The organism is Candidatus Shikimatogenerans bostrichidophilus, from assembly GCF_033370915.1.
GTDB lineage: Bacteria > Bacteroidota > Bacteroidia > Flavobacteriales > Blattabacteriaceae > Shikimatogenerans > Shikimatogenerans bostrichidophilus_M.
In genome coordinates, this window is record NZ_CP104096.1 from 115,344 (window position 1) to 160,463 (window position 45,120).

The following is a 45,120-nucleotide window of genomic DNA, read 5'->3' on the forward strand; positions in this document are numbered from 1 at the left end:
ATTAATAAAAAATTATTTATCTATTCCATACATTTCTGGTCTAAAAAGTAATTATCAAAAATTTTCTGGTGCAGAATATACATATTCATTTGAATCTTTAACAAATAATGGTAAATGTTTACAATTAGCAACTATACATTTTTTAGCTAAAAATTTTTCAAAAGCTTTTAATGTTACTTTTACTAATAAAAAAGGTATTAAAAAATATGTATGGTCTACTTCATGGGGTGTATCTACTAGATTAATAGGTGCCATAATAATGATTCATTCAGATAAAAATGGATTAATATTACCACCTAAAATTGCTCCTATTCATATAGTTATTATACCTATTATTAAAAAAAAAAAATATATTAAAAAAATTAATATTTTTGTAAAAAAACTAAAAATAATTTTAAAAAAATTTAATATAAAATATGATAATAATTTATATAAAACTCCAGGTAATAAATTTTATAAATATGAAAAAATAGGGGTACCTATAAGAATAACTATTGGTAAAAAAGAAATTAAAAAAAATAATATAGAAATTACTAGAAGAGATAATTTTAAAAAATATTATTATAAAATAAATAATAAATTATACAAAAAAATTTCAAATATTTTAAATAAAATACAAAAAAATATATATAAAATAGCTAAAAATAAAATGAAACAAAATATTTTTATAATTAATAATTATAAAACTTTTAAAAAAATTATTAAAAAAAAAGGAGGTTTTATTATATCTAATTGGGACAATAAAAAAAGTACTGAATTAAATATTAAAAATGATACTAAAGCTACTATTAGATGTATAATAAATAAAAAAATTAAAGGTAAATGTATATATACAGGTAATAAATCATATAAAAAAGTAGTATTTGGAAAATCTTATTAATGATTAAATAAATGAGTGAGTAAATTTACTCATTTATTTTTTTTTTTTAATTATTACTATAAAATCTTGTTTAAGAATTTATATAATAATAAAATGAGTGATTTTTAATCTTTTGATATTATGAATATATCTTTTAGATTAAAATGATACAGTATTTTTAAATATTTTTTATATTTAAAATAAAGTATTTTTAAGAATTTTTTAATTTTTTTTTTATATATATATAAATTATTTTATAATTATTAGGTTTAAACCATTTAATATTATTATATTTTTTAAACCATATAATTTGTTTTTTAGCATAATTTCTTGTATTTTTTTTTATTTCTTCAATACAAGAATTAATATTATTTTTTTTTTTTAAATATTTAAATATTTCTTTATATCCTATAGTATTTAATGAATTTAATTTTTTATATTTATAATATTTTTTTGCTTCATTAATTAATCCTTTTTTTATCATTAAATCAACTTTTTTATTAATTTTATTATAAATTTTTTTTATATTTATTATTAATCCTATTCTTATATATCTTTTAAATGGTCTTTTTATTTTTTTTTTATAATAAAAAGATGAAAGTTTTTTTTTTGTACAATATTTAAATTCTAAAGCTCTTATTATTTTTCTTTTATCTTTTTTATTATTTAACCAATTATAATAATTAATATCTTTTTTTTTTAATTTTTTTAATAAATATTCTAAATTTTTTGTATTTAATTTTTTTCTTATTTTTAATTTTTTTTTTTTTTTTATATTTGGAATAATATTAATACCTTCTATAATAGTTTTTTCATATAACCCTGATCCTCCTACCATTATTATAACTTTATATTTTTTAAATAATTTTCTTAATAGTTTAATTACATCTTTTTCAAATAAACTAATATTATAATTATTTTTAATATTTAAATGACCTATAAAATGATGTTTTATTTTTTTTAATTTTTTTTTTGATGGTTTAGAAGTACCTATATTTAATTCTTTATAAAATTGTCTTGAATCACAAGAAATTATTTCAGTTTTAAATTTTTTTGCTAAATAAATTGATAATTTTGTTTTACCTATTCCTGTAGGACCTACTATAGAAATAAGTGTATTCATTTTAAATCATTTAAATATATTATATAAATATAATAATCTATTTAAATCATTTAAATATATTATATAAATTATTAAGTAAATAATAATCTAATATAACTAAAGATGCCATTGCTTCTACAATTGGTACTGCTCTTGGTAAAACACATGGATCATGTCTACCTTTTATTTTTATTTTTACTTTTTCTTTATTTTTATTTATACTATATTGTTCTTTTTTTATTGTAGAAACTGGTTTAAAAGCTACATTGAAATATATTTCCATTCCATTTGATATACCTCCTTGAATTCCCCCTGAATTATTAGTATTAGTTTTTTCTTTTTCATTTAATTGATCATTTAATTGTGATCCTTTTTTTTTAGTTCCTTTAAAACCACATCCATATTCAAAACCTTTTACTGCATTTATACTTAACATTGCTTTACCTAATTCACTATGCAATTTATTAAATACTGGTTCACCTAATCCTATAGGAACATTTTTTATTACACAAGTTATTATACCTCCTATACTATCCCCTTCATTTTTTATTTTTTCTATTTTTTTTATCATTTTTTTAGCTATTTTATTATCTGGACATCTTATTATATTTTTTTCTATATTTTTTATTTTTATTTTTTTATAAGATTTATTAAGTTTAATATTACCTACTGAAGATACATATGCATATATTTTTATATTTTTTTTTTTTATAATTTGTTTAGCTATACTTCCTGCTATTACTCTACATACAGTTTCTCTAGCTGATGATCTACCTCCTCCTCTATAATCTCTTATATTATATTTTTTATAATAAGTAAAATCTGCATGAGAAGGTCTATATATATTTTTTATATTATTATAATCTTTAGATTTTATATCTTTATTATATACAATAAATCCTATAGGAGTACCTGTGGTAATATTATTTAATATTCCAGATAAAATTTCTATTTTATCTTTTTCTTTTCTTGGAGTTACTATTTTTGATTGTCCTGTTTTTCTTCTATTTAATTCTTTATTAATTTTATTTATATTTATTTTAATACATGAAGGACAACCATCTATTATTCCACCTACTGCTACACCATGACTCTCACCAAATGTAGTAATTTTAAATATATTACCAAAAGTATTTCCTCCCATTATTTTTAAAAAAAAATTAACTATATTCTCTTTAAGTAATATTTTATTAAGATGATACAATATACCGGAGAAAATATAAAATATTTAAATAGTATTGAACATATAAGAAAAAGACCATCTATGTATATTGGAGATGTAAATATAAATGGTTTACATCATTTATTTTTTGAATTATTAGAGAATTCATTAGATGAATATTTAGAAGGTTATTGTAATAATATATATATAAATATAAATAATGATAGTTCTATTACAATTGAAGATGATGGAAGAGGAATTCCTATAGATACTTATAAAGACAATAAAAAAACAGCTTTAGAAATAGTAATGACTAAAATAGGAGCTGGAGGAAAATTTGATAAGTCATCATATAAATATTCAAGTGGTTTACATGGTGTTGGTTTATCTTGTGTAAATGCATTATCAAAAAAAATAATAGTAGAAATTTATAGAAATAATTTAATATATGAACAACAATATTCAAAAGGTTACCCATTATATAATATAAAAGTAAAAGGTAAAACTAATAAAAGAGGTACAAAAATAAATTTTGTTATAGATGATGAAATTTTTATATATAAAAAATATAATTATAATATTATATATAAATATTTAAAAGAAATATCATATATAAATAAGAAACTAAGAATATTTTTATATGATAAAAGATCAAATAAAAAAAATAATTTTTATTCTATAAATGGTTTAATAGATTATATAAATTATATTGATAATAAAAAAAATAAAAATATTTTAAATAAAGATATTTATATAAATAAAGTTTTAAATAATTTTTCTATTGAAATAATAATAAGATATAATAATTCTAATAAAGAAATAATTATTTCATATATAAATAATATTAATACTATAAATGGTGGTACTCATATTATTGGTTTTAAAAGAGGTTTAACTAAATCTTTTAAAAATTATATAAAAAAATATAATAAAAAATTATATAATTTAAATATTAGTGGTAAAGATATAAGAGAAGGTATTATTGCTATTATATCAATAAAAATGATAAATCCTCAATTTCAAGGACAAACAAAAACAAGTTTAGTAAATAAAGAAATAATTGGTATAGTAGAAAAAATAATATTTAATTATTTAAAAAATTATTTAGAAGAAAATCCTAATAATCGTAAAAAATTAATAGATAAAGTAATTATATCATTTAAATCTAGAAAAGCTTCTAAAGAAGCTAGAAAATTATTATTTAATAATAATAATATTAATAAATATAAAACTATTAGTGGTATTCCAGGAAAATTATCAGATTGTACATATAATGATCCAAATAAATGTGAAATATTTTTAGTAGAAGGTGATTCAGCTGGTGGAACGGCTAAACAAGGACGTAATAGAAAATTTCAAGCTATATTACCGTTAAAAGGAAAAATTTTAAATGTAGAAAAAGCTAAAAAAAATAAAATTTTTAAAAATAACGAAATTAAAAATATATTTTTAGCATTAGGAATATATTTAGAAAATAAAAAAAAACAAATTATTTTAAATATTAAAAAATTAAAATATAAAAAAATTATAATAATGACTGATGCTGATGTAGATGGTAAACATATAACTTCTTTAATATTAACATTTTTATTTAAATATATGGAAATATTAATTAATAAAGGTTATATATATATAGCTAATCCTCCATTATATATTATTAAAAGATATAAAAGAAAAATATATATATGGAATGAAAAAGATAAAATTAAATTTATTAAAAAAAATAAAAATAAAAAATTTTATATTCAAAGATATAAAGGATTAGGAGAAATGAATTCAGATCAATTATGGGAAACTACTATGAATCCTAAAAAAAGAATTTTAAAAAAAGTAATTATTAAAAATAATAAAAAAAGTAAAAAATTATTTAATATTTTAATGGGTGATAAAGTTAAACCTAGAAAAAATTTTATAAAAAAATATTCTTTATTAGCTAATTTAGACATTTAATAATTTACCTTTGTAATATAATTTAATTATATTATAATTAGACTCGTTGTGTAAGGGGAGCACATCAGATTTTGGTTCTGATAGTTAAGGTTCAAATCCTTACGAGTCTATTAAAATACAAATAAATTTTTATAATTTATTAAACCATTATAAATATTAATATTTTTTATAACTTTTTTATTAGCTATATTACATTTTAATAATTTTATATATCCATTTTTAGCACTAATATAAACATTTTTATTTTTTAATAATATTTTTCCATTAAAATTATTATGTTTATAATTAATAATTTTTATTTTATAAATATTAAATATTTGAATTTTATTATTTGTATTTATAAAACACCAAGCTGGTTTATTATATGGTAATCCTCTTATTAAATTATAAATTTTATTTATTGAATAATTCCAATAAATTTTAGAATAATAATTATTTATTTTTGGAGCTAATTTTAATTTTTCTTTTGTTAATATTTTTTTTATAGTTTTTATTAAAAATTTTTTAGTTTTTTTAGATAATAATTTATATAATTTTTTATATGTAATTTTATTATTTATATTTATTTTTTTTTGTAATATTATCTTTCCACTATCTATTATTTTATTTATAAAAAAACTAGTTAAACCTGTTTTTTTTTCTCCATTTATAATTACCCAATTTATTGGATTTGCACCTTTATATTGTGGTAATAATGAAGGATGTATATTAATAGTTCCTAATTTAGGAATATTCCATATTTTTTTTTTTAAATATTTAAATGATATAATAATTAATAAATCAGGTTTTAAATTAATAATATTTTTAATATTTTTATATATATATTCACTATATATTATATTTATATTATTTTTTAGTGCTATTTTTTTTATTAAATTTTTTTCATTATTTATTATATTTTTTTTTGAAGTAATTATACTTTTAATAATTAAATTGTATTTTTTTTGATTTTTTATTAAATAATTTAATGAAGGTACACTAAAATTACCATTACTTAGAAATATTATTTTTTTTTTCATATGACATGGCTGGGATTCGAACCCAGGACCCTTACATTAAAAGTGTAATGCTCTACCAGCTGAGCTACCAAGTCAATATAAATAAAATTAATATATTAATATAATAAATATAATTTTTTTAAAAAAAAAGTAAAAATTTAATAATAAAGATTATTAATTTTGTGAAAATTATTTTAATTGGATATATGGGTAGTGGAAAAACTTATATAGGACAATTATTATCATTAATAACTAAATATTTATTTTATGATTTAGATAAATTAATATCTATAAAATACAAAATGAGTATTAATAAAATATATAAAATATATGGAGATAATAAATTAAGAATATTTGAAAAAATAAATTTAAAAAAAATTTTATTTAATAATTATTTAAATTATTATATATTATCAGTAGGTGGTGGAACTCCCTGTAATTATAATAATATAAAATTAATGAATAAATTTATAATTACTATATATTTAAAAACTTATGAAATAATTTTATATAAAAGATTATTAAAAGATAATAAAAAAAGACCTATAATTTATTATTTACCTAAAAAAAAATTATTTAATTTTATTAAAAAACATATTAAAATTAGAAAAAATAATTATTTTAAATCTAAATATATAATAAATACCAATTATATGAATTTTATTGATATAGCTAATTATATAAAATATGCTGTTTAAAAAAATAAAACATTTTATTTTATTAAATAAATTATTAAAAAATAAATTTTTATTAGCTATAAGTGGTGGAGTTGATAGTATGGTATTATTAAATATCTTTAATAAAATATTTAATAATAATAATATTTCAGTTGCTCATTGTAATTTTAATATTAATAAATCAAAAATTAATTATAATTATAATTTAATTTATAAAATTTGTTATAAAAATAATATTAATTTTTTTTATAAACAATTTAAAACTATAAAATTTAGTAAAATTAAAAAACTATCTATACAAATATCTGCTAGAATATTGAGATATAAATGGTTTTTTAATTTAAAAAAAAAATATAATTATGATTATATAGTTTTAGCACATAATTTAGAGGATAATATAGAAACATTTTTTATTAATTTATTCAGAAAAACAGGATTATATGGTTTAAAATCTATAAAAAAATTTTCTAAAAATTTATTAAGACCTTTAATAAAAATATCAAAAAATGAAATTATAAATTATGCAATTAAAAATAAAATAAAATGGATAAATGATATAAGTAATTTAAAAAATATATATTTAAGAAATATAATAAGAAATAATATTATACCTAATATATTTAATAATTTATATAAATATAATATAAAAAATAATATTAATAATACAATTATTAATTTACAATTAGAATATAATTTTATTAAAAAATCAATTAATTATTTTAAAAAAAAAATTATAATATATGATAAAAATAATTATTTTATATTTAAAATTAAAATAAATAAATTATTAAATTTAAAAATTAATTATTATAATTATTTATTATATAAAATATTTTATAAATTCGGTTTTAATGATATTAAAATTTTTAATAAAATATTAAATATTAATACTGGTAAATTTTTTTTATCTAACAATAAAATATATAAAATTATAAAAAATAAAAATGAGATTATATTAATTTATAATGTAAAAAAAAAAATTAATATTTTAATTCCAAAAATAGGAAAATATAAAATAGTAAATAATTTATTAATTAATTTAAAATTAATAAAATTTAATAATAAAATAATTAATAATAATAAGTATATATGTTTAAATTTTAATAAAATAAAATTTCCATTATATATTAGAAATTGGATAAACGGTGATTATTATTTAAATAATAAAAAAAAAATTGTAATAAATAAAATATTTAAAAAAAATAAAATTACTTCATTTGAAAAAAACTTTATTTATTTATTATTAAATAATAATAAAGAAATAATTTGTACTATTAATAAAATAAAAATAATAAATAAAAACTATTTAAATTATTTAAATAATTTATTAATTTTTAATTTTAATGAAACAAAATAAAGATCATAAAATTATAGGTAATAAATTAAAATTGTTTTTTTTTTCAAATTATATAGGTTCTGGTTTACCAATATGGTTACCTAATGGATTATATTTATATAATAAAATTAAAAATTTTATTAGAAAAATAAATATTAAACAAAAATATGAAGAAATTTTTACACCACATATAGCTAAAAAAAGATTATTTAATATATCAGGACATTTAAAAAAATATAACAATAATATATTTAAAATAACTAAAAATAATAAAATTAATTATTTATTAAAACCAATGAATTGTCCATTTCATTGTGAAATATATAAATATTATAAAAATATTACTTATAAAGATTTACCTAAAAAATTTTTTGAATTTGGTACAGTTTATAGAAATGAAAAAAGTGGTGAAATAAATGGTTTATTTAGAACTAGAATATTTACTCAAGATGATGGTCATATTTTTTGTAGAAAAAAGAATATTTATAAAATAATATATAAAATAATTGAAGATATAAAATATATATATAATTATTTTAATTTTAAAAAAATTTATATTAGATTTTCTTTAAAAGATAAAAATAATAAAAATTATATAGGTGATAATAAAATATGGAAAAAATCTCAAAAGATAATTTTAAATATTAAAAAAAATATAGAATTAAATTATAATACTTATATAAAATATAATGAAGCAGCATTTTATGGACCTAAAATAGATTTTATTATAAAAGATTCTTTAAATAGAAAATGGCAATTAGGAACTATACAAATTGATTATAATACACCTATTAGATTTAATTTAAAATATATAAATAAAAATAATAAATATAAATATCCAATTATTATACATAGAGCATTATTAGGATCAATAGAAAGATTTATAGGAATATTAATAGAACATACTAAAGGTAATATTCCAATATGGTTATTAAAAAAACAATTAGTAATAATACCAATTAATAAAATAAATTTAAAATATTCTATAAAAATATATAAAATATTAATAAAAAAAAAAATTAGAATTATTATAGATAAAACAAAAAAAAATTTAAATGAAAAAATAAAATATTATGAAAAAAATAATATACCTATTATTTTAATTATAGGTAATAAAGAAGAAAAAAATAAAACTATTTTTATAAGAATAAAAAAAATTGGAAAATTAGGTAATTTAAAATTTAAAAAAGCTATAAAATTAATTTTTAATATTATTAAAAATAGATAAATTTTATTATATTAATAAAAAATAATACTATTATAAATAAAAATAATATTGATAAAATTTTATCAAAATATAAATTAAATAAAAATATAAAATCTAAATTTGTTAGATTAGTAGATGATAAAATTTTTGAAAATAAAATATATAAAAGAGATTATTTATTAAATAAATTAAAAAATTCTAATTTAGATCTTATTGAAATTAATTCAAATCCTTCAATAGTAAAAATAATTAATTATAATAAATTTATTTATAAATTAAAAAAAAAATATAAAAAAAATTTTAATCAAAAAGATAATGTTAAAATAATTAGATTTACTATTAATATTAATGATCATGATAAAAATTTTAAATTAAAAAATGCTAAAAAATTTTTTTTTAAAAAATATAAAATAAAATTTATAATTTTTTTAAATCGTAAAAATAAAAAAGATTTAGTAAAAAAATTTTTAATTAATATAGCTAATAATTTAAAAAATTATGGTTATATTCAAAAATCTCCTGTTTTTGAATATAATAATATGTATATGATTATGTTCCCATTAAAAAACCCTTTAAAACCTATTAAAAAAGCTTATACAAAAACTAATAAAAATAATATAACTAATAAAAAAGATATAACTTATAATAAAAAAACTATTAATAATGAAAATAAAATTAAAAACTAAATCTAGTTCAAAAAAAAGATTTAAAATACTTTTTAACAAAAAAATAAAAAGAAAAAAATCTTTTAAAAATCATAATCTTATAAAGAAATCATCTAAAAGAAAAAAAAGATTATCAAAATTTATTTTTTTAAATATTAATGATTATAAAAATATAAATAAACATTTTAATAAATAATTATTATGCCAAGATCAAAAAATATAGTAGCTTCAAAAAAAAGAAGAAAAAAATATTTAAAATATGCTAAAGGATTTTATGGTGCTAAAAAAAGATGTTATACAATAGCTAAAAATAATGTCGAAAAATCATGGCTAAATTCATATATTGGAAGAAAAAATAAAAAAAAATTTTATAGAAAATTATGGATACAAAGAATTAATGCATATGTAAGAAAATTTAATATTTCTTATTCTAAATTTATTTTTAAATTAAAAAAAAAAAAAATCTATTTAAATAGAAAAATATTAGCTTATTATTTTGCTGAAAATAAAAATAAAGATTTAATCAATAAAATATTAAATTAAATATGTTTTTAAATTTTTTGAAGCTTCAGTATTAGGAAATATTTTTTGTGCCTCTTTTTCAAAATCTTTAATATTAGGATATCTACATGAATAATGCCCTAATAATAATTTTTTAACATTTGATAACTTAGCTATTTTTGCAGCTTGTATAGTTGTAGAGTGACCTCTTTTATTAGCTATTATTTTTTTTTCATGTAAAAATGTAGATTCATGATATAATAAATCAACATTTTTTAAATATTTAGTAATTTTAGGAGAATATGAAGTATCTGTACAAAAAGCATATGATAATGGTTTATTAGGTTTAAATGTTAAATAATTATTAGGTATAATTTGACCATTTTTTTTAATAAAATCTTTACCTTTTTTAATATTTAAATAATCAGATATTTTTATTTCTTTAATTTTATTTACATTTTTTATATTTAAATTTCTTAATCTTTTTTTTTCTTTAAATAAAAAACCATTTGTATATATTTTATGTTTTAAAGGAATTATATAAATTTTTACATTATCATTTTCATATATTTTTTGATATTTTCTAGTTTTTAAAATTATAAAATTTAATGGATATGTTATATTTGATTTAGACCATTTAAAATTTTCATAAATAATATTTTTTAATCCATTAGGTGAATAAATATTTAATGGATTTTTTCTACCTAATAATTGATAAGTTGATAAAATTCCCATTATACCATAATAATGATCACCATGTAAATGAGAAATTAATATATTATTTATTTTATTAATTTTAATTTTAGCTTTTATTAATTGTACTTGAGTACCTTCACCACAATCAATTAAAAAATAATTTTCTCTCATATATAAGATTTGTGATGTTGGATAAAAATTTCTAGTAGGTAATGATGAATTACATCCTAATATAGTAATATAAGAGTTAATCATTATATATAAATAATAATAAATAAATAATAAAAAAATAAATTATGTATAAAGAAACACCATTGATAAAACAATATTATAATTTAAAAAAAAAATATCCTGATACAATTTTATTTTTTCAAGTTGGTGATTTTTATGAAATATTTGGTTATGATGCAATATTTTGTTCAAGAATATTAGATATTACTTTAACTAAAAGAAATAAAAAAAATAATGATAGTATTTATTTAGTAGGATTTCCTTGTAAAGCATTAAAAACTTATTTAAATAAGTTAATTAAAAAAAATATTAAAGTAGCTATTTGTGATCAAAATAAAAATAATATAGAAAAAAATATAGATAAAAATAATTTAATAGATAGAAAAATTACTTACATTGTAACTTCTGGAATTTCAATTTATGATGATATTACAAAAAAAAAAAAAATAAAACAATTTGTTGCTTCATTATATATTGAAAAAAATAATAAAATAATAGGTATTTCATTAATTGATTTTTCTACTGGAGAATTATTAACTACAGAAGGAAATTTAAAATATATAAAACATATAATAAATTGTTATAATCCTATAGAATATTTAATACCAAAAAGTAAAAATAAATTTTTTAATAATATTAAAAATATTAATTTATTAGACGATAATCTCTTTAATTATAATTTTTTATATAAGAAATTATTAGAACATTTTAAAGTATTTTCTTTAAATTGTTTTGGATTAGAAAATATGAAATTAAGTATTATTTCATCTGGTATATTGATATATTATATTAATAATTATTATAATTTAAAATTAAATCATGTAAATGTAATAAAAAAAATACAAATAAATAAATATATTTGGATTGATGATTCTACATTAAAAAATTTAGAAATTATAAAATCTACAAATAAAACAGGTAAATCTTTATTAGATATATTAGATAATACATATACTTCAATGGGTTATCGTATTTTAAATAATTGGTTAATATTTCCTTTAAAAGATAAAAAAAAAATTTATAATAGACAAAATATTATTGAGTTTTATTTTAAAATTAAAGAAAATATTAAATTAAATATAATTTATAATTTAAAATTAATTTATGATATAGAGAAATTATTATCTAAAATATCAAATAATAAAATTAATCCTAATCAATTATATAAATTAATTAATTCAATTAAAAGAATTAAAAAAATATTTAAATTATTAAATATTAAAAATAATAATAAAATTTTTAATTTTAAATATAAATATATTAAAAAATTAAATAAAATATATTATAATATTAATAAAATTTTAAAAAAAGATCCAGTAAATAAATTTAATAAATTTTTTTTTATTAAAAAAAATATATCTAAAAAATTAGATTTATATAAAAAAAAATTAAAAAAAAATAAATTATATATATTTAATTATTATAATAAATTAAAAAATAAATTAAATATAAATTATTTAATTATTAAAAAAAATGAACTTTTAGGTTATTTTATTGAAATAAAAAAAACTGATAATAATAAAATTCCTAAAAATTGGATAAAAAAACAAAAATTATCTTTATATATTAGATATACTACTAAATTAATTAATAAATTTGAATATAAGATTTATAATATTAAAAAAATAATTTTTACATATGAAAAAATTATTTTTAATAAAAAAATTAATTATTTAAAAAATAATATTATTGTTTTAAAAAAAATATCATATTATATAGCTAAATTAGATGTTTTATTATCTTTTTATTTAACTGCTAAAGAAAATAATTATACTAAGCCAAAAATAATTAATAATGAATTAAATAGCATTAATATAATAAAAGGTAGACATCCAGTAATAGAAAAAACTATTGATATTAAAAATAATTATATACCTAATAATATATATTTAGATAATTTAAATAATCAAATATTAATTATTACTGGCCCTAATATGTCAGGTAAATCAGCAATATTAAGACAAACAGCATTAATAGTAATAATGGTACAAATAGGTAGTTTTGTTCCTGCTAAAAAAGTAGAAATTAATATAATTGATAAATTATTTAGTAGAATAGGTGCATCTGATAATATTTCAATGGGTGAATCTACATTTATGGTAGAAATGAATGAAACAGCTAATATATTAAATAATATTTCTAAAAATAGTTTAATAATTATGGATGAAATAGGAAGAGGCACAAGTACATATGAAGGTATTTCTTTATCTTATTCTATTATTAAATATTTAATAAATAATAAATTAAAACCTAGAGTATTATTTGCAACACATTATCATGAATTAAATAATTTATTAAATTATAAAAATAATATAAAATATTTTTTCTTTACAATAAAAAAAATAAAAAATAATTTTATATTTATTAGAAAATTACAAGAAGGTTTAAGTAATAATAGTTATGGTTATTATATAGCTAAAATGGCTGGTATACCTAATCAAGTAATTAAAGATACAAAAAAAATTACTTTATTTTTAAAAAATAAAATTTAATTTTATTTCATTATTTTATATATATATGCGATAGTAGTTCAATAGGTAGAACATAACTTTGCCAAAGTTAAGGTAACGGGTTCGAATCCCGTATATCGCTTAGCCTAGATGGTGAAATTGGTAAACACGCAGGACTTAAAATCCTGTAATTCAATAAATGAATTTTGCGGGTTCAAGTCCCGCTCTAGGCATATATGTTTTTTTTTTTGATGTAGAAACAACTGGTTTACCAAAAGATAATAAATTTATTTTAGAAAAAATATTACAATGGCCTCGTTTAATACAAATATCATGGCAATTATATAATTATAAATATAAATTAATAGATATTAAAAATTATTATATAAAAAATTTAAAAAAAAATAAATATTTTAAAAAAAATAATATAATATATGGAAAAATTAAAACAATAAAAGAAGTATTAAATAAATTTTATAAACTATTAAAAAACACTTATTTTATAATTGGACATAATATTAATTTTGATTGTAATATAATAATAGGAGAATATTATAGATTAAATAAAAATTTAAAAATAAAAAATATTTTATTTAAAAAAAATAAAATTAATACAATTAAACTTATTAATTATAATAAGTATTTAAATTTAAAAAATACTTTTAATTTATTATATAATAGAAAAAAAAAAAAATTTTTATTTCATAATTCATTATATGATATATATATTAATATTTTTGTTTTTATAAAATTAATATATTATAAATTAATAAAATTTAATTTTAAATTTAATATTAAAAAATTTTTATTAAATATACCAATTTATAATAATATTAAATTAAATAAAAAAATAAATTATTTTAATATTCATAATCACTCAGATTATTCAATTTTTAATTCTACTATAAAAATTAAAGATTTAATTAAAAAATCTATTAAATATAAAATGAAATCAGTTGGAATTACTGATAATAATATGATGGGTGTATATAAATTTTATGAAGAAATTAATAAAATAAATAAAGTAAAAAAAATTATAAAAGGTATAGTAGGATGTGAAATAAATATAAAAATCAAAAATAAATTATATCCTTATATTTTAATTATAAAAAATATAAAAGGTTATTATAATTTAATAAAAATTAATTCTTATAGTAATATTAAAACAAAAAATATTAATTATATAAATATAAAAATAATTAAAAAATATTCAAAAGGTTTAATATTTTTAACAGGTACTTTAAAATCTGAAATTTCTTATTATATAATAAAAAATAAAATTAAAAAAGCTATTAAAATATTATTAGATTGGAAAAAAATATTTAAAAATAATATTTTTATTGAAATTTTTAGAGATGGATTTAAATATGAAAAAAAAGTAAATAAATATTTAATTTTTTTTTCTAAAAAATATAAAATTAAATATATTAATCAACAAGAAACTTTTTATCTTAATAAATCAGATTATAAAATATATAAAATTTTATTATGTATAAAAAATAAAATAAATATTTATCAAAATAATGATAAAAATATTTTTCCTAAAAACAATTTTTATTTAAAAAAATATTCAAATATTAAAAATAAATTTAAAAAGTTTAAAAAAGGTTTCAAAAATTTAAATATTTTATTTAAAAAAATAAAATATATAAAACTAAATAATAGGGTTTTATTACCTAAATATAAAATTAATAAAAAATTTAATAATAAAAATTATTTATATTTAAAATATTTAATTTATAAAGGAGCTAAAAAAAAATATGGTAAAATTAATAATAAAATAAATAAAAGAATTATAAAAGAATTAAAAATTATTAAATATAAAAATTTTGAAAATTATTTTTTAATAGTTTATGATTTAATTAAAAAAGCTAAAGAATTAGATATTTACGTAGGTCCTGGTAGAGGTTCAGTGGCAGGTTCTATAATTGCATATTGTTTAAATATTACTAAAGTAGATCCGTTAAAATTTAACTTAATTTTTGAAAGATTTTTAAATAATGAAAGAATTAAATTACCTGATATAGATATTGATTTAGAAGATAAAGGTAGAAAAAAATTATTATTATATATTAATTACAAATATGGTGGTAATGTAGCTAATATAATAACTTATAATAAAATAGGGTCAAAAACTGCAATTAAAGATGTTTCAAGAGTGTTTAATTTATCTTTTAAAGAAGCTAATAATTTATCTAAAATGATAATTAATAATTTTACATTAAAAAAAATTTTAAATAATAATATTTTATTTTTTAAAAAGAAATTATCATTAAGTAAATTTAATAAGATTTTAAATATTAGAAATATATATAATGATAAAAATTCTATAAAAAGTAAAATATTAAAATACGCAAAGAAATTAGAAGGATTAATTAGATGTACTGGGATACATGCTTGTGGAATCATAATTACTAGTAACAAATTAATTAATTATGTACCATTAATGTATAATAATAAAAATAATAATTTATTATTAACACAATATGATAAAAGATGTATAGAAAATATTGGATTATTAAAAATTGATTTATTAGCGTTAAAAACATTAAATATAATTAAAAATAGTTTATTAGAAATTATTAAAAATAAAAAAAAAATAAAATTAAATTTATATGATAATAATACTTATAAATTATTTAATGATTCAAAAACTACTGGTATTTTTCAATTTGATTCATATAATATAAAACAAATATTAAATATTATGAAACCTAATAATTTTAAAGATTTAATTGCTATTAATGCTTTGTATAGACCAGGTACAATAAATAATTTATATGAATTTTTATTAAGAAAAAAACAAATAAAACAAATAAAATATGATATAAAAGATATAAAAAAATATTTAATTGAAACATATGGAATAACACTTTATCAAGAACAAGTTATATTAATAGCTAGAAAATTATCAGGTATTAGTAAAAGTGATGCTGATATTTTAAGAGAAGCAATTGGTAAAAAACAAATTAATAAATTAAATTTAATAAAAAAAAAATTTTTAAAAAAGGCATTAAAAAAAGGTTATTTATTAAATCAATTAAAAAAAATATGGAAAGGTTGGGAAAATTTTGTTTTATATGCATTTAATAAAGCACATGCCACTTGTTATTCATTTATAGCTTATCAAACAGGATTTTTAAAAATTAATTATACAATAGAATTTATGTGTACGTTATTAAATAATAATATAAATAATAAAAAACAAATTGAAAGATTTATAAATGATGCAAAAAAATTTAAAATTAAAATTTTACCACCTGATATAAATATTAGTAAATACAAATTTGTTATAGAAAAAAATAAATATATTAGATCAGGTTTAGGAATAATAAAAAATATAGGTTATAAAACTGTTAATGAGATTATTAAACAAAAAAAATTTAAATCTTTAAAAGATTTTTTAATAAAAATAAAAATTAAAAATAAAAAAGTAATAAAATCATTAATATTATCAGGAGCTTTTGATTGTTTTAAAATAAAAAGATATATATATTTTTTAAAATATAATAAAAAATTTAATATTATTAATTATTTATTATTTAAAATAAATAATAAAATAAATGATAAATTATTAAATAAAATTTTTAATATTAAAAAAAAAATAAATAAAAAATATATAAAATTATATTATATAAATAAACAAAAAAAAATATTAGGTTATTATATAAAATTACATCCTTTATATTATTATAAATTTGAAATTATATATTTAAAATTAAAAAATTTAAATTATTTAAAATATAAAAATTATAAAATTTATTATTTTTATGGATTAATTAAAAAAATTTATTATTATAATAATAATTATTATATTTTAATTGAAGATAATTTAAATAATAATAAAAAAATATTAATTAATAATAATTTATATAATAAAAATATTATTAAATTATATAATATAATAATTATTAAATGTTATTTTATATACAATAATATAAATATTTTAAATATTATAGATATAAATGATATATTTAATTATTATAATTTAATGTTATTAAAAATAAATAAAAATATTTTTATAAATCATAATAAAATAATTAAAAAATTTTTATATTTTAAAAAAAAATATAAAGGTAAACAAAAAATATATATACAAATTTATTATTTAAAGAATATATATAAAAAAATAATTATAAAAAATATAAAAATTAATAGAAATATTTTTATATTTTTAAATGAAAATAATAAACATAAAAATATTAAATATTCATTATTTTAATATTTTTTTTTATATATTTAAACCTAATTTTTCTTTTATTAAAAAAATTTTTTTTTTAGCTATTTTATTTACATGTTTATAACCATTATATAAAATATTTTTTATAATATTTTTATTATTTATATAATAATAATATTTTTTTCTTTCTTTTGCATAAAAATATAATATATATTTATATAATTTATTTTTAATATTATAAAAACCTATTTTATTATTTTTAATTTTTTCTTTTAAATATGTAAATTCTTCTTTATTTGTAATAATTTTATATAATTTTAATAAAATAGTATTTTTAATTTCATTATAATTTATTGTTTTATTAGTAGTTTTTATATTCATTATTTGCTTTTTTAAATTATCTTTATCATCAAAAATATTAATAATATTATTTTTTGATTTACTCATTTTATAACCATCTATACCAGGTATTATATAATTATATTTTATTTTATATTTTGGAATAATAAAAATATTTTCTTTTAATTTATTATTAATTATTTTAGCTATTTTTCTAGTTATTTCTATGTGTTGTTTTTGATCTTTACCAATAATTACTTTATTAATGTCATATAATAAAATATCAGAAGCCATTAATATTGGATAATTAAATATTCCAGTATTTAAATTATTTTTATTACTTTTAAAACCATGACATAATTTTAATCTATTAAAAGGATAAAAACAATTTAAATACCAAAATAATTCATTTATTTCTTTAATATCAGATTGTCTATAAAAATAGACATTTTTAGTAAATTTTAAAAAAGATAACCAAGTAGCAGCATTTTTATATATATTATTTTTTAAAGTATTATTATTTTTATAATTAGTAATAGAATGTAAATCAGCTATAAAAATAAAAAATAAATTATTTTTATTCTTTTTAATATATGATATAGTTGGTAAAATAATACTATAAATATTAGCTATATGTGGAGTACCTGAGCTTTGTATACCAGTAATAAATTTTTTATTCATATTATTGGAATTACATATATATATGTTTTTTTTTTTATTTTTTTATATTTTATATATCCATAAATTTTTGAATGTATTGTAAAATCTTTACTAATATAAGTATTAATTCCTGAATAATATTTATTACCTCTTTGTCTAACAATTATATTACCTGGTTTAGTTAAATTATTACCAAATAATTTAATTCCTAATCTTTTACCTTTTGAATCTCTACCATTTTTTGAACTTCCTACTCCTTTTTTATGTGCCATATTTAAATATGTTTAATTTTTATTATTTTTAATTTAGTTAATATTTGTCTATGTCCTATTTTTTTTTTATAACCTTTTCTTTTTTTTTTTTTAAAAATAATTATTTTATTAGTTTTAATATGATTTATTACTATAGCTTTAATAATAAAATTTTTAATATTTGGATTACCAATTAATATTTTATTATTTTTATCTTTAATCAATAAAATATTTTTTTTAAAATTAATAATTTTATTAATTTTATATTTTAATTTATTTAAATAAATAAATTTATTAGGAAATATTAAATATTGAATATTACCTATTTTTATAACGGCTTCCATTAATTTAATTTTTATATAATATTAATTTAAATATTATTTTTAAAAAATAATGATATATCAAATTTTTTTTTAAAATATTTAATTAATTTATTTATTTTACATCTTATTTGTTTCATAGTATCTCTAAATCTAATAGTTACTGTATTATTCTTTAATGTAATAAAATCAATAGTAATACAATAAGGAGTACCTAATGAATCTTGAATTTTATATCTTTTTCCAATTGATTTATTTTCATCATAAATAGTAGTAAAATTATATTTTAAATTATTAAATATATTTTTTGATATATTAATTATTTGAGTGTTTTTTATTATTGGAAATATAGCAATTTTAATTGGAGAAATAAATTTAGGTAATTTTAAATATATTCTTTTTTTATTATTAATATTTTCAATTTTTAATGAATTAGTAAATATTGAATAAAATAATCTATCTAATCCTAAAGAAGTTTCTATTACATATGGTATATATTTATTTTTTTCTTTATTATCATAAAAATATAAATTTTTTTTAGATAATTTATTATGATTTTTTAAATCATAATTTTTTCTAAAATGAATACCTTCTAATTCTTTAAATTTATTAAATATTTTAAATTCTATATCAGTAGCAAATTTACAATAATGTGATAAATTTTTATGAATTTTTAATTTATATTTTTTTTTATTTATTAAATAATAATGCCATTTTAATCTAGATTTTAACCAATATTTATACCATTTTTTTTCTTGACCAGGATAAATAAAAAATTGCATTTCCATTTGTTCAAATTCTCTTGTTCTAAAAATAAATTGTTTAGAAATTATTTCATTTCTAAAAGATTTTCCTATTTGTGCAATTCCAAAAGGAATTTTCAATCTATTAGAATTTTTAACATTTTTAATATTTACAAAGATACCTTGAGCTGTTTCAGGTCTTAAATATGTAAATTTTTCATTATTTAATGAATTTAATTTTGTTTTAAACATTAAATTAATGTTATTTATATTTTTCCATTTAAATTTTTTAGATAAATTATTTTTTTTAATTATTTTTTTTAAAAACAAATTTAATTTATTTATTTTTTTATTTTTTAAATAATAATAAAAAATTAATTTTATTTTTTTTTTATTTTCAATTATTTTCTTATTAATTATTTTATAAAATAATTTATCTATTATATAGATTTTATTATCAATATAATTTATAATAAATAATTCATTAAAATTATTTATATGACCTGATGCTTTCCATACTTTATTATTCATTAATATAGATGATTCTATTCCTACTATATTATCTCTATATTTTACCATATAATTCCACCAAAATTTTTTAATATTATTTTTCATTTCAATTCCTTGTGGACCATAATCATATATTGATTTTATACCATTATAAATTTCACTTGATTTAAAAATAAAACCATATAATTTAGCATGATTAATAATTATTTTAAGTTTATTATCCATAAAAACGGTATCTCCCGGAATTGAACCGGGGACACACGGATTTTCAGTCCGTTGCTCTACCAACTGAGCTAAGATACCAAAATTAATTAATTAAATAATATTTAAAATATTTAATTTTAATATTATTTTTAAAAATATATAAAAATTTTTTATGATTATATTTAAATTTATAAAAAATTTTTTTATTATTAATAAAAAATTCTTTACTAAAAAAATATTTATTTAATTTAATTAAAAATTTTTTATTATTAATAATTAAATTATTAATAATAATATAAATAGCAATATTTTTACTAATATAATAAATAAAATTATAATTTAAATTATAAATATTTTTATAGTTAATTTTTAAACCTACAATAGAAGAAAATTTATAATTGTGATGATTATAATTATTTATATAATCACATTTAATTTTATAAAAATTTGATATAATTATTGTATCTTTAAACATTATATTTTTATCTAAAATTTCATTTTTTACAATACTATTTTTAAGTAAATCTTTTATATTATTAATGTTTGATTTAAAAGAAATTTTAATTATTTTTTTTATAAAATTTTTAAAATTAATATTATTTATTATAAAATCAGAATTAACATTTATTTTAATTATAACACCTATATTTTTTTTTTTATTAATTTTTGATAATACTATTCCATTATTAATTTTATAATTATTATTTTTTAATTTTGATTTAAATTTTTTTCTTAAATATTCAATTGATTTTTTTATATCCCATTTATTAATTGTTAAAGCTTTTTTACAAAGTAAAATACTAAATTTAGTTAATTTTCTTAATTTTAAGATAATTATATTTTTTTTATTCATTTATTTTTTCATTATTGTTTTTTTCTTCATTTATTTTTTCATTATTGTTTTTTTCTTCATTTATTTTTTCATTATTGTTTTTTTCTTCATTTATTTTTTCATNATTTTAAGATAATTATATTTTTTTTCTTCATTTATTTTTTCATTATTGTTTTTTTCTTCATTTATTTTTTCATTATTGTTTTTTTCTTCATTTATTTTTTCATTATTGTTTTTTTCTTCATTTATTTTTTTATTATTGTTTTTTTCTTCATTTATTTTTTTTATAATAGAATTAAATAAAATTTTAAATATAATTTTTATTGATTTTGATGAATCATCATTTGCTGGAATAGGTAAATTTATATTTTCAGGAGAAGAATCACTATCTACAATACCTATAATATATATAAATTTTTTATTTGCTTCTTTAACTGCTATTTTTTCTTTTTTTACATCTACAATAATTACTAATAAAGGTATTTTAAACATATTATATATCGAACCAAATTTTTTATCAATTTTATCATATTTTCTATCTATATATTTTATTTCTTTTTTTGATAAATATTTATAAATTTTTTTTCTTTTATTTTCTATATTTTTTTTTTGTTTTATAGATAGTTTAGTAATTTTAATATTAGTTAATAAACCTGCTGGCCATTTATAGTTTATATAAGGCATATTAAGTATTTGAGCATATTCTTTAATTACATCTTTAATTATTTGTTTAGTTCCGACAAATAATATATAACAACCAATATTAATAAAATATTTTAAAATATTTTTAGCTTTTTTTATATTTTTAAAAAAATTAATAGGATTTAAAAGGTCTATATTATTTTTTTTTAATAATATATATTTAGACATTTTAGGATGTCTATAAGAAGATTTATGACCTAATAATATATTATATTTAAATATTTGATTTAATAATTTTTTATTTTTTATCATTATTAATTTAATTTTAACGTTTAGAAAATTGAAATTTTTTTCTAGATTTTTTTCTTCCATATTTTTTTCTTTCAACTATTCTTGAATCTCTAGTTAAAAGATTATATTTTTTTAAAATTTTTTTATATTTTATATTAATATTACAAATTACTCTAGAAATAGCTAAAATAATAGCTTCAGATTGTCCAGTAAAACCTCCTCCTTTAACATTAATTATAATATTATTATATTTATTAATTAGTTTAGTTAATATAAAAGGATATAAAATTTTATATTTTATAATTTTATTATTTTTAAAATAAATATTTATATCTTTATTATTAATAATAAATTTATTAGTTTTATTATTTTTAACATTTACATATATTAAAGCTACTGATGTTTTTCTTTTCCCTTTAGCATGATAATATTTTATCATTATTTTAAAAATTTAATTTTTTTAATATTAAAATTATGATTACTATCATTAAATATAAATATATTTTTTTTTACATATTTACCTAATAAATTTTTAGGTAACATTCTATATATAGATTTTTTAATTAAAAAACTAGGATTTTTTTTAAATAAATAATACATTGTATATTGTTTTTTATTTCCTATATAGCCAGTATATTTATAATATATTTTTTTTTTAATTTTTTTATTATCTATTTTAATTTTTTTAGCATTTATAATAATTATTTTATTTGTAAAACTATAATTAGGTGTATATTTAGGAGAATTTTTTCCAATTATTAATTTAATTATTTGTGAACATAATCTGCCTAATATTTTATTATTAGCATCTATTAAATATATTTGTTTTTTATTATTGAAATAATATTTAGTTTTAAATGTTAAATACTTCATATTTTATTAAATTATTATTAATAATAAAAATATAATTATGAATAATAAAATAATTGGTATTGATTTAGGGACTACTAATTCATGCGTTTCAGTTATTGAAGGGCAAAATCCAGTAGTAATACCTAATTCAGAAGGTAAAAGAACAACTCCATCAATAGTTGCTTTTACTGAAAATAATACAAAAAAAATTGGAGATCCAGCAAAAAGACAATCAGTTACTAATCCTAAAAAAACTATTTATTCAATTAAAAGATTTATAGGTAGAAAATATGATGAAATTAAAGATGAAATTAAAAATTTTACATATATAATAAAAAAAGGTAAAAATGACACACCTTGCGTAGAAATTGATAATAAATTATATACTCCTCAAGAAATATCAGCAATGATATTACAACAATTAAAAAAAAATGCTGAGGATTATTTAGGTATTAAAATTAATAAAGCCGTTATTACTGTACCTGCTTATTTTAATGATGCACAAAGACAAGCTACAAAAGAAGCTGGTGAAATAGCAGGTTTAAATGTAGAAAGAATAATTAACGAACCTACAGCTGCATCATTAGCATATGGAATAGATAAAAATAAAAATAATAAAAAAATAGCAGTATATGATTTAGGTGGTGGTACATTTGATATTTCAATTTTAGAATTAGGAGATGGTGTTTTTGAAGTATTATCTACAAATGGAGATACATATTTAGGTGGTGATGATTTTGATCAAATATTAATTGATTGGTTAGTTGATGATTTTTATAAAAAAGAAAATATTAATTTAAAAGAAGATTTAATAGCTTATCAAAGATTAAAAGAAGCTGCTGAAAAAGCAAAAATTGAATTATCATCTAGTTTACAAACAGAAATAAATTTACCATATATTACTTCTAATAATAAAGGACCTAAACATTTAATTAAAAATATTACTAGATCTAAATTTGAAAAATTATCATATAATTTAATTGAAAAAACTTTATTACCTTGTGAAAAAGCATTAAAAGATGCTAAATTAAATATTAATGATATTGATGAAATAATATTAGTAGGAGGATCAACAAGAATACCTAAAATACAAGAAAAAGTAGAAAAATTTTTTAATAAAAAACCTTCAAAAGGTGTTAATCCAGATGAAGTAGTAGCTATTGGAGCAGCTATACAAGGGGGAGTATTAACAGGTGATGTAAAAGATGTATTATTATTAGATGTTACACCGTTATCATTAGGTATAGAAACATTAGGTGGAGTATTTACTAAATTAATAGAAGCTAATACAACTATACCTACTAAAAAATCTGAAATATTTTCAACAGCAACTGATAATCAATCAGTAGTTACTATAAAAGTAGGTCAAGGAGAAAGACCAATGTTTAAAGATAATAAAGAAATAGGAAGATTTGATTTAATTAATATTCCATTAGCTCCTAGAGGAGTACCTCAAATAGAAGTTACTTTTGATATAGATGCTAATGGTATTTTAAATGTATCAGCTACTGACAAAGGTACAAATAAAAAACAATATATTAAAATTAAACCATCTTCAGGTTTAAATAAAGAAGATATTGAAAAAATGAAAAAAGAAGCTGAAGAAAATTATGAAAAAGATATTAAAAAAAAAGAAGAAATAGAAAAATTAAATCTAACTGATTCTTTAATATTTCAAATAGAAAAAGAATTAGAAGAAAATAAGAAAAAAATATCTAAAGAAAACGTTAAAAAAATTAATAATATTTTAAATAAATTAAAATCTGCTCATGTTTCAAAAAACTTAAAGGATATTGAAAAATATACTAAAAAATTAAATAATAAATGGAGTAAAATAGCAAAAGATATATATTCTAATACTACTTCTGAAAATACTTCTGATACAGAAGATACTAAAGAAGATACAGCTGATAATAAAACAGAAGATACTAAAGAAGATAATACTAAAGACGTAGATTACGAAGAAGTTAAATAAATAATTATTTAAAAGCATTATGCTTTTAAATAATTATAACCCCGAAAGGATTTGAACCTTTAATCTTCTGATTCGTAATCAGATATTTTATCCAATTAAACTACGGGGTTAATTAAAATAATTTTATTATAATTTTTTTGAAATTATAGGAATAATATAATTTTTCCATTGTAAAAATGTATCATTTTTTATATGATGTCTTGCTTTTTTTATTAAAGATTTATAAAAATATAAATTATTAATAGAAGCAATAAATTTAGCTGAATATTCATTGCATTTAAATAAATGTCTTAAATATGCTTTACTATATATATCAATATTTTTAAAATTATTATATATAGTGGTAAAATCGTATTTCCATTTTTTGTTTTTTATATTAATTATTCCTTCCCAAGTAAATAACATTCCATTTCTACCATTTCTAGTCGGTATTACACAATCAAACATATCAACTCCTAAAGATATAGAATTTAATATATCCCAAGGCATTCCTACCCCCATTAAATATATTGGTTTATTATTAGGTAATTCATTAATTACATATTTAATAATTTTATACATTTCTTTTTTAGTTTCACCTACTTGTAAACCACCTATTGCATAGCCATCTAATTTTAATTTTGATGTTTTAATAGTATATTTAATTCTTATATCTTTATATAATCCCCCTTGTATTATACCAAATAAATATTGATTATGGTTATAAATTTTTTTTTTTTTATTAAAATAATATAAACATTTAATTAACCAATTATAAGATCTTTCAGTAGCAATTTTAACATAATTTTTACTAGTATTATATATTATACATTCATCAAATGAAGTAATTATATCAGAACCTATATATTTTTGTATATTTATTGATTTTTTAGGTGTAAAAAAATAATTTTTACCATTTTTATAACTTTTTATATTAGCACCATATTTATTAATTTTTTTAGGATTACATAATGAATATACTTGAAAACCACCACTATCAGTAATAATAGGATTATTCCATTTCATAAATGAATGTAATCCACCAGATTTATAAATTATTTTTATACCTGGTTCTATATTTAGATGAAAAGTATTACTTAATATTATTTCAGGATTTATAATATCTAAATATTCTTTATTTATAGTTTTTATATATCCTTTTGTAGCTATTGGCATAAAAATAGGAGTATTTACTTTTCCATGATCAGTTAAAAAATATCCTACTCTTGCATTTGATTTTTTATCTTTATGTAAAATTTTAAAATACATTATTTAATATAATGTTTTAAACCTAGCTTTATACCATTAATATGTTCTTCTTGATGATTTATTCTACCAATATTTTTAACCATAATATTCATGTCTATATAATAATAATACTATATCAGCATCTTGTTCGACCATGAATTATTATAATAATAATATTTAAAATTAATTTATTTAGCTGTTAAATATTATTTTTTTTAAATATTTTAAGTAGAACATTATAATTAATTGATAATTAGACATTTATAATGAAAAAAATGCTATTTGAATTAAAGCTAAAGAAGTTTTTACCAGGTCGCAATAAACTCATATTTTTGTAAACCAAAAATATAAATACAGCACCTCATGTAAATTATTTTTTTATTTTAGCATTTAATTTATTTTTAAATAAATTAATTAATATTAATAATATATTATTAATATATTTTTTTTTTTTTCCATATTTATTTTTTATAATAAAACGAATAGTATAAGATTTTTTATTTTTTGGTAAATTCTTTTTATATATATCAAATAAATATATATTTATTAATTTATCTTTTAATTTTTTTTTAGCTAATAAATAAAAATCATTAAAATATATATTTTTATCAATTATAAATGATAAATCTTTTTTAAAAAATTGATATTTATTAATTTTTTTATATTTTATAATTTTATTATTTATTATTTTAAATAAATTATTAATATTTATTATAGCTAAATATATATTTTGATTAATATATAATTTTTTTAATTTACCAAATTTAATTATTTGTATATTTTTATATTTTAAAATTATTTTAGTTTCAAATATTTTACTATTATATATAATTAATTTATTATATTTTTTTATACCTACTTTTTCTAGTATTAAATTTAATATATCATATAAATTATGTAAAGTTTTTAAATAATTATTATTTTTATTAGTTAATAATATTTCTATATTTTTTTTTTCTATAATTTTATTTTTTTTTTTAATATAAATATTACCTTTTTCAAAAATTTTAATTGAATTAATTTTTCTATTAATATTATAAATTATATTATTAATCATTTTTATAAATAAATAATTTCTTAAAAAGGTTAATTTATCTTTTAATGAAATTAAATTTTTATAATTTAAATTTAATAATTCATTTTTTTTAACAAAAGGTGTATTAATAACTTGATAAAATCCATAATTTATTAATAAGTTGATAATTTTATTTTCAATATTTTCTATTTTTAAATAATTATTATTTATATAATTATTGTAATTTATTAAAGTATTATTTTTTTTTTTATATATATTATTTATTCCATAAAATCTAATAATATCATTAATAATATTAATTTTTTTATTAATATTATATTTAAATAAATTTTTATTTATTAAAATAATATATTTTTTATTATATAATTTTATTTTATAATTTAAAAAAAATAATATTTTTAATATTTTTTTTATTGATATTTTTATTCCAATTAATTTATTAATATAACTTAATTTAAGTTTTATAATATTATTATGAATTTTATATTTTTTATAATTAAATACATTATTTATATTTTTTATATTTAAAATATTTAAATATTTTTTTAATATATATATATATATATTAGATTTAGGTAATATAATAATATTATTATATATTTTAGTAATATTATTATTAATATTATATTTATTAATTATATATCTTATTTTATTTTTTTTATATAAAGTAAAAGATATCAATAAATTTTTAGTATTATTATTTATTTTATTTTTATAACTATTTATAATATTTGCAAAATAAATAGGCAAATTATTATAAAATAATATTATATTTTTATTTTTTTTTAATAAAAATTTTTTTTTATTTTCAGTAATAAAATTAATATTTTTATTATTTTCTTTAATAATTAATTTATGGTTACTATCTTTTAAATTTATAATTTCTATTGGAATTCCTATTTCTTTAATAATAATATTTTTAATATCTATAATATTATTTATTGGTTTTATATTTGATAAAACTAATTTTTTTTGAATAAAAAAATTAGATAATTTAAATTTAAAATTATTAATTAAAAAGGTATTATAATATAAAATATTTTTACTTTTTATTTTAAAATTAATTTTATTAAAATATTTAATTTTAATATTTTTAATATTTATTATTTTAGTTTTAATATTTTTATATTTTAAATATGAATAAATTTCTCTACTTAAATAATAATAATAAGATAAATAACTAATATTATGAGGAATATTAGTATGAATGATATAATCATAATCATTTTCTTTACATACTATAAAATATTGTTTATTTATTTTTTCTATTAATATTTTAATATTATTTTTTATATATTTTTTATTATATACATAAAGTATTTCATTATTTTTTGTTTTAATTTTAAATTTATAAAAATTATTTATTTTTTTTATTTTTATTATTTTACCTAAAATTATATTTTTATTATAATTATAATTAATTGGATAAATTTTTTTAATTGATAAAATTTCAATACCAATATCATTTAATAAATTATATAAATTATTAATTTTATAATTAAAAAAAATAAATTCTTTTATCCAACTAAATAAAAATTTCATATTATATTCATTATAATTATATATATATATTCTTTTTTAAGATTGGTTATAATAATTTTATTTAAATCCATAGGTATTTTAATAATTACTATTTTAGTATTTATATATTTAATACATTTTAAAAATAAAAATAAATTAATTTTAAAATTTATTAAATTATTTTTTATATTATTATTTATTTTAATATTAATTAATAAATTATTTATATTATTTTTAATTATAAAAATTATTTTATTATTTTTTATATATATATTTAATATTTTATTTATATTATTTTTTTTAATTAAATTATAAATTATTATTAATGTATTTAATAATTTATTTTTATTAATTAATATTTTTATATATTTATTTTTTTTATTTATTTTTTTAAATAAAATATTTATTTTATTTATTTTTTTTATTTTAAAAAAAAAATTACAATTATTTTTTTTAATTAAAATTATATTTTTATATATTATTAAATTAATAATTATTTTATTAGATATAAAATATATTATTTTTTTTAAAATTTTAAAAAAATTACTTTTTATTTTAAATAAATAAATATTATTTATTTTTTTTTTTATTAATATTTTTTTTTTAATAAAAAATTTATTATTATCAGTAGAATATAATAATATAATATTTTTATAAATTTTAATATAATTATATTTATTTTTATTATTTAAAAAAAAAATATTTATTAATTTTAATATTTGTTTTTTTGTATATTTTAAACTTAATATTTTTTTTTTAATTTTTATTTTTAATAAATTTAATTTATTATTATTATATAGTTTAAATTTAAATAATAAATTATAATTTTGTAAAATTAAATATTTTTTATTTAATTTTAATCTGATATTTTTTTTATATTTTTTTTTTAAAAAAAAATATAAGATTTTAATTAAATAATTAAAATTTTTAATTATTAAATTTTTTTTTTTTAAAAAAAAATATTTATTTAATAAATTATTAATTTTTAAATAAGAAATAATAATATAATATTTTTTTTGAAATAAAAAATAAATTTTGTTTTTATAAAATATAAAATTTATTTTATTAATATTTAAAAAATAATTAAAAAATGAGATAAAATATTTAAATTTATTAATATTTTTAATTATTATTTTCATTTTATATAAAAATATATTAAATTATTATTAATGGTTTGGTAGTTCAAATTTGGTTAGAATACGTGCCTGTCACGCACGAGGTTATGGGTTCAAATCCCATCCAAACCGTATATGAAAAATATTAAAAATAGTATATATAAAATATATACTCTATATATAATAGATAAGAAAATAAAAAATATTAATAAATTAATAAAATATAAAAAAAATAATAATTATTTTAATAATAAATTATTTTACAAAATATATATAATATTATTAAGACTAAAAAAAAGAAAAAAAAAATTAAATAAAAAAAAAAAAWWAAAAAAAAAAAAWWWTAAAAAAAAAAAAAAAAAAWAAAAAAAAAAAAAAAAAAAAAAAAAAAAAWAAAAAAAAAAAAAAAAAAAWAAWARAAAAAAWWWAWAAAWAWAAAAWAAAWAWAAAAAAAWAWAAAAAAAAAWANAAATTAATAGAAAAAATTTATAAATATAATAAGAAAATAAAAATATATAAAAAAAAAAATAAATTAAATAATAAAATTAATTTTTTAGATTTTAAACTTAAAATAAGTTATAAGTCTATTAAACAAATAAATTATTTATTAAAAAAAATTAAAAAAAAAAAACAAATTATTAATAAAAAAAAAAAAAATAATAAAATATTTTTAATATATTATAATAAAAATAATATATTATTTATTAACAAATTAAATAGAATAAAAAATAAATTACTTTTTATTTTAAACTATTTGTTAAACAAAAAAAAAATTAAAAAATTAGAACTTTATAAAATTTATATTAAAATAAAAAAAAAATCAAAAGATAATAAAGGAATAATATCAGTAAATTATAATAGAATAGTAAAAGGTGTAAATATTAAAATACCAATACAAAAATATTTAAATATATTAAAATATGAAAAAATTTATTATGATATATATACTGGAAAAATTTTAATTGATACTTATTCTACTAAAATTATTAAAAATAAAATAAATAATTTAATTAATTTATTAAAATAAAAAAAAATTATTTAATTTTTTTATTAAATTATAATAATTTATTATACCAATATTTCTATAAATTTCTTTACCTTTTTTTAAAAAAATTAAAGTAGGTATACTAAGTACATTATATTTAATATATAATTGATTATTATAAAAAATATTTATTTTCTTTATATATATTTTTTTGTTATATAATTTATATATTTTATTAATTATAGGAATCATATTTAAACAAGGTAAACACCAAGGTGCCCAAAAATAAATTAAACTATATTTAACATTTTTAATTTTTTTATATATTTTATTTTCATTTAAAATCATATAATTATTTTTTAGTATTTAATTTATTTATTCTTTTTTTTTGTGAAGGTTTAATATAATGTAAATTATTTTTAAATATTTTAATAACTTGTAATTTATTTATTTTATATTTATAAATTTTTAATATTTTTTCAATATTATCACCTTCTTTAATATTAATAGTTAAATTCATTTTAAAATAATTAATTATATGAATAATATAAATAAAATAAAAGGTACTTTAGATTTATTTAATAATGATATTGAAAATATTAATAAATTAAAAAAAATAATTAAAAATAATTTTATATTATATGGATTTAAAAATATAGAAACTCCATCTATAGAAAATAAAAATATAATTAAATTAATAAAAAAAAATTTAAATATTCCTTTATTTTATTCTATTTTAGATAAAAAAAAAAATAAGTTTTTAATATTTGATTTAACTATTTCATTAATAAGATTTTTATTAACTAATACTAATAATATATTTTTTCCATTTAAAAGATATCAAATACAAAAAGTTTGGAGAGGTGAAAAACCACAAAATAATAGATATAGAGAATTTTATCAATGTGATGTAGATATAATAAGTTTTAAATATAAACTAGAAGAAATAGAAATAATATTACTTTGTGATAAAATATTTAATGATATTAATTTAAATATATATTTTTTAATTAATCATAAAGATATATTATATGGATTATGTGAATATCTATTTATACCTAAAAATAAATGGGATTTTTTAATAAAAACAATAGATAAATTAAATAAAATAGGAAAAAAAAATGTTAAAAATATTTTAATAAAAAAAATAGATAAAAAATATATAAATAAAATATTTAAAATATTTGAAATTAAAAAAAATAATATTGATTTTTTATTATATTTAAAAAAAAAATTTACTAAAAATAAATTATATGGTAAATATGGTATAAAAGAATTATTAAATATATTTAATATAATTAATAAAATTAAATTAAATAAAATAAAAGTAAATTTTAATTTAAGTTTATCAAGAGGTTTAAATTATTATTCAAAAACTATATTTGAAATAAAAAATAAAAAAAATAATTTATCATTAGGTGGAGGTGGAAGATATGATAATATAGTAAAAATAAATAATAAATATATACATGGTATAGGAATTTCATTAGGTTTATATAGAATATATAATACATTAAAATTATATAAGAATAATGTTTTAACAAAAAAAAAAATTAAAAAAGTAATGATTTTAAATTTTGATATTAATAATTATGTGCTAATAAATAAATATGCAAATATATTAAGAAATAATAAAATAATTACTGAAATATTTTTATATAAAGAAAAAATTAAAAAACAAATTAAATATGCAATAAGAAATAAATTTAATTATTTAATAATAATAGGAGAAAAAGAAATTAAAAAAAAAATAATAAAAATAAAAAATTTAAATAATAAAAAAGAAAATATATTTTATAATATAAAAGATTTAATAAAATATATAATAAATTAATTATATGGAATGTGGAATTATAGGTTTACCTAATGTAGGTAAATCTTCTTTATTTTCTTTATTATCAAATATTAAAGTATTAATAAAAAATTATCCTTTTAGTACTATAACCCCAAATAAATCTATTATTAATGTATATGATGATAGATTAATTAAATTATCTAAAATTTTTAATTTTAATAAATTACAATATAATTATATAAATTTAATTGATATAGCTGGAATAATAAAAAATTCTTATAAAGGTAAAGGATTAGGAAATATGTTTTTATCATATATAAGAAATACAAAAATATTAATTAATATATTAAGATTTTTTTATAATAAAAAAATAATTAATATTAATAATATTATTGATCCAATATATGAAAAAAAAATAATATTAAATGAATTAATAATGAAAGATATTGAAATAATAGAAAAAAATATAAAAATAAAAAAAAATAATATTAATAAATTAAATAAAATATTAAAAATTTTTAAAAAAAAAAATAAAAATGATATAATAAAAATATGTAATGATGAAAAAAAAATAATAAAACAATTTAATTTTTTATGTTTAAAACCAATTTTTTATATATGTAATATAGATAAATATACAAAAAGAGATGAAATATTATTTATTAAAGAATATTTTAATAAAAAAAAAGAAAAAATTTTATTTTTAAATATTAAAGATATAAGAAAAAATAAAAGTAAAAAAAAAATTAAAAAATTAATTAATAAAATATATTATAAATTAAATTATAACACATTTTTTACAATAGATAATAAAAAAAAACAAATATGTTCTTGGAAAATAAAAAAAAATTCATATGCATATAAAGCATCTGATAGAATACATTCAACTTTTAGTAAAAGAATAATTAAAGTAGAAGTAATAAATAGTAAAAAAATAATTAAAAATAAAATAATAAATTATAAAAAATTTTTATCTATAAAAAATAAATATTATATAGTAAAAGATGGTGATATATTATTTTTTAAATTAAAAAAATAAATTTTAATTATATAATTCTTAAATATTTTATAATATTATAAATTTTAATAATTTATAAATTAATAATATTTTTTATATAAAATTTACAATATAAAAATAATTATTTATAAATAGATAAATTAAATTTAACATTAAATTATGAAAAACTTAGAACTTTTTATTCCTTTAATAACACCATTAGATAAGAAAAATAATATTGATTATTTTTCTTTAGAAAAATTAATATTATATATAAACAATTTAAAATATATAAATTATATAATATTATTTAGTAATTTTTCAGAATATAGTTTTATTACAAATAATGAAATAATAGATATAATTAATTGTATAAAAAATAATAATAATAATATAAAAATTATATTAAAAATTAACAATATTTATAATTATAATGATATTGAAGAAAAATTAAGTCAAAATATATATAACAATATAAATTATATAATTATTGATTATCCAAATATTAATAATATATACAAAGAAGAAATAATTAATAATTTTAATAAAATATTTAATAAATTTAAATATTTATTTTTTATTATAAATATAAAAAATAATATAGATGATAATATATTATTAAAAATAAAAAATAAAAATAATAATTTTATAGGAATAATAAATAATTATTTAATAACAAATTATGAATTAATTAATAAAATAAAAATATTTATAAATAATGATATTAAGTTATTTTTAAATAATAAAATATTTAATAATATAGATGGTATAATATCACCATTACTAAATATTTTATTTAATTTTATTTATAATAAAATTATTATTAAAATAAATAATAATCAATATATAGAATATGATGAAAAATATTATAAATTTATTGAATTAATAAATATTTTATATAATAAAATTAATCCTATTTCAGGTATAAAATATTTATTAAATATTATAAATATTTGTAAAATTTATATAAAATTACCATGTAATAATATTGAAAATATTAATTTATATAAAAAAATAAAAAAAATATATAATCTAATAAATTATTAAATTAATTATTAAAAATGAAAAAAATTTATTTTTTATTAGAAAAATTAGAAAAAAAAACCAAATTAAATAAATTTAAAATTATTAATATTTTAAATAAACAAATAAATTTAATATATAATAATAATAATAATTATAATAATTATAATATACAAAATTACATTTTTATATTAATATTTAAATTATTAAATAAAAAAATAAGTTATATATAAATGTATAAAAACATATATATAAATAATATATTTAATAAATTAAGTAAATATTTAAAAAAAAAATATATATCAAAATTAATAATTTTATTAGATAAAAATACAAAAAAATATTGTTTAAAATATTTATTAAATAATATTAATTTTGTAAAAATAAAAATTATAGTAATAAAAAATGGGGAAAAAAATAAAAATATATATACTTGTATTAAAATATGGAAAAAATTAATTATTTATAATATTGATAAAAATAGTATTATAATAAATTTAGGAGGAGGTGTAATAACTGATATAGGTGGTTTTATTGCATCATTATTTAAAAGAGGTTTAAAATTTATTAATATACCAACTACATTTTTAGGAATGATAGATGCTTCAATTGGTGGTAAAAATGGAATTAACTTTTATAATTATAAAAATGAAATAGGAATTATAAAAAATCCTATAATGATATTAATAGATTTTAATTATTTAAAAACTTTACCTAAAAATGAAATTTTATCAGGTTTAGGAGAATTATTAAAATATGGTTTAATTTATAATAAAAAATTATGGAATATTTTAAAAAAAATAAATTTTAATAATTATAAAAATATTCCATGGAAATTAATAATTAAAAAAGCTATTTTAATTAAAACTAAAATAGTAGATAAAGATCCAGAAGAATTATTAGGGTTAAGAAAAATATTAAATTTTGGACATACTATAGGTCATGCAATAGAAAGTTTTTTTTTATATAAAAAAAAAAAAATAACTCATGGTGAAGCAATATCATTAGGAATGATATGTGAATCATGGATATCTAAAAAAATAAACAACTTAAAAAAAAAAGAATATAAAGATATATATAAAACTATATTAAAATATTATAAAATAAGAAAAATATATAAAAAAAATTTTAATAAAATTTATAATTTTATTAAAAATGATAAAAAAAATTATAATAATAATATATATTTTTCTTTATTAGAAAAAATAGGAAAATGTTCATATAATAAAAAAGTAAATAAAAAATTAATTTTAATGAGTATAGAAAAAATGAATAATATTAATGAACAAAATAAAAAATATTAATATAAATGATGAAATAAAATCCTCTTATATTGATTATGCAATGTCTGTAATAATTTCTAGAGCTTTACCGGATGTAAGAGATGGATTAAAACCTGTACATAGAAGAATATTATATTCAATGTATAAATTAGGTCTTTCATATAATAAAGGTTATAAAAAATCTGCTCGTATAGTAGGTGAAGTTTTAGGAAAATATCATCCTCACGGAGATAAATCAGTATATGATAGTATTGTAAGAATGGCACAACCATGGAATTTAAGATATAATTTAATTAGTGGCCAAGGTAATTTTGGTTCTATTGATGCAGATCCACCAGCAGCTATGAGATATACAGAAATAAAATTAGCAAAAATTACTGAAGAAATGTTAAAAGATATAAATAAAAAAACTATTGATATGAAATTAAATTTTGATAATACATTAAAAGAACCAGTTATTTTACCGACTAAAATACCTAATTTATTAATTAATGGTATATCAGGAATAGCAGTTGGAATGGCTACTAATATGCCACCACATAATATAAATGATACTATAGATACAATATGTAAATATATTGATAATAAAAAAATAAGTACAGAAAAATTAATAAAATATATAAAAGCTCCAGATTTTCCAACAGGTGGAATAATAAATTTATATAAAGGAGTAAAAGAGGCTTATAAAAAAGGAAAAGGAAAAATAATAATAAGTTCTAAATATTATGTAATAGAAAAAAATAATAAAAAATATATAATAATAAAGGAAATACCTTATCAAGTAATTAAAAGTAATTTAATAAAAAAAATATTTAATTTAATAAAAAATAATAAGATTAATGAAATAGAAAATATTAAAGATGAATCTAATAAAAAAGGTATAAGAATATTATTAACTTTAAAGAAATATTGTGATAATGAAAAAGTAATAAATAAATTATTAAAATATACTGATTTACAAATTAGTTATCATATAAATAATATAGCTTTAGTAAATGGTAGACCAAAAAGATTAAATTTAAAAAAATTAATATATTATTTTATTGAACATAGAAATAATGTTATTATTAAAAAAGCTAAATATAATTTATATAAATTAAAAAATAATATACATGTATTTAAAGGTTTTATAAAAATTTCAAATAGTATTGATAAATTATTTAAATTAATAAAAAAATCTTCATCTTATATAGAATCATTTAATAAAATAAAAAATAATTTTGATTTAACTAAAAAACAAATAAAGTTTATTTTAAATATTAAATTATATAAATTTACAAATAAAGAAATTAAAAATTTAATTAAAAAATATAAAAAATTAAAAAAAAAAATTATAATAAATAAAAAAATAATTAATTTAAAAAAATTAAGAATGAATATAATTAAAAAAGAATTATATAAAATAAAAAAATTATATGGTGATAAAAGAAAAACATTATATAATGATGAAAATGATGAAAATGATAAAAATGATGAAGAAAAAAATAAAAAAAATGAATTAGAAAAAAAAAAATATTTATTATTTATTACTCATAAAGGTTATATAAAAAGAACATTATTAAAAAAATTTAAAAATCAAAATAGAGGAGGAAAAGGTTATAAAGGTATTACAATAAATAAAAATGATTATATAGAAAATATTAAAATAGGTAATATTAATAATTATATATTATTATTTACAAAATTAGGTAAATGTTTTTTAATAAAAATGTTAATTATTCCTAAAGGAAATAAATTATTTAAAGGAAGAGCAATACAAAATTTTATTGACATAAATAATAATGAAAGAATAAAATCTACAATTTTAATTGATAATAAGAAATTTAAAAATATTAAATATTTAAATAATAATTATATAATAATATCAACTAAAAAAGGAATTGTAAAAAAAACTATTTTAAGTAAATTTTTTAAACCTAGAAAAAATGGTATAAATTCTATAATTTTAAAAAAAAATGATTTTTTAATCGAAGCTAAATTAAATTATTTTAACGGTCAAATATTAATAGCTATAAATAGTGGAAAAATAATAAGATTTAATGAAAATAATATAAAATTAACAGAAAGATATTCTGTAGGTGTTAAAGGTATTACTATAAAAAATAAAAAGGATAAAGCAATTGGTATATTATGTATAAATAATAATGAAAATAATAAATATATTTTAGTAGTTACTGAAAATGGTTATGGGAAACGTTCAATAATAAAAAATTATAAAATTACTAATAGAGGGGGAATAGGAATGAATACTATAAAAATTACTAAAAAAACTGGTAAATTAATATCCATTAAAAAAGTAAGTAATGAAGATGAAATTATTATAATTAAAAAATTAGGTAATATTATAAGATTTAATATAAATTCTATTAGAATAACTAGTAGAAATTCACAAGGAGTAAAATTAATTAAAATAAATAATAATGATAAAATTGCTGATATTATAATAATAAATAAATATGAAAAATAATAAAATTATAAATCTTTTAGAAAAAGAATTAATAAAAAAAAAAAAATATAATTTTAATGTTGGTGATAATATAACAGTATATTATTATAAATCCATTAATGAAATTGATAAAAAAAATATAAAATTATTATTTTTTACTGGATATGTAATTAGTAAAAAAGGTAATAATAAATTTAATAAAACCTTTATAATAAGAAATACAATTAATAATATAGGGGTAGAAATTACTTTTTTTTTATATAGTCCATATATAAATAATATTAAAATTAATAAAAGAGGTAAAGTAATAAAATCTAAAATATATTATATAAGAAAATATAATTTTAATAAAATTAAAAATAAATAGAGAGATTAATCTCTATTTATTCTTTCAATATATTTTTTAGTTTTTGTATTAATTTTAATTATATCACCTTTTTTTATAAATAAAGGTGTATAAATAATAATACCTGTTTCTAAAATTGATTGTTTATAATTTTTATTATTAATGTATTTTGTATTTTTTACTTTTAAAAATACATATTTATTAATTTTTAATGATAATGGTTGATCTTTTATAAAATTTATGATTACATTATCATTTTCTTTTAAAAAAGAAACATTATTTTTACCTATAAAATTTTTTGATAGTACTATTTGATTATAATTTTGTTTATTAATAAAAAAAAAATTATTATTTTTATTATATAAATAAGTATAATATTTAGATTCTATTTCTATTTTTTTAATTTTAGAACCTGAAGAAAAATTATTAGTAATTATATTACCATTCTTTAAATTTTTTATTTTTGTTCTTACAAAAGCATTTCCTTTACCTGGTTTAACATGTAAAAATTCTATTACTTTGTAATAATTATTTTTTATTTTTATATATATTCCTTTTTTTAAATTTGATATATTTATTAACATAAAATTATTTATTCTTCTTTAGTAATTTTTAACATTTTAATTGAAACTATTATTTGATTATTAGGATGTAAAAATTTTATATGTTTATTATTTTCTAAAAGATCTTTTATATATATTTTATCACCAATATCTAAATTAGTAATATTTATTTTAAAATATTTTGGATAATATTTTAAAATAGTTTTAATTTTAATTTTTTTTAATGGAGTATTACATATTGCACCTTTTGAAACTCCAATAGATTTTCCAATTAATTTAATATTTATAAAAGATATAAATGGTTTATTAATATTTATTTTATATAAATCAATATGAAGAATTTTATTTCTTAATACATTATATTGTATATCTTTAATTAAACATATATGTTTATTATTATTTATTATTAAATAAATAATATATTTTTTTTTATTAATAATTTTATTAATTTCAGATAAAGATATATAAAATTGTAAATTAAAATTTTTATTATATATAACTCCAGGAATATATTTATTATTCTTATATTTATTAATTTTTTTTTTACAATTAATATTTAATAATTTATTAATTTTCATATTTATAACTATATAAAATAGGTAATTTTTTAAATAATTTATCAATCATATAATATTTTCTTATTTTTTTTAAAAAAATATTAATAATAATAAATTTATAATCTATTAATATCCATTTATAATAATTTTTTCCCTCTATATTTAATGGTTTAATATTAAAATTCTTATATATAGTATATTCTATTTTATTATAAATTGATTTAACATGTAAATATGATGTACCTTCACATATAAGAAAAAAATCAAATAAATTATTAATTGTTTTTCTATTATCTATAATTTTAATTTTATTATTATTAATAATATTAATTATAGTTTTTATAAATTTTTTTTTATTTAATTTCATTTTTATAAAATCCAGTTCCAGCAGGAATTTTTTTACCTATTATTATATTTTCTTTTAGACCTTTTAAATAATCAGTTTTAGCACTAATAGCAGCTTCACTTAATATTTTAGTAGTTTCTTGAAAAGATGCAGCAGAAATAAAAGATTTAGTATGTAAAGAAGATTTAGTAATACCTAATAAAATTGGTTTACCAATTGCAGGTAATATTGGTTTAGTTTTAATTAGTTTTTTCTTATAAAAATTTAAATATTCATTATATAAAAATATTTTATTTTTATTTGTTATTTTACCTATATAATATTTTTTATAATTACTTTTAGTGATTTTTACAAATTTTTTAATTTTTTTATTAATTTTAAAGAACTCTTCTTTATTTATAATATTTCCTTTAATTAAATTAGTATCTCCACTATCAGTAATAATTACTTTTTTAAGCATTTGATTAATAATAATTTCAAAATGTTTATTATTAATTTGTACTCCTTGAGATTTATAAATATTTTGTAAATTATTAATTAAATAATTTTGAATATAATTTATACCATTTATATTTAGTATATCATTTAAAGAAATTTTACCTTCAGTTAATTTATCACCATGTTTAATAATATCATTTTTTTGAACTATAATTTTTTTATTATTTTTTATAGTATATATTTTATTTTTATTAAAATTATTAGTAATATATATTTTTACATAATTTTTTTTATATATTATATTACTTACTATACCATCAATTTCAGATATAATAGCTTTATTAATTGGATTTCTAGCTTCAAATAATTCTGATAATTTTGGTAGTCCACCTGTAATATCTTTATAATTATAATAAACTCTAGGAATTTTAATTAAAATTTTACCTTTTTTTATTTTTTCATTATTTTTTACATTTAAATATGAACCTATAGATAAATTATAATTATTTAATAATTTACCCTTTTTATCTAATATTAATAAAGTTGGATTTATATTTTTACTTTCTATTATAATTTTTTCACCATTATTTGATTTATAGGTAATGTTTTTAATAATATTATTATATTTTACTATACCATTATATTCAGATATTAATAGTGAATAATATGGATTAATTTTATATATTATATCTCCTATATTAACCAAATCATTATTTTTAAAATATAAAGTACATCCATAAGGTATATAATTATTATATAAAATATTTTTATTATTTAAATCAATAATTTTAATATTTGTATATTTAGAAATTACTATATATTTATTTTTTTTTTTAATATATTTTAATGAATTTAATAATATTATTCCTTTATATTTTGATTTAAATTTTGTAGTTTTAATACTTGTACTTGTAGAACCACCTACATGGAATGTTCTTAAAGTTAATTGAGTACCAGGTTCACCAATAGATTGGGCAGCAATTACTCCAATAGTTTCACCTACGTTAATTAATTTTCCATTTGATAAATTTGAACCATAACATTTAGCACATATACCATATTTAGTTTCACATGTTAATGGTGAACGTACTGAAATATATTTAATATAAGATTTTTTAATAGAATTTAAATGATTAAAATTAATGATTTCTCCTTTTTTAATTATTATTTTATTATTAAATGATATATTATATAATACTACTTTACCTAATATTTCAGTATCAGTAATTTGATTATTATTAATATTTATTCCTTTAAAGGTTTTACAATCTTTTTCTTTAATAATTACATCTTGAACTACATCTACTAATCTTCTAGTTAAATAACCAGCATCAGCAGTTTTTAAAGCAGTATCAGCTAATCCTTTTCTAGAACCATGTGTAGAAAGGAAATATTCTAATATTGATAATCCTTCATAAAAGTTAGAAATAATAGGAAACTCTATAATTTTAGTATAATCTAAATTATATTTTTGAGGTTTAGTCATTAAGCCTCTCATACCTGATAATTGTCTAATTTGTTCTATAGAACTTCTAGCACCAGAATCTAACATCATATATAAATTATTTAATCCATTATTTTTATTTTTAATATTATTTATTACTTTATTACTTAGTTTAGAATTAGTATTACTCCATTCATTAATTATTTTATTAGATTTCTCATAATTTGATATTAATCCCATATTATAATTTTTTATTATATAATTAATTTTTTTAATAGTTTTATAAATTATTGTTTTTTTTTCTTTTGGAGTAATTATATCATTTAAATTGAAAGATGTACCAGATTTAAAAGAATATTTTAATCCTAAATCTTTTAATTTATCTAAAAAATTTGATGTTACAAATATATTGTTAGAATAAAAAACTTTATTTATTAAATCTTTAATAGTTTTATTATTAATTAATAAGTTTATAAACCCTACTTTTTTTTTATTAGGTATTATTTTATTAAATAAAACTCTACCTACTGTAGTAAATATAAATTCATTATTATATTTAAATTTTATATTTTCATGTAAATCTAATTTTTTTAAATTATGTGCTATTATTATTTCATTATAACTAGAAAATAATTTAAATTTATTTTTATTAGTATTTATTCTTTTAGTTAAATAATATAATCCTAATATTATTTCTTGTGATGGAATTATTATAGGTGATCCATTAGCAATATTTATAATATTTATTGGTGACAACATTAATAATTGAGCTTCTAATATAGATTCTGTTGATAATGGTAAATGTATTGCCATTTGATCACCATCAAAATCAGCATTAAAAGCACCACAAACTAAAGGATGTAATTTAATAGCTTTTCCGTTAATTAATATTGGTTGAAATGCTTGTATACTTAATCTATGTAATGTAGGTGCTCTATTTAATAATATTGGATGTCCTTTAATAACCTTTTTTAATATTTTACATATTAATGGATTTTTATTTTTAATATATTTTTTAGCTAAAGAAATAGAATTAATTATACCTTTATTAATTAATTTATTAATTAAAAAAGGTTTGTATAATTCTAAAGCAATATTTTTTGGTAAACCACATTCATATAATTTTAATTTAGGGTCTACAACTATTACTGATCTAGCTGAATAATCTACTCTTTTACCTAATAAATTTTGTCTAAATCTACCTTGTTTACCTTTTAAAATATCTGATAGTGATTTTAAACTTCTATTAGATTCAGATTTTACCGCATATAATTTTCTTGAATTATCTAATAATGAATCTATAGATTCTTGTAATATACGTTTTTCATTTTTTAATATAATATTAGGAGCATTAATAGATATTAATTTTTTTAATCTATTATTTCTAATTATAATTTTTCTATAAAATTCATTTAAATCTGAACTAGCATATTTTCCTTCCTCTAATGTGATTATAGGTCTTAAATCAGGTGGAATTATAGGTAAATTTTTAATTATCATATATTTAGGTAAATTTTTATTTTTACCTTTATGGAATAATTCAATAATTTTTAATATTTTTAATAATTTATTTTTTTTAATTTTATTTTTTTCATTATAAAATTTATTTTTAAAAATTGAAAATGTTTTATTTATATTAATTTTCTTTAATAAAGATTTAATAGCTTCTCCACCAGTTTTTGCAATAAATTTATATTTCTTTTTACTTTTATTTTTATAAATATATTGTTTAATTTTAAAATATTCTTCTTCATTAATAAGATCTAATTTTTTTAAATAACGTCCATTATTTTTTTTAAATTTTAAATTTTTAATATTTATTACAATATATTTATCATAATAAATTATTGATTCTATATCTTTAGATGATTTATTTAATAAATAGGATAGTTTATTTGGTAAACATCTAAAATACCATATATGTACAATAGGAACACATAATTTTATATGTCCCATTCTTTTTCTTCTTACGTTTTTTTTAGTAATTTCTATTCCACATTTATCACAAATAATACCTTTATATATTTTATTTTTATATTTACCACATGAACATTCATAATCTTTTATAGGACCAAATATTTTTTCACAAAATAAACCATTTAATTCAGGTTTTTTAGTTTTATAATTTATAGTTTCAGGGGTTAAAACTTCACCATATGATTTATTAAAAATATATTTAGGTGAAGCTAATTTAATATAAATTTTATTTATATTATTAGTTTTCTTATTTTTCTTTTTATTATTTTTCTTTTTATTAATTTTCTTTTTATTAATTTTAATATTTTTATTAATATTAATATTATTATTAATTTTAATATTTTTATTAATATTTTTATTAATTTTAATATTTTTATTATTCATATTA

Annotated in this window: 40 protein-coding genes and 7 tRNA genes (1 of these 47 cut by a window edge); 23 read left to right on the forward strand and 24 right to left on the reverse strand. The window is 13.6% G+C overall.

Features of this window, described 5'->3' with window-relative positions; genetic code table 11:
- Positions 1 to 880 carry the 3' portion of a proline--tRNA ligase gene (gene proS, locus N2591_RS00640; RefSeq protein ID WP_318165877.1) on the forward strand. It extends 551 nt beyond the left edge of the window, so the window shows 880 of its 1,431 coding nt (coding positions 552-1,431); its start codon lies off the left edge, out of view; the stop codon is at positions 878 to 880.
- 190 nt (positions 881 to 1,070) lie between these two features.
- Here the strand turns inward: proS and miaA are convergent, their stop codons facing one another.
- Positions 1,071 to 1,982, reverse strand: coding sequence for a tRNA (adenosine(37)-N6)-dimethylallyltransferase MiaA (miaA, locus tag N2591_RS00645; protein WP_318165878.1), 912 nt, complete (start codon positions 1,980 to 1,982; stop codon positions 1,071 to 1,073).
- Positions 1,983 to 2,028: 46 nt separating this feature from the next.
- Positions 2,029 to 3,105, reverse strand: coding sequence for a chorismate synthase (gene aroC / locus N2591_RS00650; RefSeq protein ID WP_318165879.1), 1,077 nt, complete (start codon positions 3,103 to 3,105; stop codon positions 2,029 to 2,031).
- Positions 3,106 to 3,156: 51 nt separating this feature from the next.
- Here aroC and N2591_RS00655 point away from each other — a divergent pair, with 51 nt between their 5' ends.
- Both N2591_RS00655 and N2591_RS00660 read left to right on the forward strand, forming a co-directional pair.
- Positions 3,157 to 5,073 (forward strand): DNA gyrase subunit B, encoded by a 1,917-nt coding sequence (locus tag N2591_RS00655; RefSeq protein WP_318165880.1) that lies wholly within the window; start codon positions 3,157 to 3,159, stop codon positions 5,071 to 5,073.
- Between the two features lie 39 nt (positions 5,074 to 5,112).
- A tRNA-Gln gene (locus N2591_RS00660) sits at positions 5,113 to 5,183 on the forward strand.
- Here the strand turns inward: N2591_RS00660 and N2591_RS00665 are convergent.
- Both N2591_RS00665 and N2591_RS00670 read right to left on the reverse strand, forming a co-directional pair.
- On the reverse strand, positions 5,184 to 6,092 hold the full coding sequence (locus N2591_RS00665) for a methionyl-tRNA formyltransferase (protein ID WP_318165881.1): 909 nt from the start codon (positions 6,090 to 6,092) through the stop codon (positions 5,184 to 5,186).
- A gap of 1 nt (position 6,093) precedes the next feature.
- Positions 6,094 to 6,166, reverse strand: a tRNA-Lys gene (locus tag N2591_RS00670).
- A gap of 87 nt (positions 6,167 to 6,253) precedes the next feature.
- Here N2591_RS00670 and N2591_RS00675 point away from each other — a divergent pair.
- From N2591_RS00675 to rplT, 6 genes are read left to right on the forward strand one after another with little or no spacing between them, the layout of a single operon-like run.
- Complete coding sequence (locus N2591_RS00675; protein WP_318165882.1) at positions 6,254 to 6,769, forward strand: shikimate kinase; 516 nt, start codon at positions 6,254 to 6,256, stop codon at positions 6,767 to 6,769.
- Positions 6,759 to 8,105, forward strand: a complete 1,347-nt coding sequence (gene tilS, locus N2591_RS00680; protein ID WP_318165883.1) for a tRNA lysidine(34) synthetase TilS — start codon at positions 6,759 to 6,761, stop codon at positions 8,103 to 8,105. Before N2591_RS00675 ends, tilS begins: the two co-directional genes overlap by 11 nt.
- Positions 8,092 to 9,312, forward strand: a complete 1,221-nt coding sequence (gene thrS, locus N2591_RS00685; protein WP_318165884.1) for a threonine--tRNA ligase — start codon at positions 8,092 to 8,094, stop codon at positions 9,310 to 9,312. Before tilS ends, thrS begins: the two co-directional genes overlap by 14 nt.
- Before the next feature lie 56 nt (positions 9,313 to 9,368).
- Positions 9,369 to 9,977 carry a translation initiation factor IF-3 gene (gene infC / locus N2591_RS00690; RefSeq protein WP_318165993.1) on the forward strand — a complete coding sequence of 203 codons (609 nt, stop codon included), beginning with the start codon at positions 9,369 to 9,371 and terminating at the stop codon, positions 9,975 to 9,977.
- Positions 9,955 to 10,152 (forward strand): 50S ribosomal protein L35, encoded by a 198-nt coding sequence (rpmI, locus tag N2591_RS00695; RefSeq protein ID WP_318165885.1) that lies wholly within the window; start codon positions 9,955 to 9,957, stop codon positions 10,150 to 10,152. Before infC ends, rpmI begins: the two co-directional genes overlap by 23 nt.
- Positions 10,153 to 10,157: 5 nt before the next feature.
- Positions 10,158 to 10,499, forward strand: coding sequence for a 50S ribosomal protein L20 (gene rplT, locus N2591_RS00700; RefSeq protein WP_318165886.1), 342 nt, complete (start codon positions 10,158 to 10,160; stop codon positions 10,497 to 10,499).
- On the opposite strand, the gene N2591_RS00705 is transcribed toward rplT, so the two are convergent.
- On the reverse strand, positions 10,491 to 11,408 hold the full coding sequence (locus N2591_RS00705; RefSeq protein ID WP_318165887.1) for a ribonuclease Z: 918 nt from the start codon (positions 11,406 to 11,408) through the stop codon (positions 10,491 to 10,493). The two genes, rplT and N2591_RS00705, sit on opposite strands and share 9 nt — an antisense overlap.
- A 41-nt stretch (positions 11,409 to 11,449) precedes the next feature.
- Here N2591_RS00705 and mutS point away from each other — a divergent pair, with 41 nt between their 5' ends.
- The 4 genes from mutS (at position 11,450) to dnaE (ending at position 18,056) form a co-directional block, all read left to right on the forward strand.
- The gene (gene mutS, locus N2591_RS00710) at positions 11,450 to 13,876 is read left to right on the forward strand and encodes a DNA mismatch repair protein MutS (protein ID WP_318165888.1); all 2,427 of its coding nucleotides are present in this window, start codon (positions 11,450 to 11,452) and stop codon (positions 13,874 to 13,876) included.
- A gap of 27 nt (positions 13,877 to 13,903) precedes the next feature.
- Positions 13,904 to 13,976: transfer RNA gene (locus N2591_RS00715), tRNA-Gly, on the forward strand.
- Between the two features lie 2 nt (positions 13,977 to 13,978).
- Positions 13,979 to 14,067, forward strand: a tRNA-Leu gene (locus N2591_RS00720).
- Positions 14,034 to 18,056 carry a DNA polymerase III subunit alpha gene (gene dnaE / locus N2591_RS00725; RefSeq protein WP_318165889.1) on the forward strand — a complete coding sequence of 1,341 codons (4,023 nt, stop codon included), beginning with the start codon at positions 14,034 to 14,036 and terminating at the stop codon, positions 18,054 to 18,056. Before N2591_RS00720 ends, dnaE begins: the two co-directional genes overlap by 34 nt.
- Positions 18,057 to 18,065: 9 nt before the next feature.
- Here the strand turns inward: dnaE and trpS are convergent, their stop codons facing one another.
- The 9 genes from trpS to rplM all read right to left on the reverse strand — a co-directional run bounded on the left by trpS (position 18,066) and on the right by rplM (position 23,679).
- A complete protein-coding gene (gene trpS / locus N2591_RS00730; RefSeq protein WP_318165890.1) occupies positions 18,066 to 19,034 on the reverse strand; it encodes a tryptophan--tRNA ligase in 969 nt (322 codons plus the stop codon).
- A complete protein-coding gene (locus tag N2591_RS00735) occupies positions 19,031 to 19,285 on the reverse strand; it encodes a 50S ribosomal protein L27 (protein WP_318165891.1) in 255 nt (84 codons plus the stop codon). Before N2591_RS00735 ends, trpS begins: the two co-directional genes overlap by 4 nt.
- Before the next feature lie 2 nt (positions 19,286 to 19,287).
- Entirely contained in the window at positions 19,288 to 19,608 is a 321-nt protein-coding gene (gene rplU, locus N2591_RS00740; protein ID WP_318165892.1) for a 50S ribosomal protein L21, read from the reverse strand.
- 26 nt (positions 19,609 to 19,634) lie between these two features.
- Positions 19,635 to 21,062, reverse strand: coding sequence for a glycine--tRNA ligase (locus N2591_RS00745; protein ID WP_318165893.1), 1,428 nt, complete (start codon positions 21,060 to 21,062; stop codon positions 19,635 to 19,637).
- 5 nt (positions 21,063 to 21,067) lie between these two features.
- Positions 21,068 to 21,140, reverse strand: a tRNA-Phe gene (locus N2591_RS00750).
- A 4-nt stretch (positions 21,141 to 21,144) separates the two neighbouring features.
- Complete coding sequence (locus N2591_RS00755; protein ID WP_318165894.1) at positions 21,145 to 21,894, reverse strand: hypothetical protein; 750 nt, start codon at positions 21,892 to 21,894, stop codon at positions 21,145 to 21,147.
- A gap of 90 nt (positions 21,895 to 21,984) precedes the next feature.
- Positions 21,985 to 22,887, reverse strand: coding sequence for a 30S ribosomal protein S2 (rpsB, locus tag N2591_RS00760; protein WP_474373858.1), 903 nt, complete (start codon positions 22,885 to 22,887; stop codon positions 21,985 to 21,987).
- Positions 22,841 to 23,245, reverse strand: a complete 405-nt coding sequence (rpsI, locus tag N2591_RS00765; RefSeq protein WP_318165896.1) for a 30S ribosomal protein S9 — start codon at positions 23,243 to 23,245, stop codon at positions 22,841 to 22,843. The genes rpsB and rpsI overlap by 47 nt, the downstream gene beginning before the upstream one ends.
- Entirely contained in the window at positions 23,245 to 23,679 is a 435-nt protein-coding gene (rplM, locus tag N2591_RS00770) for a 50S ribosomal protein L13 (protein WP_318165897.1), read from the reverse strand. The genes rpsI and rplM overlap by 1 nt, the downstream gene beginning before the upstream one ends.
- A 37-nt stretch (positions 23,680 to 23,716) precedes the next feature.
- Between rplM and dnaK the strand changes: the two genes are divergently transcribed.
- The gene (dnaK, locus tag N2591_RS00775) at positions 23,717 to 25,633 is read left to right on the forward strand and encodes a molecular chaperone DnaK (RefSeq protein WP_318165898.1); all 1,917 of its coding nucleotides are present in this window, start codon (positions 23,717 to 23,719) and stop codon (positions 25,631 to 25,633) included.
- A 36-nt stretch (positions 25,634 to 25,669) separates the two neighbouring features.
- On the opposite strand, the gene N2591_RS00780 is transcribed toward dnaK, so the two are convergent.
- From N2591_RS00780 to N2591_RS00795, 4 genes are all read right to left on the reverse strand, one after another.
- A tRNA-Arg gene (locus tag N2591_RS00780) sits at positions 25,670 to 25,743 on the reverse strand.
- A gap of 16 nt (positions 25,744 to 25,759) precedes the next feature.
- Positions 25,760 to 26,881 carry a tRNA guanosine(34) transglycosylase Tgt gene (tgt, locus tag N2591_RS00785; RefSeq protein ID WP_318165899.1) on the reverse strand — a complete coding sequence of 374 codons (1,122 nt, stop codon included), beginning with the start codon at positions 26,879 to 26,881 and terminating at the stop codon, positions 25,760 to 25,762.
- 349 nt (positions 26,882 to 27,230) lie between these two features.
- Positions 27,231 to 29,438 carry a phenylalanine--tRNA ligase beta subunit-related protein gene (locus tag N2591_RS00790; protein ID WP_318165900.1) on the reverse strand — a complete coding sequence of 736 codons (2,208 nt, stop codon included), beginning with the start codon at positions 29,436 to 29,438 and terminating at the stop codon, positions 27,231 to 27,233.
- Entirely contained in the window at positions 29,435 to 30,556 is a 1,122-nt protein-coding gene (locus N2591_RS00795; protein ID WP_318165901.1) for a hypothetical protein, read from the reverse strand. The genes N2591_RS00790 and N2591_RS00795 overlap by 4 nt, the downstream gene beginning before the upstream one ends.
- Positions 30,557 to 30,588: 32 nt before the next feature.
- On the opposite strand from N2591_RS00795, the gene N2591_RS00800 reads away from it, so the two are divergent.
- Positions 30,589 to 30,664 (forward strand) — tRNA-Asp (locus tag N2591_RS00800).
- 622 nt (positions 30,665 to 31,286) lie between these two features.
- Positions 31,287 to 31,559, forward strand: coding sequence for a hypothetical protein (locus N2591_RS00805; protein WP_318165902.1), 273 nt, complete (start codon positions 31,287 to 31,289; stop codon positions 31,557 to 31,559).
- Here N2591_RS00805 and N2591_RS00810 read toward each other — a convergent pair.
- Together N2591_RS00810 and rpsU are read right to left on the reverse strand one after the other, a co-directional pair.
- Positions 31,551 to 31,865 (reverse strand): thioredoxin family protein, encoded by a 315-nt coding sequence (locus N2591_RS00810; protein WP_318165903.1) that lies wholly within the window; start codon positions 31,863 to 31,865, stop codon positions 31,551 to 31,553. The genes N2591_RS00805 and N2591_RS00810 overlap by 9 nt on opposite strands.
- Positions 31,866 to 31,869: 4 nt before the next feature.
- Complete coding sequence (gene rpsU / locus N2591_RS00815) at positions 31,870 to 32,037, reverse strand: 30S ribosomal protein S21 (RefSeq protein ID WP_318165904.1); 168 nt, start codon at positions 32,035 to 32,037, stop codon at positions 31,870 to 31,872.
- Between the two features lie 18 nt (positions 32,038 to 32,055).
- On the opposite strand from rpsU, the gene N2591_RS00820 reads away from it, so the two are divergent.
- From N2591_RS00820 to N2591_RS00850, 7 genes are all read left to right on the forward strand, one after another.
- Positions 32,056 to 33,351: an ATP phosphoribosyltransferase regulatory subunit gene (locus N2591_RS00820; RefSeq protein WP_318165905.1), complete on the forward strand. Its 1,296-nt coding sequence runs from the start codon at positions 32,056 to 32,058 to the stop codon at positions 33,349 to 33,351.
- 4 nt (positions 33,352 to 33,355) lie between these two features.
- Complete coding sequence (locus N2591_RS00825) at positions 33,356 to 34,351, forward strand: DUF933 domain-containing protein (RefSeq protein WP_318165906.1); 996 nt, start codon at positions 33,356 to 33,358, stop codon at positions 34,349 to 34,351.
- A gap of 138 nt (positions 34,352 to 34,489) precedes the next feature.
- Positions 34,490 to 35,356 carry a hypothetical protein gene (locus tag N2591_RS00830; protein ID WP_318165907.1) on the forward strand — a complete coding sequence of 289 codons (867 nt, stop codon included), beginning with the start codon at positions 34,490 to 34,492 and terminating at the stop codon, positions 35,354 to 35,356.
- Between the two features lie 14 nt (positions 35,357 to 35,370).
- Positions 35,371 to 35,565 (forward strand): hypothetical protein, encoded by a 195-nt coding sequence (locus tag N2591_RS00835; RefSeq protein ID WP_318165908.1) that lies wholly within the window; start codon positions 35,371 to 35,373, stop codon positions 35,563 to 35,565.
- A complete protein-coding gene (aroB, locus tag N2591_RS00840) occupies positions 35,566 to 36,636 on the forward strand; it encodes a 3-dehydroquinate synthase (RefSeq protein WP_318165909.1) in 1,071 nt (356 codons plus the stop codon).
- Positions 36,614 to 39,082 carry a DNA gyrase subunit A gene (gene gyrA / locus N2591_RS00845; protein ID WP_318165910.1) on the forward strand — a complete coding sequence of 823 codons (2,469 nt, stop codon included), beginning with the start codon at positions 36,614 to 36,616 and terminating at the stop codon, positions 39,080 to 39,082. The genes aroB and gyrA overlap by 23 nt, the downstream gene beginning before the upstream one ends.
- A complete protein-coding gene (locus N2591_RS00850; protein WP_318165911.1) occupies positions 39,072 to 39,428 on the forward strand; it encodes a 50S ribosomal protein L19 in 357 nt (118 codons plus the stop codon). Before gyrA ends, N2591_RS00850 begins: the two co-directional genes overlap by 11 nt.
- 5 nt (positions 39,429 to 39,433) lie before the next feature.
- Here N2591_RS00850 and N2591_RS00855 read toward each other — a convergent pair whose 3' ends face one another.
- From N2591_RS00855 to rpoC, 4 genes are read right to left on the reverse strand one after another with little or no spacing between them, the layout of a single operon-like run.
- On the reverse strand, positions 39,434 to 39,991 hold the full coding sequence (locus tag N2591_RS00855) for an elongation factor P (RefSeq protein ID WP_318165912.1): 558 nt from the start codon (positions 39,989 to 39,991) through the stop codon (positions 39,434 to 39,436).
- An 8-nt stretch (positions 39,992 to 39,999) separates the two neighbouring features.
- Positions 40,000 to 40,548: a 50S ribosomal protein L25 gene (locus N2591_RS00860; RefSeq protein ID WP_318165913.1), complete on the reverse strand. Its 549-nt coding sequence runs from the start codon at positions 40,546 to 40,548 to the stop codon at positions 40,000 to 40,002.
- Positions 40,538 to 40,894 carry a ribosome silencing factor gene (gene rsfS, locus N2591_RS00865; RefSeq protein ID WP_318165914.1) on the reverse strand — a complete coding sequence of 119 codons (357 nt, stop codon included), beginning with the start codon at positions 40,892 to 40,894 and terminating at the stop codon, positions 40,538 to 40,540. The genes N2591_RS00860 and rsfS overlap by 11 nt, the downstream gene beginning before the upstream one ends.
- Positions 40,881 to 45,116 (reverse strand): DNA-directed RNA polymerase subunit beta', encoded by a 4,236-nt coding sequence (gene rpoC / locus N2591_RS00870; RefSeq protein ID WP_318165915.1) that lies wholly within the window; start codon positions 45,114 to 45,116, stop codon positions 40,881 to 40,883. Before rpoC ends, rsfS begins: the two co-directional genes overlap by 14 nt.
- Positions 45,117 to 45,120: the final 4 nt, after the last annotated feature.

What these genes read in the sequence shown, in the direction of transcription:
- N2591_RS00665 (WP_318165881.1), bottom strand. Translation starts at nt 6,092, where the DNA reads ATGAAAAAAAAAATAATATTTCTAAGTAATGGTAATTTTAGTGTACCT.
- N2591_RS00820 (WP_318165905.1), top strand. Translation starts at nt 32,056, where the DNA reads ATGAATAATATAAATAAAATAAAAGGTACTTTAGATTTATTTAATAAT.
- rplM (WP_318165897.1), bottom strand. Translation starts at nt 23,679, where the DNA reads ATGAAGTATTTAACATTTAAAACTAAATATTATTTCAATAATAAAAAA.
- rplT (WP_318165886.1), top strand. Translation starts at nt 10,158, where the DNA reads ATGCCAAGATCAAAAAATATAGTAGCTTCAAAAAAAAGAAGAAAAAAA.
- aroB (WP_318165909.1), top strand. Translation starts at nt 35,566, where the DNA reads ATGTATAAAAACATATATATAAATAATATATTTAATAAATTAAGTAAA.
- rpmI (WP_318165885.1), top strand. Translation starts at nt 9,955, where the DNA reads ATGAAAATAAAATTAAAAACTAAATCTAGTTCAAAAAAAAGATTTAAA.
- thrS (WP_318165884.1), top strand. Translation starts at nt 8,092, where the DNA reads ATGAAACAAAATAAAGATCATAAAATTATAGGTAATAAATTAAAATTG.
- N2591_RS00810 (WP_318165903.1), bottom strand. Translation starts at nt 31,865, where the DNA reads ATGATTTTAAATGAAAATAAAATATATAAAAAAATTAAAAATGTTAAA.
- N2591_RS00655 (WP_318165880.1), top strand. Translation starts at nt 3,157, where the DNA reads ATGATACAATATACCGGAGAAAATATAAAATATTTAAATAGTATTGAA.
- N2591_RS00745 (WP_318165893.1), bottom strand. Translation starts at nt 21,062, where the DNA reads ATGGATAATAAACTTAAAATAATTATTAATCATGCTAAATTATATGGT.
- N2591_RS00850 (WP_318165911.1), top strand. Translation starts at nt 39,072, where the DNA reads ATGAAAAATAATAAAATTATAAATCTTTTAGAAAAAGAATTAATAAAA.
- trpS (WP_318165890.1), bottom strand. Translation starts at nt 19,034, where the DNA reads ATGAATAAAAAATTTATTACTGGTATACAAAGCTCAGGTACTCCACAT.
- N2591_RS00755 (WP_318165894.1), bottom strand. Translation starts at nt 21,894, where the DNA reads ATGAATAAAAAAAATATAATTATCTTAAAATTAAGAAAATTAACTAAA.
- N2591_RS00825 (WP_318165906.1), top strand. Translation starts at nt 33,356, where the DNA reads ATGGAATGTGGAATTATAGGTTTACCTAATGTAGGTAAATCTTCTTTA.
- N2591_RS00705 (WP_318165887.1), bottom strand. Translation starts at nt 11,408, where the DNA reads ATGATTAACTCTTATATTACTATATTAGGATGTAATTCATCATTACCT.
- rpsI (WP_318165896.1), bottom strand. Translation starts at nt 23,245, where the DNA reads ATGATAAAATATTATCATGCTAAAGGGAAAAGAAAAACATCAGTAGCT.
- N2591_RS00790 (WP_318165900.1), bottom strand. Translation starts at nt 29,438, where the DNA reads ATGAAATTTTTATTTAGTTGGATAAAAGAATTTATTTTTTTTAATTAT.
- N2591_RS00795 (WP_318165901.1), bottom strand. Translation starts at nt 30,556, where the DNA reads ATGAAAATAATAATTAAAAATATTAATAAATTTAAATATTTTATCTCA.
- rpoC (WP_318165915.1), bottom strand. Translation starts at nt 45,116, where the DNA reads ATGAATAATAAAAATATTAAAATTAATAAAAATATTAATAAAAATATT.
- dnaK (WP_318165898.1), top strand. Translation starts at nt 23,717, where the DNA reads ATGAATAATAAAATAATTGGTATTGATTTAGGGACTACTAATTCATGC.
- N2591_RS00735 (WP_318165891.1), bottom strand. Translation starts at nt 19,285, where the DNA reads ATGGCACATAAAAAAGGAGTAGGAAGTTCAAAAAATGGTAGAGATTCA.
- miaA (WP_318165878.1), bottom strand. Translation starts at nt 1,982, where the DNA reads ATGAATACACTTATTTCTATAGTAGGTCCTACAGGAATAGGTAAAACA.
- tgt (WP_318165899.1), bottom strand. Translation starts at nt 26,881, where the DNA reads ATGTATTTTAAAATTTTACATAAAGATAAAAAATCAAATGCAAGAGTA.
- gyrA (WP_318165910.1), top strand. Translation starts at nt 36,614, where the DNA reads ATGAACAAAATAAAAAATATTAATATAAATGATGAAATAAAATCCTCT.
- dnaE (WP_318165889.1), top strand. Translation starts at nt 14,034, where the DNA reads ATGAATTTTGCGGGTTCAAGTCCCGCTCTAGGCATATATGTTTTTTTT.
- mutS (WP_318165888.1), top strand. Translation starts at nt 11,450, where the DNA reads ATGTATAAAGAAACACCATTGATAAAACAATATTATAATTTAAAAAAA.
- rsfS (WP_318165914.1), bottom strand. Translation starts at nt 40,894, where the DNA reads ATGAAATTAAATAAAAAAAAATTTATAAAAACTATAATTAATATTATT.
- rpsU (WP_318165904.1), bottom strand. Translation starts at nt 32,037, where the DNA reads ATGAATTTAACTATTAATATTAAAGAAGGTGATAATATTGAAAAAATA.
- N2591_RS00860 (WP_318165913.1), bottom strand. Translation starts at nt 40,548, where the DNA reads ATGAAAATTAATAAATTATTAAATATTAATTGTAAAAAAAAAATTAAT.
- N2591_RS00855 (WP_318165912.1), bottom strand. Translation starts at nt 39,991, where the DNA reads ATGTTAATAAATATATCAAATTTAAAAAAAGGAATATATATAAAAATA.
- tilS (WP_318165883.1), top strand. Translation starts at nt 6,759, where the DNA reads ATGCTGTTTAAAAAAATAAAACATTTTATTTTATTAAATAAATTATTA.
- rplU (WP_318165892.1), bottom strand. Translation starts at nt 19,608, where the DNA reads ATGGAAGCCGTTATAAAAATAGGTAATATTCAATATTTAATATTTCCT.
- N2591_RS00830 (WP_318165907.1), top strand. Translation starts at nt 34,490, where the DNA reads ATGAAAAACTTAGAACTTTTTATTCCTTTAATAACACCATTAGATAAG.
- aroC (WP_318165879.1), bottom strand. Translation starts at nt 3,105, where the DNA reads ATGGGAGGAAATACTTTTGGTAATATATTTAAAATTACTACATTTGGT.
- N2591_RS00835 (WP_318165908.1), top strand. Translation starts at nt 35,371, where the DNA reads ATGAAAAAAATTTATTTTTTATTAGAAAAATTAGAAAAAAAAACCAAA.